A 57,529-nucleotide genomic window follows, 5' to 3' on the forward strand; every position below is an offset into this window, starting at 1 on the left:
TCTGGCCAGCGCCTTTCCTGACAATAGCGGGGAGTTGAGTGCCCTCAATTACTCTGCCAGCGCTGGCCAGCGTATTGCAGCAATCGAACAGATGATCGACCGCATTCAGGGTCCCGAGGCGCGCAGGGTGGAAGCCGGTGGTGCCCTTGAGGGTGGGGCTCTGCGCCGTCAGCGCTTCAATGCGGCCAGAGAAATGTCGGATGCGCACAGCAGCGTGTGGCGTGCGAGCTCCGAAATTGACCGCGCCTCGGTAGTGGAGATGCTGCATCAATTGCGTCAGCAGGACCAAAGCGCCGTTCAGCACCGTGCCAGGGCCATTCCGGGGGCGCGCGTGGAGTTCAACCTGTTCGGGCGTGAATCTCTGGAAACAGTAGTCTTTCACGCCATCGGTCATCTGGGGCTTGGCAGCAAACTTAACGACCTGGCGGAGCTGCGTCGCAAGATACCTGGCCTTGATCAGGTCATGCTCTGTTTCCAGTCGTTGCCCAACGTCAATCAGGTGCGATATGTCTTCGAGATGCGTCCACAGGCGAGGTTCGCCATCAACGACGCGTTACTGGCACGGGAGCAGAACGCTTCGGCACGCGCGATCGGTTTGCAGGGGCCCTCTGCAAGCGAACTGAATTGGCGCGGCGTTCTGGACAAGATCAAAAACACGCCTGATCTGTATCGACTGGCGGCGATTGCCGTACACAACACTGATGAAAACCCGGTGACTTCAAGAATAGGCCTGCCGCTGTTGAATGTTTCGGCCACTGGCGCGACATCGCATCAACTGTTCGAAGCAGAGATCCAGTTCCGCTACGGTCTTTATGACGGTTTGCAAGGTATTGAAGTACTGGAAGCCGGAAACAGAGCGTTGCAGAGACCGTTAAGCGCATTACAAGGATTCGGTCTTCAGGCCTTGGGGCAGAGAACGCAGGCTGGGGAAGTTCCTTACTCCCCTCCGTCGCCGCGTAGAGAGACAACGATACGCGCCACAGGCGATGTTGCTGAGCGAACAACCAATGACCTGATAAGCCAACTTGACGGTAGAGTTCAGCGTATGAGTTCGGCGCTTAAGCGTGAGGCGAAGGCTATCGGTTCGTTTCAGCAGGTTTATGGGCTGACGTCCGCACATATAGACAGGCTGCTTGTACGCATCCCTGAATTGCCAGTGCCTGAAATTGATGACCGTGACGCTGATGGAGAAGGCGCGCAGGGGACGTTTGCGTCGCTTGATCGATATCATCAGACACTGGATCAGGCTGAGCAGGACATGCGTCAGGCCAGCGAAATGGTTTACACGACAACTGGCGATCAGACCGCGCAGGAGGAGAACCCGGCTTCGGCCCATCTGCTTACTGTTGAAACGCGTCGGCGTTCACTCGGAAATGCCATAAGAACACTTGCTGAAGAAGGGGCGAAAGTGGGCACGGCGACTGGGCTTGAAATTAACCGCATCTCATCGCAAGTGAATGACAAGGTCGCACGTCGAGACGCGCTCCTGATGCAACTTGAAAGCGGCGGTCAGGAGGGCAGTGGCAACAGCGAAGAGATGGCGTTGGAGCTGCAAAGCATTAATTCATCGCTGCAATGGCTGCGCGCCCACTGGCTTGGCGAGCAGCAAGCGATGGACGCGACCGCTAAACGCCTGGACCAGGCAAACCGCGCTGCTCTTGAGGGTGAGCGCAGCTTCAGCGATGCCGTACGTGATATGACGTGGGGCGAACTCGATAAGACGCAGCGGTGATTTCGCTGTTCCCTGCAACAACAAATGAAGCGGCCTGAGGGTCGCTTCATTTGTTTTGTTGATTCGTCGGTCAACGTTCGTTATACAAACCGCGCGTGCTCAGCGCTGATACGTGACCTGTGCCACGCAAGTTCTTTATAACGATTCCCTGACCACCAGTGGGCAATCCACCTGCTGGGTGCCTGAAACTTCGAGACCTTCTATCAAGTGCCTGGCGGCATTGCGACCGATCTCGTAATACGGCAGTTGCACCGTGGTCAGTGCAGGGATGAACAGTTCGGAGATGCCGATCATATTGTCATAGCCAAGCACGGCGACATCACCGGGGATTTTCAGGCCACGGCCCAGCAGCAATTGGTAGGCACAAAAGGCAATGCGGTCATTGCCGCAGATCAGAATGTCGAACTGCGGACGGCCATCAGTCATGTGCCGTTCGAGGATACCTGCGGTTTCCCCATAGGCGTCATGTTCGGACAGGTTGTATTGCAAGAGCTCGCCGGTAGCCAGGCCGAATGCCTGGCAGGCACGCTGCATACCCGCTTGCCGAATTTTCCAGGCCAGGCTCTGTTTTGGCAGATTGATAAACAACGGGCGTCGATAGCCCTGGCTGAACGCGTGATGCAAGGCGCGATACTGCCCGGTTTCGTCGTCTGGCACATAACTGACGAGGCTGCTGTCATCAGCCACGCAATTGGCGAGCACCAGTGGTTTGCTCTTCAAGCGCTGCGGAATGCTCACTTCGCGCAACCCCATGGCGCTGAAGATCAACCCGTCAGGCCGGTGTGACAGCATCAGGTCGATGTTCTGGTCGGTTGGCGGGTTGCTTAGCAGGTTGAGGATAAATACGTTCCAGCCTGCTTGCTGCGCGGTCTGTTCGATGGACAGCAGCAGCTCGACCGCGAAGGGTGTTGTCGCGGTGTCCAGGGCAAACACGCCGATCGTTCGTGTCTGCAGGTTGTCGCCGCGAATTCTGCGAGCCGACAGGCTGGGTACGAATTGAAGCTCGTCAATCGCGCTGCGGACTCGCTGATAGGTCTCGGGGCTCAGTTTTTCCGGATTATTGAGCGCTCGAGACACCGTCATCAGGGAAACACCGGCCAATCGTGCAACGTCTTTAACTGAGGTCATGCGAGGCGGGGCCTGTCAGGTTGACTGATGATTATCATGCTACAGAGGCCTGATTTTTTTCGCGACGTCAATGATTTACCTACACGTAGCCCGAGGAGAGTGTCCAGGCGTTTGCAATACAGACTCGGCCTCCGGTTCCGTTGGCAATCAGCTTGACCCCCAGGCTGTCGTTCTGTGGATAAAAGCGGCTGCTGAGGGTGAAGCTGCCATTTTGGTCGAATACCTCGATGGAGGAGCGATCAAGGAAGACTCTCAGCTCGAGCCGGTCCTGTTGCGGATCTATTGCCACGCTGCGTTGACCGAAAACGTGGGTACCCGACTGGTCACGGTCCAATATCAAGCGCTTCAGCGAAGCATCGTAGTAAAGCAGTGTCTGCTCTTTGCCATCTGTGCTGCAGCGCAGTGCCACGCCAAGGCGGCCTTTGATGCAGTCGCGAAGGTCCAGGCTCACATGAATTTCGAGCAGGTCGCCGTGTACATCGATCAGCCACCGGGTACCCGCTTCGCTCCACCATGAGGTGCCTGGCATCGACGTGTTGCGCAATGCCGTCAGTTCGCGTGCGGGTTGCACGCAAAGGCGATCGGCGCGCAATTCAAGTTCGCGCGGAAGGCCGAGCATGCCGCGCCAATGATGCGCCGCGCTGGGGGTCGGGCTCTCCCACATATCGAGCCACGCCCACACCAGACGTCTGCCATCGGCAGCCACCAGCGTTTGCGCTGCATAGAAGTCGTGGCCGTTATCCAGCTCGATGAAAGGCCCGCCAGTGAACTTCCACTGCCTGTCGACCTGACCTACTCGGTAGCCGGTATGAAACTTGTTCAGTCGCTCGTAGCCCTCAGCGGGCATGCCTTGGGGCGAGTAAAGCAGTACGTCGCGTGCGTCGAGGCGAAACAGGTCGGGGCATTCCCACATATAGCCATCGCCCTCGTTGCCGGTGGACACATAGTTCACGAATTCCCAGACGTGCAGGTCCGCAGATCGATACAACGGCAGTAGCGGCGTGTCACCCAGACGCGCGCCAGCAATCAGGTACCAATGGTTATCCTGCTGCCAGACCTTGGGGTCACGAAAATGAATAATCGCATCTTGCGGCGGGGTATCGATAACGGCGCCATGTTTGGTGAAGCTGATGCCGTCGATACTGGTGGCCAGGCACTGCACCTGACGGATAAAGCGCTCGTCGCCCACGTCACCCAGCCAGGTGTGCCCGGTGTAGATCAGTGCCAGGGTATCGCCACACACCACGGCACTGCCGGAAAAACAACCGTCCCGGTCGAAGTCAGCGCCGGGTGCCAACGCAATGGGCAAATGCTGCCAATGGACCAGGTCAGCGCTCTTGGCGTGGCCCCAGTACATTGGACCCCACTTCGCGTCGAAGGGGTGGTGCTGATAGAACACGTGATATTCGCCGCGAAAGTACACCACACCGTTCGGGTCGTTCATCCAGCCAGCAGGCGGGGCCAGATGATAAGCGGGTCGATAATCGTGGACGATCTGCGACAGGCCATCCTTGAGCGCATCGTGCGCACGCTCGAGGGCTGCGGGCATTGGATCGTTCATGCCATTCACACAAACACTCATAGGGTACCCGCCTGTACGACGTGCGCCGTGGTTTCGTTGGTCTGGTGCTGATGGGTATTTGGGTGTCGCCTCAATGCAACGCCATCGGCGTCGAACAAGTGCACATTGCCAGTATCCAGTTGCAGCGCGACCCGGTCGCCCACTTGCCATCCGGCTGTGGCTTCGCAACGACAGATCAAGGGTTCGTTCTCGCCTGTAGCGAGGTGTACATAGACCTCGCTGCCCAGATATTCAACGCCGGTCACGCTAACGCCACTGCCACTGTTTGCAGCACTGAGGGATATATGCTCCGGACGTACGCCCAACGTCAGTTGCGCGTCGTCAGCCAGGTTCGAGCTGTCGAAGGGCAGGAATGCCATGCCCAGTGCCGGGATATCAATCAGGCTGCTGCGGTTCGCCGCGTGCAGGCGCACTGGCAGGAAATTCATTCTGGGCGAGCCCAGAAAACCGGCGACGAAGCGGCTGGCGGGGCGTTCGTAGAGCTCGCGTGGCGAGCCAATCTGTTCGACCCGACCGCCGTTGAGTACGACAATCTTGTCCGCCAGGGTCATGGCCTCTACCTGGTCGTGAGTGACGTAGATCATGGTCGAGCCCAGCCGTTGATGGAGCCGGGCGATCTCGTTGCGCATCTGCACCCGCAATGAGGCATCGAGGTTGGAGAGCGGTTCATCGAACAGCAAAATATCCGGTTCCCGCGCCATGGCTCTGCCCATTGCCACACGCTGGCGCTGCCCGCCAGACAGTTCTTTGGGCTTGCGTTGCAACAGCTTGTCCAGTTGCAGAATTTTTGCGGTTTTCAGTACGCGTTCACGCAGGCTGCTTTTTTCGGTCTTGGCCAGCTTGAGACCAAAACTTATGTTGTCGTAAACGCTCATGTGCGGGTAAAGCGCATAAGACTGAAAGACCATGCCGACGCCACGCTCGCGCGGTTCCAGTGCGTTGACGCGTCGTCCGTCGATCAGCAGGTCGCCGCCACAGATCGAATCCAGCCCTGCGATCAATCGCAGCAATGTCGACTTTCCGCAGCCCGATGGCCCAACGAACACAACGAACTCACCTGCAGCGATCTCCAGGCTCACGTTGCGCAGAATACGTACGCCGCCCAATTGCTTGTTGATGTTGGCTAGCTTTAATTTCATCACGATGCTGTTCCTTGTCATGATTGTGCATCAACCCTTTAACGCGCCGGCAGTGAGGCCGGAAACGATGCGGCGCTGGAATATCAGCACCAGAATCACCAGCGGGACGGTCACAATCACCGACGCTGCCATCAGCAAGCCCCAGGGCAATTCGTGGGAGCTGCCACCCGAAATCAGGGCGATGGCGACCGGCACCGTGCGCTGGGCGTCTGTCAGGGTGAAGGTCAGGGCAAACAGGAATTCGTTCCACGCGGCAATAAAGGCCAGCAGGCCTGTGGTGACCAATGCCGGCCACAGCAGCGGCAATAGCACACGGGTCAGCGTGACCCAAGGCGAGGCGCCGTCCATGATGGCTGCTTCTTCCAGTTCATGCGGCAGTTGCCCCATGAACGTGGTCAGCACCCAGACGGTGAAGGGCAGGGTGAAAATGGTGTAGCTCAAAATCAACGCCCATGAGGTGTTATAGAGCCCCAGCATGCGGATGACTTCAAACAGCCCCGACAGCACCGCAACCTGCGGAAACATAGAGACCCCGAGAACCATCATCAGCACCGTGCCGCGCCCCCGAAACTTCACCCTGCCCAAGGCATAGGACGCTGTCAGGCCGAGAAACAATGCGAGCATCACTACACACAGCGAAACCACGAGCGAGTTCGCGATGGCCTGAAGGAATGAAGGTTGGCTGAGGACCGTCGTGTAATTGGAGAAGTCAGGTTCGGTGATCCAGTAGCTCGCCTCAAACAAGGCACTGGAAGGCTTCAGCGATGTCACGATGGCGTAGTAGAAAGGGAAGATCGCGTAGAACAGCAAGATCCCGACAAGGCACCAGAAACCTGCGCGCAGCAGTGCTTTCTTCAGTTGGCGCAGGTTCATGAGCGCACCTCCAGTTGGCGGCGTCCGAGGTACAGATAAAGCATGGCAATCACCGCCACCACCAGAAACAGCAGGGTCGAGGCTGCGCTGCCATAGCCGACGTCCTGAAACTCCACCAAATGCTGGCGGGCATAGACAGACATGCTCATGGTGCTGGAGGAGTTGGAGGTCAGGACATAGATGACGTCGAAGACCCGCAACGAATCGAGGATGCGAAAGATCGCCGCGACCAGCAAGGCCGGCATCAGCAGCGGCAACGTGACACGCCAGAACACGCGCAACGGATGAATGCCGTCGACTCTGGCGGCTTCGTAGCAATCACTGGGCAGCATCTGCAGGGCCGCCAGCATCAGCAGGGTGACGAAGGGAACGGTCTTCCAGACGTCGACGATGATGACTGCCCACATCGAGAGATCCGCATCTGCAGTCCAGGCCAGAGGCGCATCGATCAGGCCAAGGCCCAGCATCAGGTGGTTGATGATGCCGAACTGATCATTGAGCATCCATGACCAGATCTTCGCCGAGACAATAGTCGGGATCGCCCAAGGGATCAGAATCAACGCACGGACCAGCGCGCGGCCAGTGAACTTGACGTTCAACAGCAATGCCACCAATAGTCCCAGGATCATCTCCAGGCCTACCGACACCACAGTGAAGTGCAAGGTGTTGCGCACTGCGTGCCACCACTGTGGATCGACCAGAACGCCTGACCAAAGGGTGCCGTCGTAAAACAGATAGTTGCTCAAACCGATGAATGAGCCAGCTTCAGTGTCCGACAGGTCGGCGTCGGTCAGGCTGAACCAGAATGTGCGCAGCAACGGCCAGGCCGCCACCAGCGTCAGGCACACCAGCATCGGCGTCAGAAACAGCCAGGCGGCCCGTACCCTGCGACGTTGTACAGGCGTTTCTCGAGTGATGAAGGCGTCGTCACCGGGAAAGTCGATAGAAGAGGAAGGCATTGTGAGTTCCTTGCGTGTGGCTTACCAGTTGCGTCGTTTGATGCGCTTCAGTTCGGTTTCCAGTTCAACCAGTGCCTGATCGACCGGTAAATCGCCCGCCAGCACGCTATGCACGCGGTCAAAGAACGCATTGGATACGCGTGGGTAGCCGCTGGCGGTGATGGCGGCGGGGCGCATGACCCCATTGCTGAGAATGCCGCGCAATTGGGTGTAATAAGGCATCGCAGCGAGCAACTCGGGGTCGTCATAGAGCGACTCGATAACCGGGTTGTAAGCGCCTGCCAAGGCACGCTGTTTTTGCTGTCGGGCGCTGGTCAGGTAGGCCACCAGCTCTGCCGCCAACCTGGGGTTGCTGCTGTATCGCGAAACCGCCAGGCCCCAGCCTCCGAGCGTGGAGGCATGGGTACCGTTTGCGCCGCCTCGGGGCAGGGGTGCGATGCCGACCTTGTCTTTTACAGCGCTGTCCTGGCTTTGCACCAAGGCCCAGACGTAAGGCCAGTTGCGCATGAACAGCGCATTCCCGGACTGGAACACACCACGTCCTTCTTCTTCGGTGTAGTTGAGTACACCGCGCGGAGAGATGACGCCGACCCAGCTTTTTGCTAGGGTCAATGCGGCTCTTGAGGCCTGGCTGTTGACCACGATGTCTCCTCGTGGGTTGATCAGCCCGCCGTCCGGCTGGCTGCTGATCCATTCCAGGGCATTGCACGTCAGCCCCTCATAGGCGCGCCCCTGGAAGACATAACCCCACATATTCGCGTTCCCTGCATCGCGCTCGGCTTGTTGCACTTGCGTGGCCGTAGCGGTCATTTCCTCCCAGGTCTGGGGAATCGGCTTTTGGTACTTTTCGAGCAAATCCTTGCGGTAGTACAGCAGCCCCGAATCGGTGAACCACGGCATCGTCACCAACCGGCCATCGACCGTGGCGTTGTCTACCTGCGCCTGGAAATAGCCTTTTGTAGCATCCGCCGGGAGTAGCTCATGCAAATCCGTCAGGTGTTTGGCGAGCATGCCTGGCCAAACCATGTCGATCTGGATGATGTCGATGTCGGTGGATTTGGCACTGAGGATCTGCTGGTAAAACGACAGGCGCTCGGTTGCCGAGTTGGGCGTCGACACCACTTGGACATTGTTGCCGGTCTGTTTCGACCACGTATCAACAGCCTCTTTGCACAGTTGCAACTCCGCCCCGACGGCCCCGCAGGAGATCGTCAGATTTGCGGCGTTCGATAGCGCAGAGCCCCCCGCAGAGGAGGTGAGCAGCACGGCGGCGAGAAGAGATTTCAGCTGTTTCATAGAGCCCTCTTTATTTTTGTTTTTATAAAAGTTAACGTTAACATCGTTAATGTAACAGCGTATTTTCGATGTGGCACCCTTTTTTCTTCGATTTGCACGATTCAGCCTCGAAGGAAAAAAGGCGTGGCCTACGCCACAAAAACAATAAAAACAAAGCAGGAAGTCCATATGCAGAACGCATCAAGATGGGTACTCGCCGGGGTGCTCGGTACCTCGACGACGGTCACTCAGGCAGCCACTCTGGAAGAGCGGATGGCCGCATTCGAAGCCCGTGCCAGCGCTGCTGAACAGCGTGCAGCCGTAGCCGAACAGCAAACCCGGGCGCTCGCCAGGGAGCTGCAGCAAATCAAACTCGCCAACCCTGCTTTGCAGCCTGCCGCCTCTGGTGCTGCCCCTGTTGTGGCGGCCAGTCCAGCGCCTGCCCTGGACGATCGCGTGGCAAAACTCGAAGCACGCCAGCAAAGCATGGAAAAGCCAAGCGTTACCGGGCACCTCACCGACGGGTTCAGCTTCAAGGGTTATGCTCGCTCCGGCTTGTTGATCAACGACGGGTTGGGCGGCGGTCGTGGTGGGCCCTATACGACCCCGGCGGGTTCGGTCGGTGGCGCGGTGGGGCGGTTGGGTAATGAAGACGACACCTACATGCGTTTCGACCTGTCGAAAGAAATCTACGCGCAGAACGGCACTCGTTCCAAATTCACGGTTTCCATCGCCGATGGCGTCGAAAGCTACAACGACTGGACGGCCACCGAAAGCAAACTGAACGTGCGCCAGGTGTTTACCGAACTCGACCACATCGCCGCTTTCAAGGGCAATTCAATGTTCGAGAACTCCACGCTGTGGGCCGGCAAGCGCTTCGACAGGGATAATTTCGATATTCACTGGCTGGACTCGGACGTGGTCTTTCTGGCCGGGACCGGCGGCGGTATTTACGATGTGCAGATGACCAAGGACTGGCGTTCGAACTATTCCTTGATCGGACGTAACTACGGCGATTTCAGTGAGGGCGGCGTCGATGCCGATGTAGAAAGCTACATCCTGACCTCCAACCAGTTTTTCGACGATGGTCAGTGGCAGTGGATGTTCAATGCCATTGGTGCAAAGAAAAACGACATAGGCACTCGCACCAATCAGGCCGGCTTTGCGCCTGCAGACTCGGGCTTGCATTCCATGCTGGCCATCCACCAGAAAGACTTTTTCGGCAGGGAAGGCTTCTCCAAGGCCGCGTTGCTTTATGGGCAAGGCCTGGGCGCGCAGGTCAAGGACATTGGCTCGGATGGCGAACTGCTCGACGACGCCCGTGCACTGCGTCTGGCGCTGTATGGCGAAACACCCATCGCGCCTGGATGGCGCATCGGCCCCAGCCTGCTGGCCGAGCAGAGCAAAGACCGATACGTCAAAGGTGACGACTATCGCTGGCTTACTCTGAACATGCGCCTGGCTAATGAAATCAACAGTAACTTCGAGATGGCCTACGAACTTAGCTGGCAAACCATGAACCTTGACCCCAAAGGCTACCTGCAACGCAATGCAGTTGACGGCAACTTCTGGAAGTTTACAGTCGCGCCGACATTCAAGCCGGACATGGGCGATTTGCTCACCCGTCCCGAATTGCGAGTGTTCGCCAGCCTTATGAACTGGTCCTCGGACCTGGACCGATATAGCACGACCGGCAATTTCGGCAAAAGCGACTTCAGCGCCGGTGGCGTATGGCAATTCGGTGTTCAGATGGAAACGTGGTTTTAGTGGGAGTGTTTCAGACATGCCATTGAGAAAATGAAGCACTTGAAGCTCGGGCGGCACTAGCGACTGAGGGAAGCACCCTTCGCTTTCTTGTGCCGCTGGAATGGTTCTGGGGGCTGGCTAAGGGGATTCAGTTAGTGCTCAAGCTGCGTGGTCCACTTACAACACGTCGTTGCTGGACAGGGGGATGTCACTTGGCTACCTTCATCGTTCCTATACCATTCTTCAGGGATCGAAATGATCGTCACTACAGTGAAATGCTCAGGCTGGTCTGATTTCAAAAATAGGATAAAGGCCAGTTTCTGTTTCGAGGGCAAGGCGGCGAAAGCTGGAAGCTAGCTGTAGTGGTCTAATGATTCCGGACACTCATTTAGGCGAGAATATCGCCAGATATAGAGGTGTCTGATGACCAAGCAACGCCGTACCTTCTCCGCTGAATTCAAACGTGAGGCCGCAGGCCTCGTGCTCGATCAAGGTTATAGCCATGTCGAAGCTTCTCGCTCGCTTGGAGTGGTCGAGTCTGCGCTGCGTCGCTGGGTTAGCCAGCTCCAGCAGGAGCGCAATGGCGTGACGCCTCAGAGCAAAGCCCTGACGCCCGAGCAGCAGAAAATTCAGGAGCTGGAAGCGCGCATCGCTCGTCTTGAGCGGGAGAAATCCATTTTAAAAAAGGCTACCGCGCTCTTGATGTCGGAAGAACACGAGCGCTTGCGCTGATCGATCAGCTAGGTGCCCATGAGCCGATCGAATTGCTGTGCGAGATGTTCGAGACACCTCGCTCGTGCTACTACGACCATTGCCAGCGGCGTCGGGCTCCAGACACCGAGCGGGTTCGTTTACTCAGTCGAGTCAATGAGCTGTTCGGGCAAAGTCGAAGCGCTGCTGGCAGCCGCAGTATCGTTTCGGTATTGCAGGAAGATGGCGAGCAAATTGGCCGGTTCAAGGTACGTGGCCTGATGCGGGAACTGGGATTAATCAGCAAGCAACCTGGCTCTCATGCTTATAAAAAAGCAACAGTGGAGAGGCCTGACATTCCGAACATTTTGAATCGGCAGTTCGATGTACCCGCGCCCAATCAGGTTTGGTGTGGCGACATCACCTACATCTGGGCGCAAGGAAAATGGCATTACCTGGCGGTGGTTATGGATCTTTATGCGCGTCGGGTGGTGGGCTGGGCGTTTTCAAACAAACCGGACACGGACTTGGTCATCAAGGCGCTGGACATGGCTTATGAGCAACGCGGCAAGCCTCAGGGCCTGCTGTTTCACTCAGATCAGGGCTCCCAATATGGGAGCCGACAGTTTCGCCAGCGGCTTTGGCGATACCGCATGCGCCAGAGCATGAGTCGCCGAGGTAATTGCTACGACAACTCGCCGATGGAGCGTGTATTCCGCAGCTTGAAAACCGAGTGGATACCCGCCGTGGGCTACATGACGGCCCAAGAGGCACAGCGGGATATCAGTCATTATCTGATGCATCGCTACAACTGGGTTCGGCCACACCAGTTCAATAATGGACTGGCACCCGCTCAGTACGAGAAAAAACTTAACGTCGTGTCCGGGATCAGTTGACCACTACAATGAGGATGACAAACCCTTGCGGGCCATCCTCAAACAATGGCCGGAGCTTGGTCGCCAGCTGTCGCTATGTCGATGTTTTGGGATCGAAAACCTTCCCAAAGACAAACTACTTTCCGGCTTGCTAGTTGATGGCAAGATTGATGTTGCAGCAGTAATTCACCGTGACGGTGACTTCATGACGCCTGAGGAAGCGACCAAATGGGCAGAAACATTCAATACGAAGGGAGTATATCCTTGGACAACCGCAGGTTCGGATATTGAAGGATATTTCTGCTCAGCCGACTATTTGGCATCACTGTACGAAATCTCGCTTGATGAAGCTGAGCAATGGCGGAAGACTGCGTCCAAGGCTGTAAGTAAGGCACGAGCTGATTTTTTCTCAAAACGCCAAGTCATCAATAGGCTAATTTGGCCGGATGGTGGTTCACCTGCGACCGACGACTTATGGGCTCTGGGGGCGGGGCCTAGTCCAATTACCGTCAAAGGTAAGAAGCTATTGGCTCAAATAAAAGTTGTGGCCACCCAAAACGGGTACAGCGATAAGCTTCTGAACAACTTTACCATCCCAGAGGGTTTTACGGTCGCTCCAGATCTGAAGCTCATTTTGGAGAAAGCTTTAGCCAAGCGCTAAGCAGAAGTCATTCGCAGAGATGGAATCAGCCGCTGATCACTGGTTGGTATCTGGCGAGAGCAACAGAGCTCAGTGAGGCCCTCATAATGATACCTGCATAATGGCCTAGTATTGATAAAAAGAGAGTTAACTTGAAAGTCTTCCTCACAAGTAATAAAATTTATTTTGAAACTTGCGTCTCTGTACTGTTAGCGATCATGGCTATCATTGTTTCGATTAACGCTAATTCCATAGCCAAAGCCCAGCTATCCTTGGCGAATGATGCCCAAAGGATTGCTACGCTTTCTTATTTACCAAATATTAAGGCTCGTTTTAAGTTTGTATCTTCGGAAGATGGAGTTCGAAAAGAGAAGCTGGAAGTTACTAACTCTGGGGATTCAATGTACGAACTGCGCGCTGTTCCTATAGCGTTTTTAGAGCTGCGAGAGCTGCAGGTTGTTCCAATTAACGGACCTTATACAAAAAATACTCATCTTAATAAATCTACTATACCCCTTGAAGGGTATTTTCCTAACGTGACATGGGTGGATGGTAGCGACAAGAATTTTGTGCTGTACCAAGATATAGAGGGTGCAGGTCTCTTGGAAGATAGATTAAATGTCTTTTCCAAGAAGTATAGTAGTAAGGAAAAACACATTATAGGCGGCATTGAGAAATATTTGCTTGTCTCATATAAAGACCGTTTCAAAGCACTCCATACAGACTATTTTCAGTTTGACCCTATGGGTGAAGGGGTGTTGATGGATAGTTCTGAAGGTGAGGCAGTGTTTAAAAGTCATAGCGAATCTTCTCAAAAAAAGATTAAGCTAGACTATAAAATTTCTACACCAGAAGAAATTGGCAGTTTTTGGCTTAAACTGAAAATCTAGAGAGCTGGACCAAAATCTGCCAGAGATAGAACAGTGGCGGTCCAAGCGACTGGCTGAGCCATTAATATCTCTCAGCTTCAATATTTAACTTATGCTTCTTCAATCGAATCCGAAAACCATTATGAAGATTAGATGCAAGACCCCAGGCTGTGGGCATACGGAAGAAACCAATCTTGAGCTGTTCATTAAAATTCTCGGCGGGGCACTGCCGATGGGTGGGTTCCAAGCGTGGAGATACTATCTTTTCGCCGGTACCGGATTTGCTCTCACGATTGTGACTGTGATCATTACTGGTGGTATCGCTCTTCTTGTGTTTAAAGACGAGATTGTCACATGGATCGTCAACCGTGGATACAAATGCCCTTGCTGTGAGTCCGTTGACTGGGAGGCTTGATTCCAGGCGGGGCAGTCAACGGTGCGTGGCTCGGGCTGAAGCGAATAGCTTCGTATCCGGCCTTGCAAAGATGCTGTCATTTCTTAGAAAGTTGAAGCCATCGAGAGTCTATGGTTGCTTTCTGAGATCTTCCACTTCGACCTGCAGCAGTTTGGATTCTTTAAGTAGCTTATCCATCATGGCGAAGCAACTCAGTCTGTAGCCATGTATTTCTTCATCTGTGAATAGCTGTTTACCGTTCAGATTCCAAGTTTTCCGGTTGTTATTTGTTGCTATCGTGCATCTCTCTACCTCGCTCGACCAGAATTTTATTTCTTCAAACTTTGCTGCAGCTTGTATGCTCAGGATCTGAGCTTTTGCTAGCGCCTCTTGATGTTTGGCACTGTCTTCCAGAGCGATCTTCGTTGCTGATAGTTCTTCTTTTTGGCTCAAATATGCTTTTATTAAAAAATACAGCGCAATAAGCGAAGTTGGCGGGTTGATTAAGCCGCCAAAGTAATCGCCAATGGTGCCCCAGTCACCTGGAAACTTAGAGAATGGATAGTCGTGCAAATTAAATATATAAACTCCAGCCACTGAAACGATGTAGAAAACTATAGCGCCCCACATCCATTTTTCATTCCACTTCATTGTTGTGTCCCCAATTTAGTCAAGGCAAGCGTTATAGTCGAATTTTAGTTAGTTCGAAACTGTAATTTATGACAGTTCACTCCGTTCGGGGGTGATGAGCGGCTTTGATTCATGGCAGCAACAACTGATCTGATACGCTGAATCAGGCCGCTCCCTGAACTGAGCTAGTCACGGAAGCTCTTCAAGTTGGGCCTGTGCTTTTCCCAGATAGACGTGACCGCCCATGGGTATGTCGTATCTTGGAGGGCTGAGCCACTGTTGTGTCACGCCTGTGGATTTGAGTAGTTCTTCCAGATCAACATCCGCGCTTTTGAGCTTTTCCAAATCCAATTCGAAAAAACTCACGACCGCTTGCCAGGCTGGCCAGGGTGTCGTGGCAAGCAGATAGTAGTCGGTAGCTGTCGGAGGAAGGCTCAACCTGGCCATCTCCGCTAAAATCCAGATTGCGCGTCGCAGCAGGTAATGCCATCTGGATTCAAGATGCAACTCGAGCTGCTGAGAAACTAGAGGGAATCGTGCCTTTCGTTGGGTGGGGGACATAAGCACACCCCGCCTACCTCGACATGCCGTAATGAATCGGCGAGCCGTGTGATGTGCGTTGCCAACGGTTCCAGCGCATCTCTTTACGAATTTCGTAACCCAAAGGCCTCGTGACAATCTTTATTGTTTGCAATGGAACCGGTTTTTTGGAGGTTTTTGAGTTTTGTGACAAACTTTATTTTTATGGAGCTAGCTTTGTAATTACCTACGGCCCCCGGAATACGCGGGGCACTGTGACAATCTTTATTGTTTCATCACAATGTGAAGTGAAGCTAAGAAATAAAGTCTGTCGCTGGCGCCTCCGAACCCTATGGTCGAGTAGCCGGTGACGCTTTTTCCAGGCCACTGTGCTCGGGACGCACTACAAGGTTTTGACGAGCGAATAGTCTTAACTGCCGATTGATAGCGGAACATCGCAATCTTTCGCTGTCAGCTCAGACCACTGTCGGCAGATCCTCACCGAACCACACGACACCCAGGTCGGAGTTTGCAGTTTCAGCTTGGGCAGTGTGGCCGCTCGATTCTGCGCTGGCGGTAACAGAGTGAGGTATTTCTCGGCCGTCATAGCTCTATTGTGCTTGCGCTGGGTACATTTGCTGGTTTTATTGAAAATCATTTTTTAACCAATAGCTTACATGTCCCCGACAGACTTTATTCCGTGGGATCAGACCTGCGAGATCCAAAACTGCCGCAGGCTTATCAAAAAATCAGCCCTCACCTGCATTAAATAATCCCCCCGCCCTCTCTGTTCTGATTGATACAAACCCCAATCGCCAGTTCTGGAACCAGACTGATCCCGCTGACCACTCATCAAAAATACGTGGCTGCCGGTTAAGTGCCCTGTACAAGGCATCCACATCGACGAACAAATGCCGTCGCCAGATTATTCCAAGTCAGGGTAAGTTTGTTGTCCCTACAAAAGAGTTGTTGAAAAGGAGTTTTCATGAAAGGTTCTGCGACGCTGGGTCTTTTGGTCGCCGCGCTGTTTTCCTCCGTCTCCCAAGCCGCTGACGTCAAGTCATGCAGCGATCTGGCGGGGCGGTGGGAGACAGCAGCGGGCGGTCAGCATGTCGTGATGGACATATCCCCATCAGCAGAGGCGTGCGGGACTGACTGTGTGACGCTGGAGTTAAAGTACAACCTTGATAAGACGCGCGTTAACAAAGCCTACTGTCACGAAGGGGTTGAGGGCGTCAAAGGGCAGGGGCCAATGGTGATCTCGTTTGAGGGTGCCTACGGTGGGCATTCCATAGGGACATACAATCGAAAACTGAACGTGCTGTGGGCCGGCGTCATACCGAAAGACAGCAAAGGGAACTGGGAAACAAAAATGGACAATTACTGGTTCAAGCGAGTGGGCAACTAAGCATCCGGCTGTTTATCAAGTGTGTCCGGAGCAGCCTCAACCCCGCTTCATCATGAAAATGAAAAACATCCCGCCCAACAATGCGGTCGCGATACCTATAGGCAAGTCCTCAGGCGCGATCAGCGTGCGGGAGACGACGTCCACCCAGATCATCAGTAACCCGCCCAGCAGGGTGGCGACGGGCAACAGTCTTCGGTGCTCCGAACCCACCAGACGTCTGGCGATGTGCGGCACCATCAGGCCGACAAAACCTATGGAGCCGCACAGGGCGACCAGTACGCCAGTCATCAGTGAAGCGATCAGGAATACCAGCAGGCGCAAGTTGCGCACTTGCAGGCCGAGGCTTGTGGCGGTTTGATCGCCGCCCATCAAGGCGTTCAGGGAGCGACCCAGCCCTTGCAACAGCACCCAGCCGGACAGGACCGTGATCAATGGCACGGTCAGCAGTTCCCAGCGCGCCAGCCCCAGCCCGCCGAGCATCCAGAACAGCACTGAGGAGCTGGCGCGGTGGTCGCCCAGAAACAACGACAGGTTGGCGATCGCCATCATCACGAAGGACACGGCTACTCCGCCGAGCAGCAGACGCTGGCTGTCTAGGCGGCCTTTATGGCTGGCCAGCCACAGCACCAGGCACAGGCTGACCAGCGAGCCGACAAATGCAGCCAGTGGCAACGTCAGCATGCCGAACACTTCCCCTACGTGCATGACCACGATCACCGCGCCGAGCGTCGCGCCGGAGGTTGCTCCCAGCAAATGCGGGTCGGCGAGAGGGTTGCGGGTTGCTGCTTGCAGGACGCTGCCGATCAGCGCCAGCCCTGCACCTGCCAGCACGCCCAGTAACACACGTGGTGTGCGTATCAGCCAGACGATGGTTTCCTGTCCCGCTGTCCAGAGCTGGGGGTTTTCGTTAATGCCGAACAGTTTGAACATCAGGATACCCATCACCCGGTTCAACGGCACAGACGCTGCGCCGAAGGTGATGCACACCACGCAGGACGTCAGCAGCAATAGTGTCAGGGCGATCAGTAAACCGGTGTAACGGCTTGGGCGCTCTGTCAGCCACTGCGCCAAGGTCATCGCTTCACGTCGTGAAATGCTGCTGCAAGTGTTTCGATGGCCGTGACGTTGTCGAGCCCGGGCGTCACTGCTACGTAAGGCAGTACCACATAGCGTCGGTTGCGGATCGCGTCGATGGACTGCAGGGCCGGGTTGCTTTCGAGGAAGTGCTGTTTCTGCGCAGCGCTGACTTCGCCATAGTCGACGATCACGATCACCTCGGGATTGCTTTGCACCACCGACTCCCAGTTGACGTGGGTCCAGCTGGCGTCCACGTCGCCCATCACATTGTGCCCGCCAGCGGCGCTGATCAGTGCCTGGGGGATAGCCAGGCGGCCGGCGGTCATGGGCCGGTCTTCGCCGCTGTCATACAGAAAAACCCTGGGCTGCGATTTGCCTGCAACGCTTGCCTCGACGTCACTCACGCTGCGGCGCATTTGTGCGACCAGCGTTTCTGCACGGTTTTGCACGTCGAATATCCGGCCCAGATTAAGCAGGTCGTTATAGACATCCTCCAGCGTCGCCTCGGCGCGCGGCATTATCTGCGCGCAGGACTCGGTCAGCTCGTAGGCTTTGATGCCCAAGGGTGCCAGGCTCTGCGGCGTGACGTCGCCGCCCACCCGCATGCCATAGTTCCAGCCGGCAAAATAGAAGTCGGCGTTGGCGTTGAGCAGTGTTTCCAGAGACGGGTATTTGCTGGCCAACTCGGGCAGTTTGCCAAGATCGCGCAACAGAGCCTGATCAGGTTTGTTCCAGCCGGTGATGCCGCTGTAGCCCACCATGTTTGATTGCAAACCCAGCGCGACCATCATTTTGGTGAGGTTCACATCGTTGCTGACCGCACGCTGCGGCGCACCCGTGAACGTTACCGAGCGGTCGCAGCTTTGCACGGTGACGGGGTAGGCAGTGGGGTCGGCTTGCGCCATCGGGCTGCACAGCAATGTGAGCAAAGTCAGCCGGGCGAACAGGGCATTCATCTCAGGGGATCCAGGTAATGCGCGGGTAGTCGCGCAAAGGATGATTGTCGACCAGCGCCTTGGCGCCGAAGACGTTGAGCAGCATTTCCGGGGTCAGCACTTCCCGAGGTGTGCCTTGGGCGATGAGCCGGCCGTGATGAATGACACACAGACGATCACAGAATGCTGCCGCCAGGTTCAGGTCGTGAATGCTGGCCAGCGTCGCGACGCCAAGCTGTTTGACTATCCCCAGCAGTTCCAGCTGATGACGCGGGTCCAGGTGGTTGGTCGGCTCGTCCAGCACCATCAGCCTGGGTTCTTGCACCAGTGCCCGCGCCAGCAGGCAGCGCTGCTTCTCACCACCGGACAGCGTGTCGAAGCGGTGCTGTTCATAGCCTGCCAGGCCCACGGCAGTCAGGGCTTTTTGCACAATGGCGCGGTCGTGCGCACTGTCAGGGGCGAAGAAACCCTGATGCGGCGCGCGACCCATGCTCGTGACGTCCAGCAGCGTCAGGCCGAATGCGTCGGGAAATTCCTGGGCAACCACTGCAACGTGCCGGGCGCACCAGCGTGGGCTGCGCGACCAGATATCGTGAGCGCTGATGGCGACCTTGCCGCTGTGCGGACGACTGAAGCGGAACGCGCAACGCAGCAGGCTGGTCTTGCCGCTGCCATTGGGACCGATCAGGCCGACGAACTCGCCAGTGTCGATCTGCAGGTCGATATCCTTCAGGGCGAAGTGCTCGTGCGCACAGACTGACGCCTGTTCCGGGGCCCACGCGAGGCGCTCTATCGCAAGCATCAGAAACTCAGGTCCGCAGTCACGTACAGCGAGCGAGGCTCACCGAGAATCCATTGCTGGCCGCCGTTGTACTGGCTCGCTGCGTATTGGCGATCAAACAGGTTGCGCGCCTGTAAGCCGAGCGTGGTATTGCGCAGAGCTTTCCAGGACAGGCTTGCATCGGCGACGGTGTAGGCGGGCAGTTTGCTGGTGTTGGCGATATCAGCGTACCGGCTGTCGACATAGCGCAGCCCGCCGCCGATCTGCACAGAACTGCCGAGCTGCTTGTCGAGCCACAGGTTGGCCGTGCGCTTTGGCACATCGACGGGCGTGTTGCCGTCGCGCGATACAGCTACGCCCGATACGCTCTGGTCAAATTGGTCATAGTGGGCGCGAACGAAGGCTGCGTTGGCGGTCAGCGCCCAATCCTGCGGCAGTTGCAGTTTCAGGCTCGCCTCAAGCCCGTCGGAAGACTGCTGGCCTACCTGCTGGGTGAGGTCAGGATTACCGGCATCGGTGGTGAGCAGCTTCTTCTTGACGATATGGTAGGCCGCCAGCGTCCACTCCAGACGCTGATCCCAGAGCATTTGCTTGAAGCCCAGCTCCGATTGCCTGGCGGTCGCCAGGTCGAATTGTTGCTGCGTGGGGTTGAGCGAGACAAGGCTGCCCACGCCATCTGTGCTGGTCGAATATTGAGCGTAGGCGGAGCTGTCCGGCGTCAGCGCGTAAACCAGGCCAACCTTCCAGTTGTTGCCGATCAGGTCTTTTTCAGTGCGGCTGTCATCACGCAGGTTGTTGCGTTCGATATCCACGTAGTCACGCCGCACGCCGGTTATAACCGAGAGTTGGTCGCTCAGTTGCGTACGGTTTTCGCCGAACACGGACAGTTGTCGGGTCGTGCTTTTGAAAAGCTCCGAATAAGGTGAAGCACTCTGAAACCGACCCGCTGCGGGGTTCTCGATATCGACCGGGTCGCCCGCCGGGTTTACATCGTCGTAGGGCGAATTGTTGGTCAGCTTGAAGCGGATGCGGTTGACATCCATGCCCAGCACACTCTGGCTGTCCAGCCCGGCGAGGCTGTGTTTGAAGGTAAACGTCTGGCGATCGCCGGCCTGTTCCTGATTGTGCTTGATGCTGAAATAGCCGCTGCGCGACAGTTGCTGAGTGGCGGCGTCCCAGTTGTAATTTTCGGCGTTCTGCCAGCGTCGGTGCGAGGTCAGGTAGTAAAGCTCGTTGGATGAGGCCACCTGATCGGAGATCTGCCAGTCGGTGGTCAACCGGGTCCATTGATCGTCGTAATGCTGCTTGTCGTTCTCGATATTGTAGTTCTTGTCGCGCAGGCCTTCGTGGTAGCGGCCGTTGATCATCGGCACGCCGAAGTAGTTCATGGGCCGCTGATTGCCACCGTCATGGGCGAGGGTGAACGACAGGTCTTCGCTGGCCTGCCAGTGCAGAGCGCCACTGACGAACGTGCTTTGCGAGTCGCCGTTATCGATCCAGCCGTTGCTGTGCAGCTGATTCAGGTTCAGGCGATAGCTCAGTTGATCGGTCAACGAGCCGCCGCTGTCGAGCGCTGTCTGCCGGCTATCGTAAGAGCCGTAGCCAAGGCGCAGGTGGTTCTCGATATCGCCTTCGAAGGGTTTCTTGGGGATCACATTGATCACCGCGCCCGTCGCACCTTCGCCATACAGCACAGAGGCCGGGCCGCGTAACACATCAATGCGGTCGATTGCCCAGGTGTCAACGGGCATGGTGACGGTACCCATCGCGCTGTACATGCGGCTGCCGTCATACAGTTGCATCACCGACCCCTGGCCTGTGAAACCACGCGCAGACAGAGCAGTGCCTCCGTCGCCGGGTGTACCGACAGCCGTGATGCCGGGGCTGCGTGCCACGGCTTGCTGCACGTTGGCGTCACCGCGACTGCGCACTTCGTCCCCATCGAGCGAACTGGTGCTCGCCGGAGTCTGCAACGCCGTCAGCGGCAGGCGAGAGCCAGTGCTGCTGACGGAGTCGAGATGTTCTGCGTCTTGCGACCGGGCTGTGGCTTTTATCGAGGACGGAGCAAGCTCGACCTGTTCTGAAGCATTTGCATAACCCACACTGCTGGTCAGCAGACAGAACGTTGTGACTAGACGACGGGAGCGGAAAAGGGGGCTGATCATGGAGTTGAGGATCGCTTCGGAAGGCTGCGTTTGATAACCTGCAAGTGTTATAACATAACATTTTAGAGTCGGCATACACGCTTCTCGATCAGCCCAGCAGGCGTCAGGATTCTCTGTTCAGTCACCTGCCTTGCTCTGTCGGCACTGCGCTCAGTAGATCGCCCAGCAGCCTGGCGTCAGCAGCTCAAGCAGATTCTCATCGGGGTCGCGGAAATAAATGCTCGAGCCGCCTCTGGGCCACTCGGTGCGGCCTTCGATGGCTACTTCGGCCCGAGCAAGTCTGTCAGTCCAGGGTTGCATCTGGTCGGCATCGATGGCGAAGCACACATGGATGCGTCCCTGCGCATCATGAGGGGGAATTTCGCCGCCGCTGAGGTGTTGCGTCTCTAGTGATGCCCCGCGTTTGAACAGCAAAAGCGTGCTCGAACCTCCGACGTTGAAAGCCACCAGTGTAGGGCTTTCAAACATGATCTCCAGTTCAAGGGTGTCGGAGTAAAAGCTTCTGGCTGCGACAAGGTCGTCTACGTAGAGCGCGGTCTCGATGATCCTGTTGAGTCGTGGCATGCGTCGTCATCCTTTTCGTACTTGCGATAAATCAGCCTGATCAACAAGGGGCGTCGATCAAGGGCTTATGGCAAGTCTTGCAGAGACGCAGACAGGCTGGCCAATTCCGATTTTCTGAATGCGCGATCCAAGCGATCTATCGACAGATAACGGCAGCCAGCTTCTTGCCCTTTTTCACGCGCGGCGAGTCACTATCAGTTCGACCGCCGCAATACGGTCTACGTCCTCGTATCCGTCTTCCAGCAGTTCTTCGCCGAACACATCCGGATCAAGTTCTCGATAGGTCCAAGCCAACGCAGAGTGACTGATATCGCCTCGCACCGACTCCAGAAACGGATCATGTTCGCCCACCATTGCTACGCCGGTGTACAGCACCAGCGAGCCGCCAGGTGTCAGCCGATCCAGTGACTCGCGCACGATGCGCACCGACAGGTCTGCCCCCAGTGCATCACCGCCGTGGCGATAGGCCCGGCGTTTGGCGTCTTTCATGTAAGGCGGGTTGGCGACTATCAGGTCGAACGTACCGGTGACGCCCGAAAGGATATCGCTCTGGCAGCACTCAACATTTTCCAGCCCGGCCAACGCGGCATTGGTCTGGGCAAAGTGCAGCGCTTTGGGATTAATGTCGACGGCAAATACCTGCGCGTCGGGGCGTGCAACGGCGATCAGCAAACCTCCGGCACCGGTGCCACAGCCGATGTCTACAGCGCGGCTGATCACCTGCGATGTGTCTTGCAGGTGACGATTGATGGATTGAGCAAAACGGTAGGTATCAGGGCCGAAGAATACCGAGTCCTCATCCGACGTCGGGAAAGCCGAATGCATCAACAGCAGATCATCCAGGCTTGAAAACCTCACCCGGCTCTTCAAACCGCCGTCGCTGCGTTCAAGCACACCGGCCTCCAGCAGGCCTTGCGCTTCCTCGGCAGGCAGCATTGACTCCGGGATCTGACGGCTCCAGCCGAACACATCTCGCAATGACGCAGCAGTGCGATTTTCCGGGCGCTGATTCACACGCTCGTGGGTCAACGGAGTGGGCGTGATGAAGTGGTAGCCGTTGGTCTTCAGGCGTTCTGCCAGAGCGATCAATGCATTACGGTCAGGCAGCGGGTGGCTCATGCGTGTGCTCCAGTCATTCGTTCCGTCATGCTGCTGACAAACAGGCGCGTGGCGTGCAGTCCGGCGGCCGTTGCATGACGCGCTGGCGACATGCTTTCGATCAGGGTAGACATCTTTTCAGTGGCCGACGCTGACTCCAGCTTCATGTGCAATTCGCGTACATCCGGATCGGTTTCCTGAGCAGTGATTGCCAGCGCCGGCGCTGGTTGAGCGCCGGTTTGAACGTTGCGAAAGCGCGAACGAAATGCCTCGGGCAACCGCTTGCCGGTCGATGGCTGGGCGCTGCCGTCCGGCAGCCAATCGCCAGCAATCCAGTCATGCACCAGCTGTTTTTCGTAGCCGTTGAACACGCCGAACATCGGCGCACCAGCGCCTTCGAACAACTTCCAGAAACGGCTGTGAATAGGGTCTTCGTGACGCTTGATCCAGCCCCGGTTCTCCAGCACAGCAAGAAACTCCGGAATCTGATCCGGCTCGGCCAGCCACTCATTGACTGTTTTTCCATCCAGACGGCAGTAGTCGGAATGCATATGCTGACCGAACGTGCGCTTGCGCTCGAGCATGGCCACAACTTCCTGCTCGAGATCGAACGACTGAATGACCTCGCGGGAGCCCATGCCCAGCTCGTTCAAGCGATAACCATTGGCGACACGTCGATAAAACTCGTCGCGCTCCTGACCTACCGGCATCAACTCGAGGACGCTCTGCGCCGCTTTGCGGGCATGCCCGGTACTGGCGTTATCGATGGTGACGTGCAGAGTAAAGTAATAAGGATCGATCCCCAGCTCGTTCAGCTCGAACGAGGTAATCAACAAATGCAGCGGCAGTTGTTCATAGCCCAAATTGTAGCCAATGACTTCAGGAAGGTACTGATCACTCAACTGGCCCAGCGAAAGCTGGATGGCCGCTTGCAGGTACGCTTCATCCGGCAGCGGGGCGCTAGTGTCGCAATCGAGATCGGCCAGCAGTTTGCGATACAGCGACACGTGGTTCTGCGCCTGCTCACCATCCCCCAGCTCTTCCAGGTACGTGCGAATCAGGCCGTGAAACCGGTAGTCCGCCCAGTGTGGCAACAGCCCGTACAACCAGGACCCATCCACTAGCTTGACCGGCGCAACGTGCTGAATGAAATACATCGCTTGCGACTTGTTCTTGAAAAAACGCCGTGGCTCACCATTACGGCGCTGTTCCAGATAGCGCGCATATTGATCTGCAACGACGCCAACGTTGTGCTCCATCCACTGCTCCAGTACTTCCGGTTGCGTCGGAAGATCACTGTTTTCTCGCTCTGCGCGGGCAAGGCAGTGGTTCAGAAAGGTGACCGCATCATGTTGATGTTCTGGAGCTCGATCATTCATCCATGAGTGGTAGATGGTTTTTGAACGGGCTTCTTCAACGACGGTTTTGACGACGGCTGTGCCGTTCATCACTTGAAGAGACGTCATGAAAATCGTACCTCGGCAGTTGAAAATCACATAGACGCGGTCACGCAGGACTTTCTGTTTTCTATAAAGCGTAGAGAAGGGAGTGTACAGACAGCCAGAAATTCAGCGCATTTTGCAGAGGACCGATAGGTGGCCCTCCAGGCATACGGCGTTATGCCAAGAAGGCAAATATCGGGATGGAAATCGGAATTCAGGTTGTATGGACAGGGCGCTGAGTAGCGCTCGGCAAGCATGGCAAGAAGGAATGAAAAAACTCGGAACGCAGGTTTTTGAGGCAGGTCCGAATCTGTATGCCGTCGATAACGACAGCATGTTTACTCCACAAAAGCTTGCCAAAAAGGATGACCGAAAATGACCAACTATTTTCGTATGAGCGCCATTGCCGCTGTACTTACGCTGGGTTCCCAGATGGCCGTTGCTGCCCAGGACCCTGATGACTTTGTAGAAGACGCGTCTGCCAAAGGCATCGCGGAAGTTCAGGTAGGCAAATTGGCCCAGGATGAAAAAGGCGTAGCTGCGGACGTAAAAGAGTTTGCTCAGCAGATGGTCAAAGATCACACGGCTGCCAATGAGAAACTGGACGCGATTGCCAAGAAAAAGTCGATCGAAGTGTCGACTGACCCTATGTTGATGGACAAGGCCAAAGCGATGATTCTGGAAATGCGCGGAAAGTCGTTTGATCAAGCCTATGCGAACAACCAGGTTGTTGCGCACGAAGAAGCCATCAAGCTGTACAAAGAAGAAGCCGAGAATGGCAAGGACGCAGAGTTGAAAGCCTTCGCCAAAGAAACTCTTCCTACCCTGGAAAAGCATCTGGATCACGCCAAAAAGCTGGCTGCTGCGCACGGCGGCAGCGCTGCCAAGCAATAATGTGACTGGATGTAAATTCAGATAGACCGCCTGGCCTGAACTGTTTTGCTCAGGTCAGGCGGTTACATATACGTTCACTACTTATCTGCTTGAAACTATTTACTTGAAGTGGCTGCCTGATTGCCGCCCTGTTCGGCGATAGCCGTCAGCTTCTCGTCAGCGCCTTTCTCTTCGGCCAATGTGGCACTGAGCAGTTTCACTGCCTCTTTCATCCCCAAGTGCTTGGCCATTGCGATGAGCGTGCCGTAACTGGCGATCTCGTAATGCTCGACCTTCTGGCAAGCGCCGATCAATCCTGCGTCCAGAACTTCGCCTTTTTCGATCTCGTCCAGCAGCTCCTTGCTCTCTTCGATCAAGCCTTCCATTGCCACGCATTTCATGCGCTTGAGTTTCAGGCCTTCGGCTTCCACCAACTGATCGATTCGCTCGATCTGCCCATTGGTCTCTTCCAGGTGAGCCTTGAATGCTTCGGCCAACAGCGGATTAGTGGATGCACGAGCCAGCCGCGGGAGAGCCTTGGTGATTTGCTTCTCAGCGCTGTACACGTCAGAAAGTTCGTGAATAAACAGGTCTTTTATCGTAGTACGAGCCATGCAGATGATCCTTTTTTGCACATGAAGTTATCCACAAGCGAGGCTAAAAGTCAGCCTCGCTTGTGGGGTTGCAACAGGTTGAAAAGTGCAGCTGAAGACGGGTTGATCAGCGTCTGGGCAGGTTGTTGTCCAGCAACGTTCCGACGCCGAAGACTTTGGCAGCCATGACCACCTGAAACCCCCTGCGTGCCAGAAGCGCCTGTGCCTCAAAGGCACGAAGCCCATTCACGAATACCGCATCTGTCAGTGCATTCCCGAGTTCGCCATCAGGCGAAAAGTGCTTGCTGGAGCGTGTTTGCTTCATGATCCTTTCTCCTGATCGCGGTATCAGAGCTCTCTTTTATAAGTCAGCTTCTTTAAGAAGCAGTCCTCAAAGATCTTTGCCCTGAACAAAGCCCGACCCAAGGTCAGCACCGGTAATAGGGTTGGAGGTCGGGTCGGACATGGTCCGTTCCTTCATCATTTCCAGAACCTCTGCGTCTTTGGCATCCAGGGTTACAGAGGCAGAACCATCACCACCGTCGACCGCTGGCTGAGGCGACTCGACGAACTCCCACTCGCCGCCCTGATTCCAGGGGCCACGTACATTCGGCTCACCGGACATGTTGAAGTACTTGTTGGTGAATTCCGGCATACCCGGCAGTTTGCCTTGTGGGAAGTTAGGCTGAATGGCGTGCAGGGCTTTTTCGAATGACAACTGGTGAGCGATCTCACGGGTCATCAGGAAGCCCAGTGCTTCTTTTACGCCTGGGTCATCGGTGACGTTCATCAAGCGCTCGTAAACGATCTTGGCGCGTGCTTCGGCGGCGACGTTGGAGCGGAAGTCGGCAGTCGGCTCACCAATGGTGTCGATGTAAGCAGCGGTCCACGGCACACCGGCCGAGTTGGTCAAAGGCGCACCGGCACCGTACAACAGGCTGGTGATGTGTGAGTCATTGCCATTGCCGTTGATAGCGCGGTACAGCTCACCTTCTTCTTCGATGCCTTCAGCCAGTTGGCCTTTGGCACCTTTGTTCAGCATGACGATAATCGAGCCTACGATTTCGAGGTGGCTGAGTTCCTCGGTAGCGATGCTCATCAACAGGTCTTTACGGCCTGGATCATCTTCGCTCAGCCCTTGTGTGAAGTAGCGTCCCGCAGCTGCCAATTCACCTTGTGCGCCGCCGAACTGCTCCAGTAGCAGATTGGCGAGTCCAGGGTTAGGGCGTGCTACACGAACGGTATATTGAAGTCGTTTGTTATGAATGAACATGTCGTTTCCTCAGGCTTTGTTTCTTGGGAAGCGTTAACCCATGTGAATGGGCCGATTCAACGCAGTCATTGGTTATGAAAAGAGAGGCCTGTAAACGTTGCTCATAACTTTCAATTCATGGGATGAACGGTGTCAAATAACGAGTTCAATAGAATTTAGTTATCTTGGTTGTCCTACAGGATCGACGCGTAAGTCACTGAACACCGGGCGCAGCGGGGCGCTCAGCGAAGGGGGCTCGACGGGTGAAATATTTCAAAAAGAGTGCTTATAAGAAAAGACTATTAGTTGATTAAAGTCTTCGTCCGGGTCTTGCCCAAGCTCTTTAAGGTGGCTACATGCTATCACTTACATGATGGTGTTAATATTTTGAATTTTTCGAAAACGCCGCGATCTGTTTTTCGAGTCGACAAAGCAGGAGCTGCACAATGGCTGAAAAACACTACCGTATTGATTACCTGCTGCATGGCAGTTACAAAACGTTCTATGTAAGAGCAGGTGTCATGGACAACAGAGAAGCCTGGCATTGGGCATCAGTGGATGCGGGATTCGGTGCGATTCCCAAATACCGTTCTGATCCAGTACCAAAGCTGAGCAAACCCCAGGCTGAAAAGCTCGGGCTTTCAAATGTGGAGTGGGCCCAGGCGTGAAGCGCCTCAGGTTCACTACAGCATGATGCACACCGTCGTGCGGCACGATGCCGCATGACGGCGTGCAGCCACGTCAGTCATTGATCGACTTGAAACGTTTTATTTATGCATTTTTGATCTGAAAACACTCTTTTTGATCAGTATCTACGAATGATACGCAGGTGCTTGACCTCCTTTTGTCCCCCTTCCGTTTTTATCCTGTTCACGTTTGACGCTGCTTCGCCGATAGCCCGGTATCAGATGACGGTCATCATTGAACTTCCTATGGAGGCTTAGCTCTGAAGTGATATCACATTGCCTTCATCTGGGTGGGCGTCCCTACTCAGCGTGGTTAAACATGGCTTTTGGCATCTGTCGAGATACGAAGAAAGGAGTTCTTTTAGCCGTATCAGGCCTCCCTATCTAAAAGAGAACAACATGAACATTCTGTCGCCGGGCATCTACCTCACCAATCGCTTGCGCTTCCCTGCCAAATTCGCCGTTCTGGCCATCATCATCGCCATACCGTTAATCGTCCTCGGGCTGCGCGTTTTCGACAGCCTGAACACCAGCATCGACTCTATTTCGCAAGAACGCACCGGCCGTGAATATCTGCAGGTCGTGACACCCATCCTGCGACTTTCAATGCTGCAGCGAGCGCACACTAACCGTCTGCTCTCTGGTGATGCCTCTGCCGCGCAGGACCTGAGCACCAACCGGACACAACTCGACGCCGCCTTCAACAACCTCGCTGATGTGGATGCTCGCCAAGGCGCCGCGCTAGAAACAGAGAGTCGCGTGCAGCGTCTTCGTGACGGCGCTCGATCTCTGATGGATAGCGTCAAGCCGGGCGCAGCCCCGGACGAGCTGTTCGCGCAGTGGAATGATCAACTGGCCCAGACGCTGAACTTTATCTACTACGTTTCGGCCACGTCGGGCCTGGTGTTGGACGAAGATTACGCATCGTTGTTCTTGATCGATCTGAGCACCATCCGTATGCCCCGAGAAATCAACGTCGCCGGGCAGATCCGCGGGCTTACTGCAGGGCTGAGTACCGGCCAGGGCCTGAGCCCGACAATGCGTGGTTCGCTTGAGGGCCTGTTGAAGAACGAACTGCAATTTCGTGGTGAGCTGGAGCAAAGTATCCGGCTGCTGAAGCGTCGCGCTCCAGAACTTGCCAGCCATGTCGGTGAGTCCATCGCGGTTGCCACTACCACGATGGACAGTTTTCGCAGCGATTTGCAGGCTTATGTAAAGGGCACAAATTTCTCAGCAGAGCAGGGCCTGGCACTGAGTGCGCGCGGCAACGTCGCAGTGTCGGGCCTCTATAAAGCTCAGGACGATATTCAGATTGCGCTGAAAAATGAATTGGACTCGCGTTACGACGCATTGCTGTTGCAGCGCGAAGTCGTGATCGGCATGTGCGTAGTGATGGGGCTGCTGTTGTTCTACGCGTTCCTCAGCATCTACCGCGCTCTGCGTCTGGCCATCGACAGCCTGCTGGGTGTCACCCGCCGCTTGGCCGACGGTGATCTGAGCGCTCGCGTTCAGGTGGTCAGCAAGGACGAAGTCGCTGATATCGGTAATGGTCTCAACCTGATGGCAGAGGCGTTCGCCAGCTCCATCTCGCACATGGATCGTACGTCGTATGAACTGTCCGATGTGGCCGCACGATTGGGTACTTCAATCGGCCTGGCCAAGCAGTCGATGAACGCCCAGCAGGCCGAAACCGAGCAGGTGGCCACAGCGATCAACGAGATGACCGCAAGCGTTGCCGATGTGGCGCAGAACACCGAAGGTGCAGCGCTGGCTGCGGACGAGGCGAACACAGCCTCGCGGAACGGCCTGCGCATCATGCATCAGGCCCACTCGACCATCCAGGCGCTGGCCGGAGAGGTTGAAGTCAGTGCTCAGAAGGTTCAAGCGCTGGCCCTGCACAGCCAGTCGATTGGCGGCGTCATCCAGGTCATCAGCACCATTGCTGACCAGACCAACCTGTTGGCGCTCAACGCTGCCATCGAAGCAGCGCGTGCCGGTGAGCAGGGGCGCGGCTTTGCGGTCGTCGCCGATGAGGTTCGCACGCTGGCATCGCGCACTCAGGCATCCACCGAAGAAATCCGCACCATCATTCAGCAATTGCAGGGTGCAACCGACGCTGCTGTTCAGCAGATGCAGGCCGGCCAACACAAGGCTCAGGCGTGCATCAGCGCTGCCAGCGAAGCCTCCGGCAGCCTGTCGAGCATCAGTCAGGGCGTCGAGCGGATCGTCGAGATGAACACGCAGATCGCCAGCGCCGCCGTGCAGCAGCATGCTGTTTCCGAGGACATAAACCGTAACGTTATGGAGATCCGTAACAGCTCCGGGACGTTGATGATGGGTATCGATAACAACGCCGTGACTGCCGAAGAGCTGGCACGTGTGGCGCACGACATGCGCAATGTGGTTGCGCGCTTCAAGCTGAATGCCTGATATGACTGGGGGGCTCACAGCCCCCCTGTCTTCACCTGAATCAACGGCCTAACGTTGATTCTTTTTTTTGATCAAGTTTTGCTTGTCTGCGGCCGATAGCTCTGGCGCGCGGGTTTGCTGTCCATAAAAACAAATCTTCAGCTCCTTCAGTGCGCATAAAAAAGCATATTCAGGAGATGTTATGAACAGCAGATTTGCCAATATCAGCGTCAACATGAAGTTGGCCTTGGGCTTTGGGACCGTTCTTTTTTTTACTGCCGTCCTCGCTTTCGTCGGCTGGACCAGCCTCGACAAACTCATCTACCGCACCGACAGAATCGGTGACATCACTCAACTTGGGGATAACCTGACCTCGTTGCGGGTCGCGCGTCTGCAATACATGCTCACCGATGGCGATGAAACCGCCGCCCAGAACATGCAAAACAAACTGGACGTTTTCAAGACGCAACAACAATCGCTTCTGAAAAGATTCAGCAACCCGCTCAACCTCAAACCTCTGGGCGAGCTGGCTGATGTCACACGCGATTACGAAGCCTCGCTCACCCGCATGCGTGCGGCTTATCAGGCCGGTTCCAAGGTTCGGACCGAGATGGCAGTCAATGCGGCAGCTGCAGCGCAGACGATTGAATCGCTGAACACCGCCGTGATACAGACGGACCCTTCGGAGCCGACGCGTTTCGATCAGATCCTGTTGGTTAATACGGCCCGGCAGGACCTGCTTCTGGTGGGTAACGAAGTTCGCAGCTATACCGTGAAACCGGATGAGAAGTTTGAGAAAGCGGTCTTCCAGCAACTGGATACTGCGATCGGCCACCTGGACGCACTCAAATCCACTTTTGACGCGACCAATCGCGAGCAGATAGTACGGCTGGAAACGGCCCTGCGCAGTTATCGCGGCTCGGTCGAAGCGTTCAAGGTGACGACCCAGACAGCCGGCGCGGTCCGTAAAGACCTGACCGCTCAAGGCGCGGCCATCGTCCAGCTTGGCGAGCAGCTGTATGGCATTCAGATGCAGCTTGCCAAGGAGGATGCCGCACGAGCGCGGAACCTGCAGCTGGGCTGCGTATTGCTGGTTATGCTGCTGGGCATTCTCGCTGCTGTCGTGATCACGCGTCAGATCACCCGTCCGTTGCGCGATACGCTGGCAATTGTCGAGCGCATTGCTTCCGGCGACCTGACACACACCGACGCCATCACCCGACGCGATGAGCTGGGCGTGTTGCAACAGGGCATTCAGCGCATGGGCACCACCCTGCGCGAGCTGATTTCCGGTATTCGCGATGGCGTCACGCAGATTGCCAGCGCGGCCGAGGAACTGTCGGCGGTCACCGAGCAGGCCAGCGCCGGGGTCAATAGCCAGAAGGTGGAAACCGATCAGGTCGCCACAGCAATGCAAGAGATGTCCGCGACCGTCCATGAAGTGGCACGCAATGCCGAGCAGGCTTCCGTAGCCGCCTCTGATGCCGACAGGCAGGCTCGCGAGGGTGACAGGGTGGTCGGCGAAGCCATTGACCAGATCGAACGACTGGCCGCTGAAGTGGCTCGTTCATCTGATGCCATGAATGTCCTGGAGCAGGAAAGCGACAAGATCGGCAAGGTCATGGACGTGATCAAGGCGGTTGCCGAGCAGACCAACCTGCTCGCGCTCAATGCGGCTATCGAGGCTGCGCGTGCCGGTGAGGCGGGTCGTGGTTTTGCTGTAGTTGCCGATGAAGTTCGCGGTCTTGCTCAGCGTACCCAGCAGTCTACCGAGGAGATCGAAGGCCTGGTCGCTGCCCTGCAGAACGGCACCCGCCAGGTGTCGGGCATCATGCTGGGCAGCCGCACGTTGACCGACAGCAGTGTCGAGCTGACCCGCAAGGCTGGTACTTCACTGGAAAGCATCACCAGGACCGTGTCGAGCATTCAGGCGATGAACCAGCAGATCGCGGCGGCGGCCGAGCAGCAAAGCTCGGTTGCAGACGAAATCAGCCGCAGCATCGTCAACGTACGCGACGTATCCGAACAGACAGCAGAAGCCAGCGAAGAAACAGCCGCGTCCAGCGTTGAACTGGCCCGCCTGGGTGGCCAGTTGCAGATGATGGTCAGCCACTTCCGCGTTTGATCCAGCCACCGCGAAGCTGCAGAACGCATTTCGTGACGCTCTGCGCCGCACCTCTGACCCGAGGTCGGACGCGGAGCGTCCAGAAATGCATACCCACGCGGAGCATGGGCACGATGGTGTTCCAAGTGGGGGACGATAGTGTTCTTCCAGTCGCCTATCGTTCCCGCGCTCCAGCGTGGTAACGCATTTCGTGACGCTCCGCGCCACACCTCTGCGCCACGCCGCTGACTCAAGGTCTGATTATCAGCACAGGCATGAACACACTTATTAGATAACTATACGTTCGTATATATAACGCATACAGACGGATCAACATGACCTACTTTTGCAGGTTTTAACAGTTGTTCGAAACTCTATAAGCTTGTCCTCATTATCCGGCAACCACTATTGCCCTTTATTTGTAATCGCTGAGAGCCCGTCTGCTTATAAAGCTGGCCGGGCCGTGCCTGTGCAGCCGATTCGAGGTGAGCTATGCATTCAATATTTGAATTCGGTAAAAGCCTGCGAGCGCCCCGTTTTATCAAACACGGTGCGCGTAATACGTATTGGGCCGATGGTGTCTGTCTGGTCCTGCTGGCGGTGTTTGTCGGGCTGTTGCTGTATGGCGCAGGCCAGATGCTGCAGCCAATTGACGTACTGACTTCAAGCCCGGTAAGCCTCGACCCCGCGCGGTTGCCTGAGTATGCCTGGCGTACCACTTTGCGCATGTTTATCGCGCTGGCGGCTTCGTTGGTTTTTACCTTTGTGGTGGCCACGCTGGCGGCAAAGAGTCGCAAGGCTGAACAGGTGATTATTCCGGCGCTGGATATTCTTCAGTCGGTTCCGGTACTGGGGTTTCTGACGTTTACCGTCACGTTTTTCATGGGCCTGTTTCCCGGTCGGCAACTGGGCGTCGAGTGCGCCGCCATCTTCGCCATTTTTACCAGCCAGGCGTGGAATATTGCATTCAGTTTCTATCAGTCGTTGCGCACCGTACCGAGTGACCTGAGCGAAGTCAGCCGCCAGTTCGGCCTGTCGCCCGTGCTTCGTTTTACCCGGCTGGAGCTGCCGTTCGCCATTCCCGGGCTGGTCTGGAACATGATGATGTCGATGTCCGGAGGCTGGTTTTTCGTGGTGGCCTGCGAGGCGATTTCGGTGGGCGATACCACCGTCAATCTGCCGGGCATCGGTTCGTGGCTGGCGTTGGCCATTGAGCAGAAGAACCTCATGGCCATTGCCTGGGCAGTGGGCGCAATGGCGCTGGTGATCCTCGCCTACGACCAATTGCTGTTTCGTCCGATTGTCGCCTGGGCGGACAAATTCCGCTTTGAGCAGACGGCGTCGTCGAAGCGTCCGCGCTCCTGGATGTACAGCCTGCTGCGTCGCTCTCGTCTGGCGCCCATGCTCGGCGCGCTGCTGGCCGCCCCGTGGAAGGGCCTGATGCTGATCGACTGGCGCGTGCTGTCGAACGTCTGGAAGGTCAGGCCCACGCCCGCCGTGTCGCGGTTGATCGATTATCTGTGGCTGGGGCTGGTCATGGCCGGTTGCCTGGCCGGTGGTACGTACCTGTTCCGGTTCATCGAGGCCTCGCTGGGCCTGAGCGACATGGCCACGGCGTTTGGTCTGGGCCTGGCGACCATGTTGCGGGTGATTGTGTTGATCATCATCGCCAGCCTGATCTGGGTGCCGATCGGGGTGTGGATTGGTCTGCGTCCAGTGTGGGCCGAGCGGTTGCAGCCAGTTGCGCAATTCATGGCGGCGTTTCCGGCCAACGTCCTGTTCCCGTTTGCAGTGATCGCGATTGCCGGCTTGCACCTGAATCCGGACATCTGGCTCTCGCCGCTGATGGTCCTCGGTACCCAGTGGTACATCCTGTTCAACGTGATCGCCGGGGCCAGTGCCTTGCCGACCGATCTGCGTGAGGCGGCCAGCATGTTCAACATGCGCGGCTGGCAGTGGTGGCGCCGTGTGGCCCTGCCGGGCGTGTTCCCCTACTACGTCACTGGGGCGTTGACCGCTTCGGGCGGTTCGTGGAACGCCAGCATTGTCGCCGAAGCGGTGTCATGGGGCGATCAGCATCTGCAGGCGGCAGGGCTGGGTTCGTACATCGCCAACGCGACACAGGCGGGGGATTTTCCGCGCGTCGCACTGGGCATCGTCGTGATGTCGGTCTTCGTGATTGCTTTCAACCGGTTGTTGTGGCGCCCGCTGTACGGGTTTGCCGAGCGACGTCTGAGTCTTGTGTGACCTTGGGTCATCTTGTTTAAGGGAGGGCGCCATCATGATGGCTGTCGAAACGCGTTGCCTGGTTGATGTTCAGAAAGTCCGACACGTGTACGGCACAGGCAGCAAAGAGCGCCTGGTGCTGGAAGACGTAACACTGCAACTTAACGAGAACGAAATCGTCGGTCTGCTGGGCCGGTCGGGCTCTGGCAAGTCCACGCTGCTGCGCTCCATTGCCGGGCTGGTGGTGCCGACCGAGGGCGAAGTCAACTTCCCTCGCCGGGCGCAAGGGCGGGCTATGTCAGTGGGCATGGTGTTCCAGAGTTTCGCTCTGTTTCCTTGGCTGACCGTGCTGGAAAACGTCGAAGTCGGGCTTGAAGCGCAGCGTGTGCCCGCGGCTGTCCGGCGCAAGCGCGCGCTGGCAGCTATCGACCTGATCGGCCTGGACGGATTCGAGAGCGCCTACCCCAAGGAGCTTTCCGGGGGCATGCGCCAGCGAGTGGGCATGGCACGGGCGCTGGTGATCGACCCTGACGTGCTGCTGATGGACGAGCCTTTTTCCGCGCTCGACGTGCTAACCGCCGAGACCCTGCGCACCGATCTGCTGGACATGTGGAGCGAAGGGCGCATGCCCATCAAGTCGATCCTGATGGTGACGCACAACATTGCCGAGGCTGTGCTGATGTGTGACCGCATCCTGCTGTTCTCCTCCAATCCGGGGCGAGTCATCAGCGAGATCAAGGTCGACCTGCCGCAGCCGCGCAATCGCCAGGACCCGATCTTCCGGGCGCTGGTCGAAGAAATCTATGTACTGATGACGCAGGACAACGACGCAAGCGAAATCCGTCAGGGTGTATTCCCCGGCACTGGTCTGGGTATGGTCTTGCCACAGGTCTCGACTAATGCGCTGGCGGGTCTGATTGAAGCGATCCATGCGCCGCCTTACAGCCTCAAGGCTGACCTGCCGGAGCTGGCCAGCGCGCTGCATTACAACGCCGACGAATTGTTTCCGATTGCCGAGGTGCTGCAACTGTTGCGCTTTGCCGAGCTGAAAGGCGGAGACATCCGTCTGTTGCCTGCGGCGAATCGCTACGCACTGGCCGACGTGGATGAACGCAAGCAACTGTTCGCTCAGCATTTGCTGAGTTTCGTGCCACTGGTGGCGCACATTCGACGGGTGCTGGATGATCGCCCTACGCACACGGCACCCGCGCGGCGTTTTCGCGATCAGCTGGAAGATTTCATGTCTGAAAGCGATGCCATGCAGACCCTGAACGCGGTGACTCAATGGGGCCGTTACGCCGAGCTTTTTGCCTACGACGAACTGGCCGATCAGTTCAGTCTGGATAACCCGTCGTGAGGTTTGTACGACATACTCTGCGGGCCTTTTGAAGAGCGAGATGGTGCAGATGGACGAGCCGCAATCCTGCAGCACGGCTGCGATGGCAGTCAGGTGGGTCGCTTTGCTGGCGTTGGCGCTGGTCATTGCGATTGCCGACACGTTGACCGATCTGGAGATCGCCGTGGGGGTATTCCAGATCGCGGTGGTGCTGCTGGCTGTCAGGCTGTTGCCGGTCAGGGGCGTTATTGCTGTCGCGGTGGTGTGCATGGTGCTGACGGTGGTCAGTTACGAGATGACCACCTCCAGGGGCAGCGAGGCATCCGGGCTGATCAATTGCGTTATCAGTCTGTCCGCCATCGCCATCACGACCTGGCTGGCATTGCGCATGGCCCGGGCGATCAGCACAGTTCATGAAGCGCGCTCACAACTGGCCCGGATTGCCCGAGTCAATCAGTTGGGCGAGCTTACGGCGTCCATCGCCCATGAGGTCAATCAACCGCTGTCCGCCATCGTCATCAGCGGCAATGCCTGCCAGCGCTGGCTGGCCGCCGAGCCGGTCAATCTGGACAAGGCACGTCAGGCGGTCGAGCGCATGATGAGTGATGCGAATCGTGCCGGCGATATCATCGTGCGGGTGCGCGCCCTGGCAAAGCGCTCCTCGACGCACAAAGAGTGGATCAGCGTGGCTGACACCGTGGCTGAAATCGTGGCCCTGGCGCACAGCGAGATAGACGGGCAGGGCGTCGCGCTGACGGTCGAGGTTCCGGAAGGCCTGCCGCCGTTGCTGGCTGACCGGGTGCAGATCCAGCAGGTGCTGCTGAACCTGATGCTCAACGGTGTGGATGCGATGAAAAAGGTCGCGCCGGATCAGGCGCAACTGGAGGTTCGGGTGGATTGGCGCGAGGGCGGCGATATCGGATTTTCGGTGCATGACAATGGCGTCGGCGTGCCGCCGGAACACGTTCATCAGCTGTTTGATGCGTTCTACACCACCAAGGAGGAAGGCATGGGGATCGGCCTGGCGATCAGCCGGTCGATCATCGAGGCCCACGGCGGGCGTATCTGGGTCACACCCAACCCGACAATGGGTGCTACGTTTCACTTCACGCTGCCCACTGGAAAGATGGAAACCTGATGATGACACCCACCGCAGACCCGCAGGCCGCCGAGCCGATCATCTACGTTATCGATGATGACCTTTCGGTGCGCTCTTCACTGGAAGACCTGCTGGCCTCGGTGGGTTTGCGCAGCCTGCTGTTCGGCTCGACACGGGAGTTCATGGAGGCTTCGCGCCCTGATGCGCCGGGCTGCCTGATTTTGGACATCCGCATGCCTGGCATGAGCGGCCTCGACTTTCAGGAGCATATGGCCAGGTCAGGTATCTTCCTGCCTGTCATCTTTATCACCGGGCACGGCGACATTCCCATGTCGGTGAGGGCGATGAAAGCCGGAGCCGTGGAGTTTCTGACCAAGCCCTTTCGCGAGCAGGACTTGCTGGATGCCATCCAGCAAGGGCTGGCTCAGGACCGCAATCGCCGCCAGAACGACGCAGTCGAAAGCGAATTGCAGCGCCGTTATCTCAGCCTCAATCAGGGTGAGAAGCAGGTGATGGACCTTGTGGTCAGCGGCCTGTTGAACAAACAGATTGCCGCTCGACTGAATGTCAGTGAGATCACCGTCAAGGTCCGACGCGGCTCGGTCATGCGCAAGATGGAAGCTGACTCGCTGGCTGATCTGGTCAAGTTTGCCGAGCGTCTCAAAGAGCTTCACTGAGCCTCTACGGGTTCATCAACTGCGGCAGCACGTAGTTGCGCACGACGTACAGCGAGCCTTCAGCGCTCAGGTGCCCCGAGTCGATCTGCAAAAGCGAGCTGCTGTCTTCCGGGCGCACCCGACAGGCATCGGCAATGCACAGTTTGTCGATCAGCGAGACGAAGCGGATGCCTGCCGAAGCAGCCAGCTGGCGGACGGTCTGATCGGTTGCCATGATGCTGCGGTCCAGTGCCGGGTCGTTGATATACGGCTCGGTCAGCCCCCAATGGCGGTTGACGATGACACTTGGCAGCGATTGGTTCCACTGTGGCAGCGGGCCGATCAGCACAACATGTCTGACGCCAAAGCCTTTGAGTCGAATTGCTATGCGGCGCCAGTCAGTCTTGTCGTGGCCGTCTTTCTGCGCAATGACCACGGTATCCGGACGCAGCCTCTCAATACTTTGCAGGGCCGTTCTGTTGGAGTAGTCACAGGCCCGGCTGGTAGCCGATGCCCGTCCGGCGTGGTCGAGCAGATCAGGCAGGCAACTGGCCGATGCCACCTGATAGAACGGCGTATTGCGCGCCAGTAACGTGCGCAGCCCAAGCGACAGCGCCTGCGCGTGGGAGTCGCCCCACAGGAATACTCCGCCTGCGCCCTGCTGATGCGTGCAGGCCTCGTCGATCCCGGTCTGCCCGCGCTGGGTCATGGCGGAAAAGGCGTCGCACTTCAGCCAATAGGGTTCATACAGGTGGTGCTGGCGATCGACGTATTCTTCGATAAACAGCGCTTTGTCCGAAACACTGATTGCACGCAGCGGCGTTATCACGCCTCGGTTCATGCTCACCAGCGCGCCTGCGACGAAAACCAGAGCGGTCAGCGAGGCAAATTTCCAGCGGCCGACGCGCGCAGGCTTGCTGACAGGCTGTTCGATCAGTCGCCACGAGACCAGGCCCAGTGTCAGCGCCAGCAGCATGCCCGGCAATACCGTACGCATTTCGCCCAGCCAGCCGGCGTAGCTCATCCACACCACCACCGGCCAGTGCCAGAGATACAGCGAATACGACAGTTTGCCCAACCACTGCGACAGCGGATTGCCGGTCAGCGACGAGTCATTGCGTGCCGCCGTGATCACCGCAAAAGTCCCCAGCACCGGCAGCGCCACCAGATACCCCGGCCAGGTGTCCTGCACCGAGAGCAGAAAGAAGCCGGCCACTATCATTGCCAGCCCTAGCGCTTCCAGAGCCCGCTGCTGCAGCGCCCTTAACTGAAACGGAAACACACACGCCACGCCACCCGACAGCAGTTCCCACGCGCGAGCCGGCAGCAGGTAAAACGCAGCTTCTGGCGCTTGCCACGAGGCCACGATGCACAAACCAAAACCGGTCATGCATCCACCAAGCACCCACCAGCGCAGGTTGTGCAGCGCAACGACGCGGCTGAGGAGCAGCAGCGTAATCGGGTAGAGCAGGTAAAACTGCCATTCGACCGACAGCGACCACGTGTGCAGCAACCATTTTTCATGGGCGCTGGCGGTGAAGTAACCAGCCTCGCGCCAGTAGACGAAATTGGAAACGAACCCCAGGCTGCTCGCCACATGGCTGCCCAGCGCGCTGTAGTCCAGTGGCAGCAGATAAAACCAGCCCAGCAGCAAGAGGCAGAAACACAACACCGCCAGTGCCGGAACGATGCGTCTGGCCCTGGAAGCGTAAAACGTCACCAGCCTGAATGTGCCGTTTTTCAGCCCGCGCATGATGATCCCGGTGATCAGATACCCCGAGATAACGAAAAAAACATCTACCCCCGCAAAACCGCCCGGCAGCCAGGCGGGGTGGAAGTGGAACAGCACTACGGCAACCACCGCTATGGCACGCAGTCCGTTGATGTCTTTTCGGAAGGCCGTGGGTACGCCGGATGTCGGAGGAGCGGCAGGGGCTGGCGCGACTGTGCTGCAGTCGCCTTGGCGATTCATCACTGGCTGCCAAGGGCGGGTGCCGGTGTTCTGGCAGTGATTGCATAACCGATGGCCAGGCCAGCAAACAGGTTTGCGACCGCGACCTCGAACATGTCGGTAGTCCAGCTGATCAGGCACCAGCAAAAAACGACCGTCAGCAGCATTCGGCCGACGCGGGTCTTATCGTCGATCAACCTGAAAAACAACGGAATCTGCAGCGCATACAGCAGTAGCCCGAGTACACCCAGCATCGTCCACAGGTACAGGGCGGAACTGTCCATGCCGAGAAAGATCCCTGCGCCTTCGACCGGAAATATCCCCATGGTGCTGCCGACCATGCCGAAGCCTGCTCCCGTGATCATCCAGCCTTCACGGCGCATGGCATCAATCAGATTGGGCCACGTGTTGATCTGCCGGTCATACAGCGAGGCCATCGAGCTGCCGTTGCTGACCTCGTACGCATCAAGGTTCAACACCAGCCCCAGCGTTGGCAGCAGCAAACCGACAAACACCGCCGCCACACCGATAACCCGACAGGTCCAGCTCATCCGCTGGATCATCAACAGGCCGATGGTGGCGGCGAATGCGGCGGCGGGGGCTTTGCTGGTGGTCATCACGATGGCGTAAAGCGCTACGGCGCCCAGCATTGCCATGAGCAGGCGCGAGCGCAGGAACATGAACAGGTACAACGTGTAAAAAGCGATCATGATCGACAGCACGTTGGACACTCTGGCAAAGCCTGCGAGGCGGTCCGATTCGTCAGCGCTCCATGTGGTGTTGGCGCTCAGTTCGGTTCCGCCGACGTTGTAGCTGTAACCCTTCCATGGCACCGAGAGAAACCTGTCCAGCGCAATCCCCAGCAAGGACGCCAGCAGGCAGAACACGATGGCCTGGCAAAACAGCTTGCGACGGTGCAACAGGTGTTTCCCGCAGACAAGGCCAAACAGCAAAGGGCTTAGGGCGAATAAGCTGAACGCCAGGTTGTGAACGCTGGCGCGATGCAGCATGGCCAGCAGGCCCGAGATCAGCCACAGGACCACAAACGTCCAGAACAGCGGCCCGGCCTTGAACGTGCGTAGTTCAAGCACAGCCAGCAGAATGCAGGCTGCCTTTGGCAAGTAGAGCAGGGGGCCTGTGCCGGCCTGATCGAAGTAGAAGCGCAAGGCTCCGGAGAAAGTCTCGACCAGAATCAGGCTGATGGCGACCCACACCATTACCGTCGACTTATCAAAGGACATGATCGACGCGCGCGCGTCGGCGCGGCTCACAGGGTTGAACGCCATGCTGAGTGCCTTCTGAAATGCATCAGGGGGATTGCGCAGACAAAGCTACCGCCCGACGCTGCGGAGCGCGCCGACAGGGCTGAGCTTTGAGGAGGTGGTACAAGTCTGGAGCGAATGCTCGCAACGGCGTGACACGACGTATATCAGTCGCAGTTCGGGAAACTGTCAACTAATTAGTCAGGATTTGTGCGTAACGGAGCGCAGAGCGCGGGGCGAGAGGTGTCGGACCCTGCGCCCCGCTATTTCGGGTGTGAATACTCAGCGCATCAAGGGTACTTGCGCTTGTCAGGTGCTGGCGGGAAGTACTGATACAACCAGGTCTCGCTCAGCGTGCGGTCTGCGGTGCGGATGAACATGCGCATTTCAACCGGCTCGACCGAATCGCTGTCCGGTACCCAGTCAAAGGTGACGCGATAGCCTTTGATGTCCGGCAACACAAGGATATTGAAGTCCTGAACCTTACCGTGAGTGACCGTGACAATAGGCTCGATGCCTGTGCCTTCCGGCAGACGATCCAGACCGCCACCATTGAAGTCCACTGCAAAGCGACGTGCCCAAGTGGTCGGGTAGTGCTCGCCCGGTGCCCAGCCTTCCAGGAAACCGCCCATGCCCGAGCGCGTAGCGTGGACCTGAGCCAATGGGGTGCTGACCGGTGGCAATGGGCTCCAGAACAGCTTGTAGCCATAGTTCATCGAGTCCCCGGCCTTGACTGGCGTCTTTGGGGTCCAGAACACCACGATGTTATCCATCGTCTCACCGGTGGTCGGCAGTTCCAGAAGGCTGACTTCGCCTTCACCCCACGCCGTAATGGGTTCGACCCACAGGCTTGGACGGCGGCTGTACCAGACCACGGTGTCCTGGTAGCTGGAAAACTCGTGATCGCTCTGCACCAGACCGAAACCTTTCGGGTCCGTGTCTGAAAATGCGCTGAATTGCGGTTTGACCGGGTTGTTCAACGGACGGCAGATCCACTCGCCGTTGCCGCGCCACATGGACAGACGATCCGAGTCGTGAATCTGCGGGTGGATGGTGTCGCACATGCGGCGCTCGTGAGTGCCGCAGCTGAACATGCTGGTCATCGGCGAGATGCCCAGTTGGAGGATATCGGTACGGGCGTTGACGTGTGCGTCGATTTCCATGACCACCTGACCGGCCTGGCAGTCGATGTCGAAACGGTAGGCACCGGTCGCGCTGGGTGAGTCGAGCAGCGCGTACACCACAAAGCGGGTCGCATTCTTGTCCGGGGTTTCAAACCAGAACTTGGTGAAGTCGGGAAATTCTTCCTGACGCTTGGCGTAGCTGTCGATTGCCAGACCGCGTGCCGACAGCCCGTACTGCTTGTTGCTGTCCACAGCCCGAAAGTAGCTGGCGCCGAGGAACGAGACGACATCGTTGATGGCGATTTCTGGCGCCTTGAACAATTTGAAGCCGGCAAAACCCAGGTCGCCCTTGACCAGATTCTTGTCGATGCCGCTGCTTTCGTAATTGAACAGGTCATGGCGGAAATGCACTTCCCGCGCCTGTTTGTTTTTCGGGTCTACGCTGTACATCCGCACCGGCGTCTTGAAGCCCATGCCGACGTGGAAAAAATGCACGTCCAGCTGACCGTTGACGTCTTTCCACAGCGAGTGGTTCGGGTCGTAGCGAATGGCATTGAATTGCAGCGGCGTCATGTTCGCCAACACCGGTGGCAGGACTTGCTTGTTGCTCACATAGCCTTTACTCGCGAGCTTCTTGGCATGAGCTTGCAGCTCTGCAAAATCGAAATGCTCGATCTCGCCATCGGCCGCTGCGGCTAACGCTCGAGCGGCGAAAAGCCCTGAAGCCGACACGCTGCTGTAAGCGGCCAACGCCATGGACGCTTTCAGGAGATTTCTGCGATTCATAAGGGTGAAGCCTCTGAGTAATTCTGTGCGTCCTGCACAAAAAATGGCGCGCCAACGACTCCTTGCCGAACGCAAACTACCCACAACAGATAACAAAGACGAGATACGGTTCGGAAATCGGCCAAAAAAAAATGCCGATCATGCGCAATGATTACGGTGCTACGCTGCAAAAGAAGACGATATCAAGGCCCACCGGAATCGCCCATCGCCACGTAGCTCAAGGCCTCCAGACCAGCCGTGTATAACTGTCCGACCGCCGAGGTACTTACACCACCATCAACAATTCATTCCGCCAAGCAATATTCAGCAACGATTTTAGTGGCGCACGGGTGGTCGAAAAGGGTGCTGCCGGGCTCTTTGGGACAAGTTTCAGACAGTGCGCTGCGGCTATATCGCATTCGTTCAGCTAATAGTCCTGACGAAAGTTTCACTCTGCGTGTTATATCGTAACGCTATGATGCGCAGGCATTCTCATGCCAATGCATGGGTCTGTCACAGGGCAATAATCAGCGGGTTCCGGGGTAGTTGATGCGGGTTGATCTGGATGAGCATGCAGGCCTGGAAGGTCTGCCGCGGTTTCAAATGGCGATGCAGCAGGTCAAGCGTTTTGGACGGCTGATGTACCTGACCGGCGGGGCAGGCGCCTTCGGGCTGTTGCTGGCGTTTTCCATCGACCTGTTTTCCCCTGGCTCCCTGTGGATGGCCGTGCTCGGCAACGTGTCGGCAGCGCTGCTGCTACTGACCGCTGGCCTGCAATCTGCGAAACACGTCGCATTGTGGCGCGCTCGTGCATTGGGCGCTTTCGACGCTGGAGTGCTTTTCGAAACACCCGCGACCCTGGATGAAAGCGGCTGGTACGAGCGTCTGCTGACCCGACTCAGTGACTCGGGAGAGTCGCTGATCAGGCACATCGGTGCATCGACTCTGTGGCTGGCCGGTTGGGCTGTGCTGGCATTGATCGTTATCCGTACCTTCTGGAATCTGGTGTTGCTCGGCACGGACCTCTCGGCGACGAGCAGCCTGGCCGGTAGTGTGATGCTGCTGCTTGCATTCGGGTTGCTGGTCATCGAGCGTCAATTGAGCAGCGAGCCCGATGGCCAGTCACCGGAAGCAGGGCCGCTGGCGCAACTGGTCCGCATGACCATTGCGGTGATGCTGATCGGTGCGCTGTGCCTGTTTTTCTCCAGTGCCGACAGGGTCTGGCCTGTGCGTCTGGCCGTTTTGATCGGCCTGCTGCCGATGGGTGTCGCACTCGAGTTGCTGCTGCGCGCGGGCTTGTCGGTCTTCAGCCCGCGCAACCCTCGCGTCGAGCCGCGTCTGCTGGCCAGCAGCTTTATCGCTGACCTGCTGCGCTGGCCACCGCGCCCGCTGATGGCCTTGCAGCACGAACTGCACAATCGTTTTGGCATTGATCTGCGCCAGATCTGGGCCTTCACCTACATGCGCCGCGCCTTTATGCCGGTGCTGGCGGTGGTGGCTGCGTTGGGCTGGGCGTTGAGTGGCGTGCATGAAATACCCATGCAGGGACGAGGCATCTACGAGCGTTTCGGCAAACCGGTCGAGGTCTTCGGCCCTGGGCTGCATGCAGGTCTGCCTTGGCCATTCGGGCGTGTTCTGGCGGTGGAGAACGGCGTGATTCATGAGCTGGCGACCAGTGTTTCCGCAGCCGACGCTGCCGAGCAGATACTGGACCCTGCCGAAGGCCCGCCGCCGAACAGCGCCAACCGTCTGTGGGATGCCAGCCACATCAATGAAAAATCCCAGGTCATTGCCAGCAGTGCCGGCGACAAGCAAAGCTTTCAAATCGTCAATATGGATGTACGCTTCGTCTATCGCATCGGCCTGACGGACTCGGCAGCGATGGCCTCGACCTACAACAGCGCTGATATCCCGGCCCTTATCCGCAGCACGGCCAGCCGCGTGCTGGTACATGACTTCGCGTCGCGCACGCTAGACGAGCTGCTTGGCGAGCAGCGCAGCGGCCTGGCCGACGATATCGGCAAGGCAGTGCAGGCTGACCTGAAGCGCTTGGACAGCGGCGTCGAGTTGCTCGCCACGGTGGTCGAAGCGATCCATCCGCCAGCCGGCGCGGCCAATGCCTACCATGCTGTGCAGGCCGCGCAGATCGGCGCGCAGGCATTGATTGCCCGCGAGCGCGGGGCTGCCAGCGACAAGGCTAATCAGGCCCAGCTCAACGCCAGTGTCGCCCGCGACCAGGCCACTGGCGCTGCCCGCGAAGTGATGGCCACGGCACAAGGGGCGGACCTGCGCTTCAGTGCCGAGCGGCAGGCTTACGCCAAGGCAGGGCAGGCGTTTCTGCTCGAGCAATACTTGGCGCAGCTTACCGAAGGGCTGGGCAATGCCAAACTGCTGATACTCGACCACCGTCTGGGCGGCGATAACGCGCCGACCATCGACCTGCGATCTTTCACCCCACCGGCAGACCCAACGGCGCCGCGTAAAGCCGTTCAGTAAGGAGTCGTCCCTTGAGTCTGTTTCATCATCATCACGATCACAGTGACCACGAAAGCCACGACACACATGGGCATGGTGGTCATGGGCATCACCACCACCATCATCACGCTGCCGGTCCGGCGAGCTTCCCGTGGCGACGGGCAAGTCTGGCGGCGCTGCTGATTGCATTCGCCGTCGCGGCGGCCAGCCTGGTACAGGTGCGCTCGGGGGAGGCCACGGTGGTGACGCGTTTCGGCAACCCGTCGCGCGTGCTGCTCAAGCCAGGTTTGAACTGGCGCTGGCCTGCGCCGTTCGAAGCGACCATCCCGGTGGATCTGCGGCTACGCACCACCTCCAGCGGCTTGCAGGATGTCGGCACCCGCGACGGCTTGCGCATCATCGTTCAGGCCTATGTGGCCTGGCAGGTGCAAGGCGATGCGGCCAACGTGCAGCGTTTCATGCGCGCAGTACAGAACCAGCCTGACGAGGCCGCGCGGCAAATCCGTACCTTCGTCGGCTCTGCGCTGGAGACCACTGCGAGCAGCTTCGACCTGTCCAGCCTGGTCAATACCGACGCCAGCAAAGTGAACATCACAGCCTTTGAAAACCAGCTGCGTCAGCAGATCGATCAGCAACTGCTGGCAACCTATGGCGTGCGCGTGCTGCAAGTGGGCGTCGAGCGACTTACATTGCCATCGGTAACACTCAACGCCACCGTGGACCGCATGCGCGCCGAGCGGGAAACCATCGCCACCGAGCGCACCGCAGTGGGCAAGCGCGAGGCGGCCCAGATACGCTCGGCAGCCGAGCGTGATGCGCGCATTGTCGAAGCGGATGCGACGGTCAAGGCCGCCGATATCGAGGCGCAGTCCCGGGTCGAGGCGGCGCAGATCTACGGTCGTGCCTACGCTGGCTCACCGCAGCTGTACAACCTGCTGCGCTCGCTGGACACACTGGGCACTATCGTGACGCCAGGTACGCGCCTGATTCTGCGCACCGACGCCGCGCCGTTCCGGGTGCTGGTGGATGGCCCGCCGACGCTGGACGGCAAGAGCGGAACGCAGCCATGAGCGAGCCTGTGGCGCAACGGCCGCCTGTTAACAGCCCTTGGTTGCAGGCCAGTCGTCTGGCGTTCATCGGGCTATACGGCGTTACCCTGCTGGCAGCGCTTGGCTGGATGACGTCAAACGTGCGCGAAATCGACCCGCAGAACCGTGCGGTGGTGATGCGTTTCGGCGCGCTCGAGCGGGTTCAGAACGCAGGCTTGCTGACTGCCTGGCCGCAACCGTTTGAGCAGGTGGTGCTGCTGCCGTCGGCTGATCGAGTGATAGAGCGCCGGGTAGAAACCTTGCTGCGCTCGCCTGCGGCCTTGAAAGCCGATGAGATCGCGACCTTGTCGGCGCCCATGAGCGATGCATTGGCAGGCTCGGGTTTTTTGCTGACTGGCGACGCAGGCGTCGTGCAACTGGATGTGACCGTGTTCTATAAAGTGATCGACCCCAGGTCCTTCGTTCTGCAGGGTGACCATGTGTTGCCTGCGCTGGACCGGCTGGTCAATCGCAGCGCCGTGGCGCTGACTGCCGCGCGCGACCTGGACACCATTCTGGTGGCCCGGCCCGAGCTGATCAGCGCCGACAGTAAAGCCGCCGAACGCCGAGAACGGCTGCGCGGTGATCTGGTGCGCGGCATCAACCAGCGTCTGGCAGAGCTTGATGCGACCGGCATGGGCATCGGCATCGAGGTTGCACGGGTCGATGTGCAGTCGAGCCTGCCCACCTCGGCGGTCAATGCGTTCAATGCCGTACTGACAGCCAGTCAGCAGGCCGATCAGGCCGTGGCTAACGCGCGCACGGACGCCGAGAAACTGACCCAGAACGCCAACCAGCAGGCTGACCGGACCCTGCAAGTGGCGCACGCCCAGGCGTCGGAGAGGCTGGCCAAGGCTCAGGCCGACACTGCTACCGTAGCCAGTCTGTCGGAGTCGGCGCGAAGCGGCAGCGATCCTGGCCTGATGCAGCGACTGTACCGAGAACGCGTGCCGGGCATTCTGCGCCAGGCCGGTTCGGTCACCACCGTCGACCCCAAAGACGATTCCCGCCTGATCATCCAGGGAGCACCGCAATGAGTGGCGAAGCCGTTCACACCCATGACGCCGCCACAGTCGAGGCGCCCGGCAGCCTGTTGAGCAGCGCGGAGCAGCGGAGCGCTGCCAGGCAACTGACTCTGGCGATGCTGGCGTTGGGCTTGCTGGGCCTTGGGCTGATCTGGCGCTTTTTCTCCCCGGAGCAGACCGGCGTCAGCCAACTGCTGCTGGGCGCAGCCTCGCTGCTGGTAGCGATCCCGGTGATCAGCGCGGGCTGGCACAGCTTGCGGCATCCGAGCCTGCATGGCATCACCGATCAACTTATCGCACTGGCCATGCTGGGCGCCTGGGCCACGGGTGACCTGATGACCGCTGCGTTGCTGCCGATTATCATGATCTTCGGGCATGTGCTGGAAGAGCGCAGCGTGATCGGCTCTCAGGAAGCCATTGAGGCGCTGGGCCGCCTGACACGCAGCCAAGCGCGTTTGCTGGATGCCGATGGCAGCATTCACGAGGTCGATAACTCCACACTCAAGGCCGGCGATCAGGTTGAGGTGCGTGCAGGCGACCGGGTACCGGCGGATGGTCGGGTGCTGTCCGGGCAAGCGAGCCTCGATACGTCATCCATTACCGGCGAGTCGGTGCCGCTGGAAGCGAGTATCGGCGTCGAGGTGTTTGGTGGCGCGATCAACCTGGATGGCCTGCTGCGCATCGAAGTGACTCGTATCGGCGATCAGTCCACGCTGGGCAAGGTGATTGCGCTGATGCAAAGCGCCGAACGCTCCAAGCCACCGATCACCCGCCTTCTGGAGCGCTACGCAGGCAGCTACATGGTGCTGGTGTTGCTGATTGCAGCGCTGACATGGTTCATCACCCAGGATGCGCAGGCAATGCTGGCGGTGCTGGTGGCTGCCTGTCCATGTGCGCTGGTGCTCTCGGCGCCAGCCACTGCCATCGCCGGCATTGCCGTGGCGGCGCGCCACGGGATTCTGATCCGCAGCTCGGCGTTTCTCGAAGAGCTGGCGGACCTGACCTCGCTGGTAGTGGACAAGACCGGCACGCTGACATTCGGGCGTCTGCGGCTGCAAACGGTGCAGGCAGAAGGTCCGGAACATCCCCAATTGCTGGAGTTGGCGGCGAGCCTGGGTTCGGCCAGCAGCCACCCGGTCAGCCGTGCATTGTCCGGGCTTGTGGATAACCATCAATTGCTGCCGCTGACCGATACTCGTGAACGCCAAGGGCTGGGTGTCGTGGCATCAACCGAGCATGGCGAAGCCGCCTTGGGCCGGCCCGAGCTTTTCGAACAGCTCGGCATTGCCACGCCTGCTGTACCGGCCCATGACGGCCCGTTGGCCGGGCTGTCTCTGGACGGTGTATTTCTGGCCTGGCTGCTGCTGGCCGACAGCGTCAAACCGGAAGCACAAGCTGCCTTGCTCGAGTTGCGCGAACTGGGAATGGGAAGGCAATTGCTGTTGACCGGCGACCGGCAGAGCGTGGCCGACAGCCTGGCTCGGGAAATCGGCATCGCTGATGTTCAGGCGCAGGCGCTGCCTGAAGATAAGCTCAACCGCGTCATGGGCGAAATTGCCAGTGGTTTCCGGCCGATGGTAGTGGGCGACGGCGTCAACGATTCGTTGGCCCTCAAGGCGGGTGTGGTGGGCGTTGCGATGGGGGCGGGCGGGGCGGACATCGCCCTGGCCTCTGCCGACATCGTGCTGATCGGCAGCGATCTGCGTCGACTGGGCACATGTGTGCGACTGAGCCGCCAGTGCCGCCAAACATTGCAGGTCAACGTCATCATTGGCCTGGGCTGGACCCTGGCGATCGTAGCGCTGGCGGCCTTTGGTCTGCTTGGCGCAGCAGGCGCCATGGTCGCGGCTATCCTGCACAATCTCAGCACGCTGCTGGTGTTAGGCAATGCCGGGCGTTTGCTGCGCTTTCAGGAGCCTCTGCTCAAGCTTTAAGCATGTTATGCGCTGTGCCAAGGCTCTAGCCGACGAACCTGATCAGGTTTGAAAATGGCTTGAGCTTTGAAGCGTTCTGTTACAAATTAAGCGCTAGTCTTCAATGCGTGATCCGAATTCAGGCTGTTACCCGGCTCGAATCAGTGGGCACAAGGCTGTTCCCCCGAAGTCGATTCATCGCAGTTATGCCGTCGCCGATAGCCTTTACTGGCCCTTTAGCAGGGGTCTCGCTGGATTACTCTTTTTTGAGTTTCTGGATAAAGGGGTGATTTTGAATGCATACGCAACTTCCAACGGCTTTTCAAAACCTGCATTTACCGTTGCGGCTCAAGCTGTGGGACGGCTATCAGATGGATCTCGGCCCTGCGCCCAGCGTCACCATCGTGATAAAGGATCCGCAATTGGTGGCCGATTTCACGCACCCCAGCCTGGGCTTGCTGGGCAGCGCATTTGTCGAAGGACGTCTGGAACTCGAAGGCTCGATCAGCGAAGTCGTGCGCGTTTGCGATGAGCTGACGCACGCGCTGGTAGAGGATGACGACAGCGACGGTTCTCCGTCACGGGTTTGCCATGACAAGGACACCGATGCTGCGTCGATCGCCTACCATTACGACGTGTCCAACGACTTCTATCAGCTCTGGCTTGACCGGGAGATGGTCTATTCCTGCGCGTATTTCAAGACCGGCAGTGAGTCTCTGGAACAGGCGCAGCTGGACAAATTCCATCATCTGTGCCGCAAGCTGCGCCTCAAACCAGGCGAGCACTTGCTGGACGTCGGCTGTGGCTGGGGCGGGCTGGCACGGTTTGCCGCTCGCGAATACGGTGTGAAGGTGTTCGGTATCACCCTCAGTCAGCAGCAGCTTGCGCTTGCCCGCGAGAGAGTGTGTGCCGAAGGGCTGCAGGATCAGGTTGATCTGCAACTGCTTGATTACCGCGATCTGCCGCAGGACGCGCGCTTCGACAAGGTCGTCAGTGTCGGGATGTTCGAGCATGTCGGGCACGCCAACCTGTCGCTGTACACGCAATGCCTGTTCGGCGCGGTAAAGGCGGGCGGGCTGGTGATGAATCACGGTATCACTGCACTGCATACCGATGGCCGCCCGGTGGGGCGCGGTGCAGGAGAGTTCATTGACCGCTACGTGTTCCCCAACGGCGAGCTGCCGCACCTGGCGATGATGACTGCCCACATCAGCGACGCCGGGCTGGAAGTGGTCGACGTCGAGAGTCTGCGTCCGCACTATGCCAAGACGCTGGAGCACTGGAGCGCGCGTCTTGAAGAGCGGCTCAGTGAAGCCGCTGACATCGTTCCCGCACATACCCTGCGCATCTGGCGTCTTTACCTGGCGGGGTGTGCCTACGGCTTCACCAAAGGCTGGATCAACCTGCATCAGATACTTGCCGTGAAACCTTTCGCCGATGGGTCTACGGGGCTTCCTCTGACGCGCGAGGACATTTATCGCTGACCTGCAACGCGGGCTTCAGGCACCTCACAAGATCGGCGAAATGAGCCTCGCCACGCGCATGCCAAGCTGGTGCAGGCGTCGGGTTTCGTGGCTTTCCTGCAAGGATATTTCCCGCGCCACGGCAAAGTCGGCGACGAGCATGGCCTCGACCTGACTGGAGAAGTCGCTGTCCACGGTCAACAGCATCAGTTCGAAGTTGAGGCGGAACGAGCGGTTGTCGAGGTTGGCACTGCCGATGGCGGTGATTTCGTTATCCACCAGTACCACCTTCTGATGCAGAAAACCCGGGCCGTAGCGGAATACTCTGACGCCTGCACGCACGGCATCGAACGCGTAAAGGCTGGAGGCCGCGTAAACCACGTAATGGTCAGGGCGCGAAGGCAGCAGTAGTCGCACGTCGACGCCGCGCAGTACCGCGAGGGTCAGCGCTGCTGTAACCGCTTCATCGGGGATGAAATAGGGGCTGGTGATCCACACGCGCTCTTCGGCAGCGTGGATAGCTTCGACGAAGAACAACGAACAGGTTTCCTGCGGGTCTGCCGGGCCTGTGGTCAGCAACTGGCAGAGTACGCCATCTTCGGGAAATTCGTCGGGCAGGCTCAGTGGCGGCAACTCACGGGTGGCCCAGAACCAGTCTTCGGCAAAGGATTCCTGCAGACAGGCGACCACCGGCCCGATGGCTTCCACATGAGTATCTCGCCACGGTGCCAGCGGCGGTTTCAAGCCCATGTACTCGTCGCCGACGTTGTGCCCGCCCATATAGCCCTTGAGGCCATCCACAACCACTATCTTGCGGTGATTACGGAAGTTGATCTGGAAACGGTTAAGCCAGCCACTGCGCGTGGCGAATGCCTTGACCTGTACGCCGCCGTTGCGCAACTTCTCGATATAGGACCACGGCAGCGCATGGCTGCCGATGCGGTCATACAGCACAAAGATCGCCACGCCCTGGGCAGCCTTTTCAAGCAACAGTGTTTGCAATTGCCGACCGAGCTTGTCGTCATGAATGATGAAGAACTGGATCAGAATGGTCTGTTTCGCCTCGCGGATCGCCTGAAAAATCGCTTCGAAGGTTTCTTCGCCATTGATCAACAACCTGACCTTGTTGTTGGCCAACGCAGGCATGTTCCCCAGCTTGGGCATCGCGCGCAGCTTCTCGTAGGCATCTGACCGACGCGCTGCCACGGCTTCTTCGATCCACGGCCGCCAATTGAGATTGCCGATAGCTGCACGCATCTCTTTGTTGGCCTCACGGCGCGCCTTGATGTAAGCGTCGAATGAACTGCGTCCGAATATCAGATAGGGCAGCAAAGTGAAGTAGGGAATGAACAGCAACGGCATCGCCCAGGCAATCGCGCCTTGGGAGGTGCGTACGGTCAACAAGGCATGAATGGCGGCGATTGTGCCCAGCAGGTGTATGAAGCCAATGACATAACCGAAAAAATACGGGTCGTGATAATCCATGTGGAACAATGCTCCTCGCCTTGATCGCCTAAAAGACCACAGCTGGGCGGGAATGTCGCTATTTTATTAGCCGTGCAACTGGACGACGCTTGTGTCGTCTAAGGCTTATCTTTCGGCTGGTTTGCTCCGGCCTTGTCCGCACTTGCAAATGCCTGATCAGGAAACTTGAAATGAACAAACGCATGTTGGCTTGGATGTTTTGCCTGGCGACCCCGTTGGCTCAGGCGCAAATGCTGCAGCCTGGCCTGTGGGAACTGACCTCGAGCAATATGAAGGTGGATGGCCAACAATTGCCGGACATGCAATTGATGCTGGGGCAGTTGCAGAACCTGCCACCTGAGCAGCGCGCCATGATGGAACAGATGATGAAAAAGCAGGGTGTCACGCTCGGCGGTAAAGGCGTGCGTGCCTGCCTGACTCAAGCTCAGGTGCAGTCGGATGACATTCCGCTGACCGATCCTGCTTCAGGCTGCACGCAGAAGATCACCGCTCGCAACGGCAAGACCTGGAATTTCCAGTTCTCGTGTCCTAAAGCGCAAGGTACAGGGCAAGCGCAGTTCCTTAGCGACCGTGAGTTCACGACCAAAGTGGTCGGTACTTTCAATGCGACTGGCCAGCAACAGAACGGCAGCATGGACACCCGTGCGGTCTGGCTAGGCCCGCAATGTGGCAACGTTGCGCCGCGTACCTGATCAAATTCATAGAGTTATGTTCCACGTGGAACACAGTTCATGAAAACGATGAGATTTTGTCGTTATCTACCTGTGTTTCATGACGGAATCTTCATGAAGGGCTTCATCTTTCACGCGTAACTGCATGTTATATTGTTACTAATAATGTGGATGAACCCTTCGTGAGCCGGGATGCTCGATTTGCTCTTTGAGACATTCCATGCACCGACGCCAAGTATTGCTCAATATGCTGCTGGCCAGCGCCGCCCTGACGCTGCCGTTGGGCGCCTATGCCACGCAAATCAGCAATGCACGCCTGTGGCGTACCAACGACAAGCTGCGGCTGGTACTCGACCTCAGCGGCCCCGTGCAATACAAGACTTTCACGCTGACTGCACCCGACCGGCTGATCATTGATGTCAGCGGTTCTCGGCTGACCGGCGACTTCAGTCAGTTAGCGCTAGATCGCACAGTTATCAAATCGATTCGCTCTGGGCACTACGGTACAGGCGATGACACGCGCATTGTTCTGGACCTGACCGCTCCTGTGCAGCTCAACAGCTTCCTGCTCGGCCCGGAAGGTGCGCAGGGTCATCGGTTGGTGCTGGACATGAGTTCCACCGCGCGCGCCCCCGTACAGATGGCCGAATTGCCGCCACCCGTGCCGGTTCCGATTCAGAGCAGCAAGGCGCACACCGGCCGCGACATCATGGTCGTGGTCGACGCCGGTCATGGCGGCAAGGACCCTGGCGCAGTCGGTTCTCGTGGCGAACGCGAGAAAGATGTCGTGCTGTCCATCGCTCAGTTGCTGGCTAGACGCCTGAAACGCGAGAAGGGCTTCGATGTGCGCCTGGTGCGCAACGATGATTTCTTCGTGCCGCTGCGCAAGCGCGTCGAGTTCGCGCATAAATCCAACGCCGACATGTTCATCTCGGTGCATGCTGACGCTGCGCCTCGTCTTACTGCTTCGGGGGCTTCGGTGTTTGCCTTGTCCGAAGGCGGAGCAACGTCGGCGACGGCGCGCTTCATGGCGCAGCGCGAGAACGGCGCAGACTTGCTGGGGGCGTCTTCGCTGCTCAACCTCAAGGACAAAGACCCGATGCTGGCGGGGGTCATTCTCGATATGTCGATGAACGCTACCATCGCTGCCAGTCTGCAACTGGGCCATACCGTTCTGGGCAGCCTGGAAGGCATCACCACGCTGCACCAGAAACGCGTCGAGCAAGCAGGCTTTGCGGTGCTCAAGTCGCCTGACGTGCCGTCGATTCTGGTCGAGACCGGGTTCATCTCCAACAGCCGCGACAGCCAGCGCCTTGTCACAGCGCGCCATCAGCAAGCCGTTGCCGACGGGTTGTTCGAGGGGCTGCAACGTTACTTCCAGCGCAACCCGCCTGTGGATTCGCACATGGCCTGGGTGCAGGCGCAGAAGCGCGAACAGCAAGCCTGATTTTATCAGCGGCAGCCGTTCAACCGGCTGCAGGTGATTTTGCTGCGCGTGCCGCTTGAGCTAGATACCCGCGTGATCGTCGTCCAGCCCACACGCTGCACGGTGCCGACCCAGGCTTCGCCATTCGAGGCCAGCCCGGTAAAAAACGTCAGTTGCCCATAGCGGCTATTGGTCTGAGCCCAGCGGCGGTTGTCTATCCGCTCGTAGCCCCTCAACCAGGTTGTCGACCCGGCTGTCACCACGCTGTAGCTGTTGCCCAGCGCGTCGTGGCAGGCCAGCACCGTTGCGCTGCGCGTACAGCGTGCGAGGTCGGGGGCAGCCGCCATCGCAGCTGTACTGCTCAGTGTCACAAGCATGATCAAGCCCATTGCCAGTTCTTTCATGAAAAACCCGTCATCAAGGCTGATAGCTATTTTGTGTTGTTATACTATAACATCGCAAAGTGATTAGAGTCGGTTGCTTCAGGGGTTCGTTGCAGCCGACATGAACAAGGCCCGAGCCTTGCACCGCCTGGAGAATCCTGATGCCCAACCGCCTTCCTGTGACCGTTCTTTCCGGTTTTCTCGGTGCCGGTAAAAGCACTTTACTGAATTACATACTGCGCAATCGTGAAAATCTGCGCGTGGCCGTCATCGTCAATGACATGAGCGAGATCAACATTGATGGCAGCGAAGTTCAGCGTGATGTCAGCCTGAACCGCGCAGAAGAAAAACTGATCGAGATGAGCAATGGCTGCATCTGCTGCACCTTGCGCGAGGACCTGCTTGAGGAGGTCAGCAGACTCGCTCAGGACGGTCGTTTTGACTACTTATTGATCGAGTCCACCGGCATTTCCGAGCCGCTGCCCGTCGCGGAAACCTTCACCTTCCGCGACGAAGCCGGCCAGAGTCTTACCGACCTGGCGCGGCTGGACACGATGGTCACCGTGGTCGACGGAGTGAACTTCCTGCTTGATTACGAGGCTGCAGAAGGCCTTGCCTCGCGAGGTGAAACTCTTGGCGAGGACGACGACCGCTCGATTACCGACCTGCTGATCGAGCAGATCGAGTTTGCCGATGTGCTTCTGCTCAGCAAAATCGACCTGATCAGCTCCAGCGAGCGTGAGGAGTTGATGGCGATTCTGAAACGCCTGAATCCCGATGCCGAAATTGTACCGATGGTCATGGGTCAGGTGCCTCTGACGAAGATCCTCAATACCGGGCGTTTCAACTTCGAGCGTGCTTCCCAGGCCCCGGGCTGGCTGAAGGAAATGCGTGGTGAGCACGTAGCGGAAACCGAGGAGTACGGTATCGCCTCGACGGCTTATCGCGCTCGTCGCCCCTTTCATCCGCAACGCTTCTTCGATTTCATCAATCGCCCATGGACCAACGGCAAACTGCTGCGCTCCAAAGGGTTCTTCTGGCTGGCCAGCAAATACAAGGACGCGGGCAGCTGGTCACAGGCGGGCGGGCTGATGCGGCATGGTTTTGCCGGGCGCTGGTGGCGCTTTGTGGGCCGTGACAGTTGGCCTCAGGACAAGGAAAGCGTTGCTTCGATTCTTGAAAACTGGTCCGCCGAAACCGGAGACTGCCGTCAGGAGCTGGTGTTCATCGGGCAAAACATTGATTTTGCGCTGCTGACCTCCGAGCTGGACGGGTGCCTGCTCAGCGACGCCGAAATGGCAGATAGCGTCGAGTCCTGGAGCCAGCTGGAGGATCCGTTCGGGTCGTGGCACATGGAAGAGGTGGCTGCCTGATGCTCGCGCCTCTTCTGAACTTTCAGTCATCCGTGCGTCAGGTTCAGGGCGATACGCCCGGCGTGTTGAGCGAGGTATTGGAGAACGATGTCAATCTTGCGGTCTGGCAACGCCGCCTGCCTGCGCACATCGAGGACTTCAGCGCCTTGCTGCTGTCGATGAACGAGCCGCTTGCCGAATCAATGACCCTTGAGGTGAAGGGCGGCGACGTCGAGCCGAATCTGAGCATGCTTGCACCGGGATATGCCGACCTGCATGGCTATCAGGGCTTCATCGCTGACGTTTCCTGGCTGGTGAGCGCCTATGCCTGCCTGTTGGGGGCCGAGTGCGTCGGGCTGCGTCTCAGGGTGCTCGACAAGGCCATGTGCCCGCGCTTCCATGTCGATCATGTGCCGGTGCGCCTGATTACCACCTATGGCGGTGTGGGCAGTCAGTGGCTGCACGAGGATGTGATGGACCGCACGCAGCTCGGTCGTCCTGAAGCCGAGCCGAACGATGCCGCCATCATCCAGCAGGTGGGCAGCGGCGACGTGGCGCTGCTCAAGGGTGAGCGCTGGCATGGCAATGAAGGCTTCGGTCTTATCCACCGTTCGCCGCCGCTGGCGAATAACGAGCGCAGGCTTATTCTGACCCTTGACTGGCTGGCATAAGGCGCTTTACGGCGTTACCCACTGGCCTTTGCTCTGGCCTTCGCAAAAGGGTTTGAGGTACAGCGAATCACTGGCGACGCCGTAATAGTGAATGTTCTCGCGGTAAGGCATGTTGGCGACCTGCGCATTGCGGCAGATGCCGAACGCACCGCTCGGGCACTGCGCAGAGTAGGTCGTCTCAGTCTTCTGCCCGGCCAGTTGTGGCTGGCAGAAGCTGTCTTTGAACAGGTTGGCCGGGATATTGATATTTTCCTGGCAAACTTTGATGTCGAGCCGTTCTGCCTGGCTGTGTACCAGGCAGGCTTGCGCCCACGCCTGGCCTGAAGACATCGCCAGCAGCATAAGAGCCAGGCGAACAGCCCGCCGTATTACTTGCATCGTAACCTTCCCTTGCTCTTCAATGACCCACGCATTCGTCAAAAGTGATCCCATGCTGCAGAACATCCCCACGCACGTCATCGCAGGCCCGTTGGGTGCCGGCAAAACCACACTGATCAAACGCCTGCTGGCGCAGAAGCCTGCCAATGAGCGCTGGGCCATACTGGTTAACGAGTTCGGTCAGATCGGCCTGGATGCCGCATTGTTGAACACCGCCGCTGATGGTATCGCACTTGGCGAAGTGGCTGGCGGCTGCCTGTGTTGCGTCAACGGTGTGCCGTTTCAGATCGGTCTGGGACGATTGTTGCGTCAGGCCCGACCTGATCGCTTGTTGATCGAGCC

The 57,529-nt window shown here is 57.8% G+C and carries 48 protein-coding genes and 2 pseudogenes (2 of these 50 only partly in view); 26 read left to right on the top strand and 24 right to left on the bottom strand.

All coding sequences use genetic code 11. The features are described from left to right. On the top strand, positions 1–1,732 hold the 3' end of the coding sequence (locus I9H09_RS00260) for a type III effector (protein ID WP_236502350.1). 4,004 nt of this gene lie to the left of the window's left edge; only the last 1,732 of its 5,736 coding nucleotides appear in the window; its start codon lies off the left edge, out of view; its stop codon occupies positions 1,730–1,732. Positions 1,733–1,867: 135 nt separating this feature from the next. On the opposite strand, the gene I9H09_RS00265 is transcribed toward I9H09_RS00260, so the two are convergent. The 6 genes from I9H09_RS00265 to I9H09_RS00290 form a co-directional block, all read right to left on the bottom strand. Then, positions 1,868–2,860, bottom strand: coding sequence for a LacI family DNA-binding transcriptional regulator (locus I9H09_RS00265; RefSeq protein WP_005887746.1), 993 nt, complete (start codon positions 2,858–2,860; stop codon positions 1,868–1,870). A 79-nt stretch (positions 2,861–2,939) separates the two neighbouring features. Continuing rightward, positions 2,940–4,442 (bottom strand): glycoside hydrolase family 32 protein, encoded by a 1,503-nt coding sequence (locus I9H09_RS00270; RefSeq protein WP_183142506.1) that lies wholly within the window; start codon positions 4,440–4,442, stop codon positions 2,940–2,942. Next, positions 4,439–5,584, bottom strand: coding sequence for an ABC transporter ATP-binding protein (locus tag I9H09_RS00275; RefSeq protein WP_183142507.1), 1,146 nt, complete (start codon positions 5,582–5,584; stop codon positions 4,439–4,441). The genes I9H09_RS00270 and I9H09_RS00275 overlap by 4 nt, the downstream gene beginning before the upstream one ends. A gap of 27 nt (positions 5,585–5,611) precedes the next feature. Beyond that, on the bottom strand, positions 5,612–6,454 hold the full coding sequence (locus tag I9H09_RS00280; protein WP_005887752.1) for a carbohydrate ABC transporter permease: 843 nt from the start codon (positions 6,452–6,454) through the stop codon (positions 5,612–5,614). Beyond that, positions 6,451–7,413 (bottom strand): carbohydrate ABC transporter permease, encoded by a 963-nt coding sequence (locus I9H09_RS00285; protein WP_005887755.1) that lies wholly within the window; start codon positions 7,411–7,413, stop codon positions 6,451–6,453. The genes I9H09_RS00280 and I9H09_RS00285 overlap by 4 nt, the downstream gene beginning before the upstream one ends. Before the next feature lie 21 nt (positions 7,414–7,434). After that, on the bottom strand, positions 7,435–8,709 hold the full coding sequence (locus I9H09_RS00290) for an ABC transporter substrate-binding protein (RefSeq protein WP_005887756.1): 1,275 nt from the start codon (positions 8,707–8,709) through the stop codon (positions 7,435–7,437). 168 nt (positions 8,710–8,877) lie between these two features. Between I9H09_RS00290 and I9H09_RS00295 the strand changes: the two genes are divergently transcribed. The 4 genes from I9H09_RS00295 to I9H09_RS00310 all read left to right on the top strand — a co-directional run bounded on the left by I9H09_RS00295 (position 8,878) and on the right by I9H09_RS00310 (position 13,529). Beyond that, entirely contained in the window at positions 8,878–10,455 is a 1,578-nt protein-coding gene (locus I9H09_RS00295) for a carbohydrate porin (protein ID WP_055004652.1), read from the top strand. Between the two features lie 402 nt (positions 10,456–10,857). Further along, a protein-coding gene (locus I9H09_RS00300; protein ID WP_122346372.1) for an IS3 family transposase occupies positions 10,858–12,020 on the top strand; the annotation gives its coding sequence in 2 pieces (ribosomal slippage) (positions 10,858–11,113 and positions 11,113–12,020; 1,164 coding nt in all). Between the two features lie 25 nt (positions 12,021–12,045). Beyond that, on the top strand, positions 12,046–12,660 hold the full coding sequence (locus I9H09_RS00305; protein ID WP_236502464.1) for a hypothetical protein: 615 nt from the start codon (positions 12,046–12,048) through the stop codon (positions 12,658–12,660). A gap of 131 nt (positions 12,661–12,791) precedes the next feature. Continuing rightward, positions 12,792–13,529, top strand: coding sequence for a hypothetical protein (locus I9H09_RS00310; RefSeq protein ID WP_122325410.1), 738 nt, complete (start codon positions 12,792–12,794; stop codon positions 13,527–13,529). Positions 13,530–14,031: 502 nt separating this feature from the next. Here I9H09_RS00310 and I9H09_RS00315 read toward each other — a convergent pair. Both I9H09_RS00315 and I9H09_RS00320 read right to left on the bottom strand, forming a co-directional pair. Further along, a complete protein-coding gene (locus tag I9H09_RS00315; protein ID WP_147473313.1) occupies positions 14,032–14,553 on the bottom strand; it encodes a hypothetical protein in 522 nt (173 codons plus the stop codon). Positions 14,554–14,721: 168 nt separating this feature from the next. After that, the gene (locus tag I9H09_RS00320; protein WP_236502463.1) at positions 14,722–15,093 is read right to left on the bottom strand and encodes a hypothetical protein; all 372 of its coding nucleotides are present in this window, start codon (positions 15,091–15,093) and stop codon (positions 14,722–14,724) included. Positions 15,094–16,036: 943 nt separating this feature from the next. On the opposite strand from I9H09_RS00320, the gene I9H09_RS00325 reads away from it, so the two are divergent. After that, entirely contained in the window at positions 16,037–16,459 is a 423-nt protein-coding gene (locus I9H09_RS00325; RefSeq protein ID WP_122349867.1) for a hypothetical protein, read from the top strand. Positions 16,460–16,495: 36 nt separating this feature from the next. On the opposite strand, the gene I9H09_RS00330 is transcribed toward I9H09_RS00325, so the two are convergent. The 7 genes from I9H09_RS00330 to I9H09_RS00360 all read right to left on the bottom strand — a co-directional run bounded on the left by I9H09_RS00330 (position 16,496) and on the right by I9H09_RS00360 (position 24,545). Further along, the gene (locus tag I9H09_RS00330; RefSeq protein ID WP_122346804.1) at positions 16,496–17,536 is read right to left on the bottom strand and encodes a FecCD family ABC transporter permease; all 1,041 of its coding nucleotides are present in this window, start codon (positions 17,534–17,536) and stop codon (positions 16,496–16,498) included. Next, complete coding sequence (locus tag I9H09_RS00335) at positions 17,533–18,492, bottom strand: ABC transporter substrate-binding protein (RefSeq protein WP_122312991.1); 960 nt, start codon at positions 18,490–18,492, stop codon at positions 17,533–17,535. The genes I9H09_RS00330 and I9H09_RS00335 overlap by 4 nt, the downstream gene beginning before the upstream one ends. Position 18,493: 1 nt before the next feature. Then, a complete protein-coding gene (locus I9H09_RS00340; protein WP_053931731.1) occupies positions 18,494–19,273 on the bottom strand; it encodes an ABC transporter ATP-binding protein in 780 nt (259 codons plus the stop codon). Then, a complete protein-coding gene (locus tag I9H09_RS00345; RefSeq protein ID WP_235662924.1) occupies positions 19,273–21,417 on the bottom strand; it encodes a TonB-dependent receptor in 2,145 nt (714 codons plus the stop codon). Before I9H09_RS00345 ends, I9H09_RS00340 begins: the two co-directional genes overlap by 1 nt. A 150-nt stretch (positions 21,418–21,567) precedes the next feature. Continuing rightward, entirely contained in the window at positions 21,568–21,981 is a 414-nt protein-coding gene (locus tag I9H09_RS00350; protein WP_005894940.1) for a VOC family protein, read from the bottom strand. A 174-nt stretch (positions 21,982–22,155) separates the two neighbouring features. Next, positions 22,156–23,100 carry a methyltransferase gene (locus I9H09_RS00355; protein ID WP_122346806.1) on the bottom strand — a complete coding sequence of 315 codons (945 nt, stop codon included), beginning with the start codon at positions 23,098–23,100 and terminating at the stop codon, positions 22,156–22,158. Further along, positions 23,097–24,545, bottom strand: coding sequence for an iron-containing redox enzyme family protein (locus I9H09_RS00360; RefSeq protein ID WP_122367254.1), 1,449 nt, complete (start codon positions 24,543–24,545; stop codon positions 23,097–23,099). Before I9H09_RS00360 ends, I9H09_RS00355 begins: the two co-directional genes overlap by 4 nt. A 351-nt stretch (positions 24,546–24,896) precedes the next feature. Here I9H09_RS00360 and I9H09_RS00365 point away from each other — a divergent pair, with 351 nt between their 5' ends. Further along, positions 24,897–25,415, top strand: a complete 519-nt coding sequence (locus tag I9H09_RS00365) for a DUF4142 domain-containing protein (RefSeq protein WP_122325414.1) — start codon at positions 24,897–24,899, stop codon at positions 25,413–25,415. A 95-nt stretch (positions 25,416–25,510) separates the two neighbouring features. On the opposite strand, the gene I9H09_RS00370 is transcribed toward I9H09_RS00365, so the two are convergent. The 3 genes from I9H09_RS00370 to I9H09_RS00380 form a co-directional block, all read right to left on the bottom strand. Continuing rightward, entirely contained in the window at positions 25,511–26,008 is a 498-nt protein-coding gene (locus I9H09_RS00370) for a YciE/YciF ferroxidase family protein (protein ID WP_005894948.1), read from the bottom strand. A 106-nt stretch (positions 26,009–26,114) separates the two neighbouring features. Then, the gene (locus I9H09_RS00375) at positions 26,115–26,312 is read right to left on the bottom strand and encodes a hypothetical protein (protein ID WP_005894950.1); all 198 of its coding nucleotides are present in this window, start codon (positions 26,310–26,312) and stop codon (positions 26,115–26,117) included. 66 nt (positions 26,313–26,378) lie between these two features. Continuing rightward, positions 26,379–27,260: a manganese catalase family protein gene (locus I9H09_RS00380; protein ID WP_005894953.1), complete on the bottom strand. Its 882-nt coding sequence runs from the start codon at positions 27,258–27,260 to the stop codon at positions 26,379–26,381. Between the two features lie 425 nt (positions 27,261–27,685). On the opposite strand from I9H09_RS00380, the gene I9H09_RS00385 reads away from it, so the two are divergent. The 9 genes and pseudogenes from I9H09_RS00385 (at position 27,686) to I9H09_RS00415 (ending at position 37,776) form a co-directional block, all read left to right on the top strand. Continuing rightward, the gene (locus I9H09_RS00385) at positions 27,686–27,907 is read left to right on the top strand and encodes a DUF6555 family protein (RefSeq protein ID WP_005894955.1); all 222 of its coding nucleotides are present in this window, start codon (positions 27,686–27,688) and stop codon (positions 27,905–27,907) included. A 1,410-nt stretch (positions 27,908–29,317) separates the two neighbouring features. Continuing rightward, a pseudogene (locus I9H09_RS27005) lies at positions 29,318–29,485 on the top strand (HAMP domain-containing protein); the annotation flags it as partial. Between the two features lie 108 nt (positions 29,486–29,593). Further along, positions 29,594–30,355 (top strand): methyl-accepting chemotaxis protein, encoded by a 762-nt coding sequence (locus I9H09_RS27010; protein WP_413038544.1) that lies wholly within the window; start codon positions 29,594–29,596, stop codon positions 30,353–30,355. A gap of 214 nt (positions 30,356–30,569) precedes the next feature. Continuing rightward, positions 30,570–31,556, top strand: a pseudogene (locus I9H09_RS27015) (methyl-accepting chemotaxis protein); the annotation flags it as partial. A 198-nt stretch (positions 31,557–31,754) separates the two neighbouring features. Beyond that, a complete protein-coding gene (locus I9H09_RS27020; protein ID WP_413038545.1) occupies positions 31,755–32,459 on the top strand; it encodes a methyl-accepting chemotaxis protein in 705 nt (234 codons plus the stop codon). A 471-nt stretch (positions 32,460–32,930) separates the two neighbouring features. Further along, positions 32,931–34,685, top strand: a complete 1,755-nt coding sequence (locus I9H09_RS00400; protein WP_005894963.1) for an ABC transporter permease — start codon at positions 32,931–32,933, stop codon at positions 34,683–34,685. A gap of 31 nt (positions 34,686–34,716) precedes the next feature. After that, entirely contained in the window at positions 34,717–36,021 is a 1,305-nt protein-coding gene (locus tag I9H09_RS00405) for an ABC transporter ATP-binding protein (RefSeq protein ID WP_024669553.1), read from the top strand. A 49-nt stretch (positions 36,022–36,070) separates the two neighbouring features. After that, positions 36,071–37,138, top strand: a complete 1,068-nt coding sequence (locus tag I9H09_RS00410) for a sensor histidine kinase (RefSeq protein WP_024669552.1) — start codon at positions 36,071–36,073, stop codon at positions 37,136–37,138. Continuing rightward, positions 37,138–37,776 (top strand): response regulator transcription factor, encoded by a 639-nt coding sequence (locus I9H09_RS00415; RefSeq protein ID WP_053479794.1) that lies wholly within the window; start codon positions 37,138–37,140, stop codon positions 37,774–37,776. The genes I9H09_RS00410 and I9H09_RS00415 overlap by 1 nt, the downstream gene beginning before the upstream one ends. A gap of 4 nt (positions 37,777–37,780) precedes the next feature. On the opposite strand, the gene I9H09_RS00420 is transcribed toward I9H09_RS00415, so the two are convergent. The 3 genes from I9H09_RS00420 to I9H09_RS00430 all read right to left on the bottom strand — a co-directional run bounded on the left by I9H09_RS00420 (position 37,781) and on the right by I9H09_RS00430 (position 42,878). Beyond that, on the bottom strand, positions 37,781–39,727 hold the full coding sequence (locus I9H09_RS00420; protein ID WP_122346668.1) for an acyltransferase family protein: 1,947 nt from the start codon (positions 39,725–39,727) through the stop codon (positions 37,781–37,783). Next, positions 39,727–40,992, bottom strand: coding sequence for a hypothetical protein (locus I9H09_RS00425; RefSeq protein ID WP_122355041.1), 1,266 nt, complete (start codon positions 40,990–40,992; stop codon positions 39,727–39,729). Before I9H09_RS00425 ends, I9H09_RS00420 begins: the two co-directional genes overlap by 1 nt. Positions 40,993–41,258: 266 nt before the next feature. Beyond that, complete coding sequence (locus I9H09_RS00430) at positions 41,259–42,878, bottom strand: glucan biosynthesis protein D (protein ID WP_005894975.1); 1,620 nt, start codon at positions 42,876–42,878, stop codon at positions 41,259–41,261. A 528-nt stretch (positions 42,879–43,406) separates the two neighbouring features. On the opposite strand from I9H09_RS00430, the gene hflK (I9H09_RS00435) reads away from it, so the two are divergent. The 5 genes from hflK (I9H09_RS00435) to cfaB all read left to right on the top strand — a co-directional run bounded on the left by hflK (I9H09_RS00435) (position 43,407) and on the right by cfaB (position 50,842). After that, entirely contained in the window at positions 43,407–45,353 is a 1,947-nt protein-coding gene (hflK, locus tag I9H09_RS00435) for a protease modulator HflK (RefSeq protein ID WP_122347016.1), read from the top strand. Between the two features lie 11 nt (positions 45,354–45,364). After that, positions 45,365–46,402: a protease modulator HflC gene (hflC, locus tag I9H09_RS00440; RefSeq protein ID WP_122347017.1), complete on the top strand. Its 1,038-nt coding sequence runs from the start codon at positions 45,365–45,367 to the stop codon at positions 46,400–46,402. Then, complete coding sequence (hflK, locus tag I9H09_RS00445; protein ID WP_005894985.1) at positions 46,399–47,457, top strand: protease modulator HflK; 1,059 nt, start codon at positions 46,399–46,401, stop codon at positions 47,455–47,457. The genes hflC and hflK (I9H09_RS00445) overlap by 4 nt, the downstream gene beginning before the upstream one ends. Further along, complete coding sequence (locus tag I9H09_RS00450) at positions 47,454–49,379, top strand: cation-translocating P-type ATPase (RefSeq protein ID WP_236534598.1); 1,926 nt, start codon at positions 47,454–47,456, stop codon at positions 49,377–49,379. Before hflK (I9H09_RS00445) ends, I9H09_RS00450 begins: the two co-directional genes overlap by 4 nt. A 275-nt stretch (positions 49,380–49,654) precedes the next feature. Next, positions 49,655–50,842 carry a C17 cyclopropane fatty acid synthase CfaB gene (cfaB, locus tag I9H09_RS00455; protein ID WP_122347534.1) on the top strand — a complete coding sequence of 396 codons (1,188 nt, stop codon included), beginning with the start codon at positions 49,655–49,657 and terminating at the stop codon, positions 50,840–50,842. A gap of 24 nt (positions 50,843–50,866) precedes the next feature. Here the strand turns inward: cfaB and cls are convergent, their stop codons facing one another. After that, on the bottom strand, positions 50,867–52,306 hold the full coding sequence (gene cls, locus I9H09_RS00460) for a cardiolipin synthase (RefSeq protein WP_024669545.1): 1,440 nt from the start codon (positions 52,304–52,306) through the stop codon (positions 50,867–50,869). Positions 52,307–52,476: 170 nt separating this feature from the next. Between cls and I9H09_RS00465 the strand changes: the two genes are divergently transcribed. Continuing rightward, complete coding sequence (locus I9H09_RS00465) at positions 52,477–52,998, top strand: DUF3617 domain-containing protein (RefSeq protein WP_024690214.1); 522 nt, start codon at positions 52,477–52,479, stop codon at positions 52,996–52,998. Positions 52,999–53,197: 199 nt separating this feature from the next. Then, positions 53,198–54,424, top strand: a complete 1,227-nt coding sequence (locus I9H09_RS00470) for an N-acetylmuramoyl-L-alanine amidase (RefSeq protein ID WP_024669543.1) — start codon at positions 53,198–53,200, stop codon at positions 54,422–54,424. A 5-nt stretch (positions 54,425–54,429) separates the two neighbouring features. On the opposite strand, the gene I9H09_RS00475 is transcribed toward I9H09_RS00470, so the two are convergent. After that, positions 54,430–54,807, bottom strand: a complete 378-nt coding sequence (locus I9H09_RS00475) for a hypothetical protein (protein ID WP_024669542.1) — start codon at positions 54,805–54,807, stop codon at positions 54,430–54,432. 140 nt (positions 54,808–54,947) lie between these two features. Between I9H09_RS00475 and zigA the strand changes: the two genes are divergently transcribed. Both zigA and I9H09_RS00485 read left to right on the top strand, forming a co-directional pair. Continuing rightward, positions 54,948–56,159: a zinc metallochaperone GTPase ZigA gene (gene zigA, locus I9H09_RS00480; RefSeq protein WP_005895012.1), complete on the top strand. Its 1,212-nt coding sequence runs from the start codon at positions 54,948–54,950 to the stop codon at positions 56,157–56,159. Continuing rightward, positions 56,159–56,809: a DUF1826 domain-containing protein gene (locus tag I9H09_RS00485; protein WP_005895016.1), complete on the top strand. Its 651-nt coding sequence runs from the start codon at positions 56,159–56,161 to the stop codon at positions 56,807–56,809. The genes zigA and I9H09_RS00485 overlap by 1 nt, the downstream gene beginning before the upstream one ends. Before the next feature lie 6 nt (positions 56,810–56,815). On the opposite strand, the gene I9H09_RS00490 is transcribed toward I9H09_RS00485, so the two are convergent. Continuing rightward, the gene (locus I9H09_RS00490) at positions 56,816–57,187 is read right to left on the bottom strand and encodes a hypothetical protein (protein ID WP_054989353.1); all 372 of its coding nucleotides are present in this window, start codon (positions 57,185–57,187) and stop codon (positions 56,816–56,818) included. A 52-nt stretch (positions 57,188–57,239) separates the two neighbouring features. Between I9H09_RS00490 and I9H09_RS00495 the strand changes: the two genes are divergently transcribed. Next, a protein-coding gene (locus tag I9H09_RS00495) for a CobW family GTP-binding protein (RefSeq protein ID WP_122347536.1) crosses the window boundary here: on the top strand, positions 57,240–57,529 show its beginning. It continues 682 nt past the right edge of the window; the window shows 290 of its 972 coding nt (coding positions 1–290); it begins with the start codon at positions 57,240–57,242; its stop codon lies beyond the right edge, outside the window.

The sequence above is a fragment of the Pseudomonas tremae genome (assembly GCF_023278125.1).
In the GTDB taxonomy this organism is placed as follows: Bacteria; Pseudomonadota; Gammaproteobacteria; order Pseudomonadales; family Pseudomonadaceae; genus Aquipseudomonas; species Aquipseudomonas tremae.

Excerpts from the sequence above, each read along its gene's own strand:
- I9H09_RS00265 (WP_005887746.1), bottom strand. The coding sequence starts at position 2,860 with ATGACCTCAGTTAAAGACGTTGCACGATTGGCCGGTGTTTCCCTGATG.
- cls (WP_024669545.1), bottom strand. The coding sequence starts at position 52,306 with ATGGATTATCACGACCCGTATTTTTTCGGTTATGTCATTGGCTTCATA.
- I9H09_RS00375 (WP_005894950.1), bottom strand. The coding sequence starts at position 26,312 with ATGAAGCAAACACGCTCCAGCAAGCACTTTTCGCCTGATGGCGAACTC.
- zigA (WP_005895012.1), top strand. The coding sequence starts at position 54,948 with ATGCCCAACCGCCTTCCTGTGACCGTTCTTTCCGGTTTTCTCGGTGCC.
- I9H09_RS00425 (WP_122355041.1), bottom strand. The coding sequence starts at position 40,992 with ATGGCGTTCAACCCTGTGAGCCGCGCCGACGCGCGCGCGTCGATCATG.
- I9H09_RS00415 (WP_053479794.1), top strand. The coding sequence starts at position 37,138 with ATGATGACACCCACCGCAGACCCGCAGGCCGCCGAGCCGATCATCTAC.
- hflK (WP_005894985.1), top strand. The coding sequence starts at position 46,399 with ATGAGCGAGCCTGTGGCGCAACGGCCGCCTGTTAACAGCCCTTGGTTG.
- I9H09_RS00315 (WP_147473313.1), bottom strand. The coding sequence starts at position 14,553 with ATGAAGTGGAATGAAAAATGGATGTGGGGCGCTATAGTTTTCTACATC.
- I9H09_RS00485 (WP_005895016.1), top strand. The coding sequence starts at position 56,159 with ATGCTCGCGCCTCTTCTGAACTTTCAGTCATCCGTGCGTCAGGTTCAG.
- I9H09_RS00270 (WP_183142506.1), bottom strand. The coding sequence starts at position 4,442 with ATGAGTGTTTGTGTGAATGGCATGAACGATCCAATGCCCGCAGCCCTC.
- I9H09_RS00365 (WP_122325414.1), top strand. The coding sequence starts at position 24,897 with ATGACCAACTATTTTCGTATGAGCGCCATTGCCGCTGTACTTACGCTG.
- I9H09_RS00330 (WP_122346804.1), bottom strand. The coding sequence starts at position 17,536 with ATGACCTTGGCGCAGTGGCTGACAGAGCGCCCAAGCCGTTACACCGGT.
- I9H09_RS00320 (WP_236502463.1), bottom strand. The coding sequence starts at position 15,093 with ATGTCCCCCACCCAACGAAAGGCACGATTCCCTCTAGTTTCTCAGCAG.
- I9H09_RS00285 (WP_005887755.1), bottom strand. The coding sequence starts at position 7,413 with ATGCCTTCCTCTTCTATCGACTTTCCCGGTGACGACGCCTTCATCACT.
- I9H09_RS00430 (WP_005894975.1), bottom strand. The coding sequence starts at position 42,878 with ATGAATCGCAGAAATCTCCTGAAAGCGTCCATGGCGTTGGCCGCTTAC.
- I9H09_RS00290 (WP_005887756.1), bottom strand. The coding sequence starts at position 8,709 with ATGAAACAGCTGAAATCTCTTCTCGCCGCCGTGCTGCTCACCTCCTCT.
- I9H09_RS00340 (WP_053931731.1), bottom strand. The coding sequence starts at position 19,273 with ATGCTTGCGATAGAGCGCCTCGCGTGGGCCCCGGAACAGGCGTCAGTC.
- I9H09_RS00350 (WP_005894940.1), bottom strand. The coding sequence starts at position 21,981 with ATGCCACGACTCAACAGGATCATCGAGACCGCGCTCTACGTAGACGAC.
- I9H09_RS00295 (WP_055004652.1), top strand. The coding sequence starts at position 8,878 with ATGCAGAACGCATCAAGATGGGTACTCGCCGGGGTGCTCGGTACCTCG.
- I9H09_RS00370 (WP_005894948.1), bottom strand. The coding sequence starts at position 26,008 with ATGGCTCGTACTACGATAAAAGACCTGTTTATTCACGAACTTTCTGAC.
- I9H09_RS27010 (WP_413038544.1), top strand. The coding sequence starts at position 29,594 with ATGAACGCCCAGCAGGCCGAAACCGAGCAGGTGGCCACAGCGATCAAC.
- I9H09_RS00410 (WP_024669552.1), top strand. The coding sequence starts at position 36,071 with ATGGACGAGCCGCAATCCTGCAGCACGGCTGCGATGGCAGTCAGGTGG.
- I9H09_RS00360 (WP_122367254.1), bottom strand. The coding sequence starts at position 24,545 with ATGACGTCTCTTCAAGTGATGAACGGCACAGCCGTCGTCAAAACCGTC.
- I9H09_RS00355 (WP_122346806.1), bottom strand. The coding sequence starts at position 23,100 with ATGAGCCACCCGCTGCCTGACCGTAATGCATTGATCGCTCTGGCAGAA.
- I9H09_RS00490 (WP_054989353.1), bottom strand. The coding sequence starts at position 57,187 with ATGCAAGTAATACGGCGGGCTGTTCGCCTGGCTCTTATGCTGCTGGCG.
- I9H09_RS00465 (WP_024690214.1), top strand. The coding sequence starts at position 52,477 with ATGAACAAACGCATGTTGGCTTGGATGTTTTGCCTGGCGACCCCGTTG.
- I9H09_RS27020 (WP_413038545.1), top strand. The coding sequence starts at position 31,755 with ATGTCCGCGACCGTCCATGAAGTGGCACGCAATGCCGAGCAGGCTTCC.
- I9H09_RS00380 (WP_005894953.1), bottom strand. The coding sequence starts at position 27,260 with ATGTTCATTCATAACAAACGACTTCAATATACCGTTCGTGTAGCACGC.
- I9H09_RS00470 (WP_024669543.1), top strand. The coding sequence starts at position 53,198 with ATGCACCGACGCCAAGTATTGCTCAATATGCTGCTGGCCAGCGCCGCC.
- I9H09_RS00450 (WP_236534598.1), top strand. The coding sequence starts at position 47,454 with ATGAGTGGCGAAGCCGTTCACACCCATGACGCCGCCACAGTCGAGGCG.
- I9H09_RS00420 (WP_122346668.1), bottom strand. The coding sequence starts at position 39,727 with ATGAATCGCCAAGGCGACTGCAGCACAGTCGCGCCAGCCCCTGCCGCT.
- I9H09_RS00400 (WP_005894963.1), top strand. The coding sequence starts at position 32,931 with ATGCATTCAATATTTGAATTCGGTAAAAGCCTGCGAGCGCCCCGTTTT.
- cfaB (WP_122347534.1), top strand. The coding sequence starts at position 49,655 with ATGCATACGCAACTTCCAACGGCTTTTCAAAACCTGCATTTACCGTTG.
- I9H09_RS00335 (WP_122312991.1), bottom strand. The coding sequence starts at position 18,492 with ATGAATGCCCTGTTCGCCCGGCTGACTTTGCTCACATTGCTGTGCAGC.
- hflK (WP_122347016.1), top strand. The coding sequence starts at position 43,407 with ATGCGGGTTGATCTGGATGAGCATGCAGGCCTGGAAGGTCTGCCGCGG.
- I9H09_RS00325 (WP_122349867.1), top strand. The coding sequence starts at position 16,037 with ATGAAAGGTTCTGCGACGCTGGGTCTTTTGGTCGCCGCGCTGTTTTCC.
- I9H09_RS00345 (WP_235662924.1), bottom strand. The coding sequence starts at position 21,417 with ATGATCAGCCCCCTTTTCCGCTCCCGTCGTCTAGTCACAACGTTCTGT.
- I9H09_RS00475 (WP_024669542.1), bottom strand. The coding sequence starts at position 54,807 with ATGAAAGAACTGGCAATGGGCTTGATCATGCTTGTGACACTGAGCAGT.
- I9H09_RS00280 (WP_005887752.1), bottom strand. The coding sequence starts at position 6,454 with ATGAACCTGCGCCAACTGAAGAAAGCACTGCTGCGCGCAGGTTTCTGG.
- I9H09_RS00385 (WP_005894955.1), top strand. The coding sequence starts at position 27,686 with ATGGCTGAAAAACACTACCGTATTGATTACCTGCTGCATGGCAGTTAC.